The organism is Phycicoccus sp. Soil803 (assembly GCF_001429685.1).
GTDB lineage: Bacteria > Actinomycetota > Actinomycetes > Actinomycetales > Dermatophilaceae > Pedococcus.
The window spans coordinates 3,876,080-3,932,443 of record NZ_LMST01000001.1 but is presented as its reverse complement, the minus strand read 5'-3'; the positions used below and the strand labels follow the sequence as shown (position 1 = coordinate 3,932,443).

Genomic DNA, 56,364 nt, shown 5'->3' with positions numbered 1-56,364 from the left:
TAGTCCCGGATGGTCCAGCCGTTCGCCCGGGCGTGGTCACGCAGCGCGCCGTCCGGGTTGATGGCGCAGGGGTGCCCGACGAGGGAGAGCATCGGGATGTCGTTGGCCGAGTCCGAGTAGGCCGAGCACCGGCTCAGGTCGAAGCCGCGCTCGGCGGCCATCGCCTCGATCGCGGTGGCCTTGGCAGCCCCGTGCAGCGGCTCTCCCGCGAGGCGGCCGGTGTAGACGCCGTCGACGGACTCGGCCACGGTGCCCAGCGCGCCGGTCAAGCCGAGCCGATTGGCGATCACCTGCGCGACCTCCACCGGGGTGGCGGTGACGAGCCAGACCTCCTGGCCCTCGTCGAGGTGCATGCGGGTCAGGGCCTGGGTGCCGGGCCAGATCTTGTCGTGCATGGCCTCGTCGAAGATCTCCTCGCCGATGGCGCCGATCTCGGCCACCGAGTGCCCGGCGATGAAACCGAGCGCCTGCTCGCGGATCTTCTCGACGTGGTCGAGGCTCTCCCCGAGGGCCGCGAAGCGCAGCTGCTTCCAGGCCATCGAGCTGACGTCGCGGGCCGTGAAGAAGTCGCGGCGCCAGAGCCCGAGCGCGAGGTGCCAGATGCTCGCGCCGCGCATGACGGTGTTGTCGACGTCGAAGAACGCGGCCGCTGTCGGGTCCGCCGGGACGGTGAGCGCCTGGTCCAGCTCGCTCACCCGATCCGTCATGACGACCAGCCTAGGAGAGCTGTCGGGACGCTGTGCACTGCCCCGGACGCCTGGGGCGGTGCACAGCGTCGCGAAGCACCGTGCCCCGTGCTGACCTCCGTGGGTGCGCACGCGGCATACGCTCGGGGTGTGTCCGGTGCCCCCACGCCTCCCGCGCCCACGCCCACCGAGGTGCGGATCACGCTGGTGAGCAAGCCGGGCTGCCACCTCTGCGATGCGGCCCGCGCCGTCATCGACCGGGTGGCCGCCGACCTCGGGGTGGGCTGGGTGGAGCGGTCGATCGAGGACGACCCGGCGCTCAGGGAGCAGTACTGGGAGCAGATCCCGGTGACCTTCGTGGACGGGCGCCAGCACGACTACTGGCGGGTCGACGAAAGCCGTCTCCGGGCCGCTCTCACCCGCTCGACGTGACGCGGCTCACGTGCTCGATGAGACGGCTGCTTGTGACTTTGTGCATCCGTTCACAAAAGCGTAATCTGCAGAGGCTCCCATCCGCCCCAGCCAGGCGCGGACTGCCAGTGATGAGAAGGAGCCGGAAAAGACTGTGTCTGCCGACCCGAGCGCCCGTCGGGGTATTCCCGACGCCACGGTCGCACGGCTACCCGAGTACCTCCGTGCCCTGACCGGCCTGGCGGAACGCGGGATCACGTCGGTGTCCTCCGAGGAGCTGGCCTCCGCCGCAGGCGTCCGCAGCGCCAAGCTCCGCAAGGACCTGTCCCACCTCGGCTCCTACGGCGTGCGCGGGGTCGGCTACGAGGTCGACCACCTGGCCTACCAGATCTCCCGTGAGCTCGGCCTCACCCAGGACTGGCCGGTCGCCATCATCGGCATGGGCAACCTCGGGCACGCGCTGGCGGCCTACAGCGGCTTCGCCACGCGGGGGTTCCGCGTGGTGGCCCTCCTCGACCAGGACGCCGGACTGCTCGGCCAGGAGATCGCCGGCATCACCGTGCAGCCGATGACCGTGCTCGACGAGCTGGTGGCGGAGCAGGGCCTGGCCATCGGCGTCATCGCCACGCCGGCCGCCTCCGCGCAGGAGGTCTGCGACGCGCTGGTGGCCGCTGGGGTCCGCTCCATCCTCAACTTCGCCCCGTGCGTGCTGGTCGTGCCCGACGACGTCGACGTGCGCAAGGTGGACCTGTCGACCGAGCTGCAGATCCTGGCCTTCCACGAGCAGCGCAAGGCGCTCGCCGCCGAGGGTGCGCTCGGTGCCGTCGCCCTCGAGCCGGTCAAGCCCGAGCTCAACCGGGTGGTGGGTCGATGAGCCTCGTGATCCTGGGCCTGTCCCACCACACCGCACCCCTGTCGCTCCTCGAGGCGATGACCCTCGACGCCACCGGTCGACGGACGCTGTCCGCGAGCCTGACCGGTCGCGAGAACCTCACCGAGGCCATCGTGGTGTCCACGTGCAACCGCACCGAGGTCTACGCCGAGTCGATGACCTTCCACGGTGCGGTCACCGACATCGCCGACGCGCTCACCGAGGTCACCGGGGTGCCCCGTGACGAGCTGCGCGAGCACCTCTACGTCCACTACGAGGACCGCGCCATCGCGCACGCCTTCACAGTCGCCTGCGGGCTGGACTCGATGGCGGTGGGCGAGGCCCAGATCCTCGGCCAGATGCGCACTGCGCTGCGTGAGTCGCAGAAGTCGGGACACGCCGGACCCGCCCTCAACACCTTGTTCCAGCAGGCCCTCCGGGTCGGCAAGCGGGCGCACACCGAGACCGGCATCGACGCGGTCAGCGTCTCGCTCGTCGAGGCCGGACTGGCTCGCGCCGAGCGCGAGCTGGGCCCGCTGGCGGGTCTCAAGGTGCTCGTCGTCGGCGCCGGCGGCATGAGCTCGCTGGCCGCGACCACCGTGGCGCGTCGCGGCGCGGCTGGTCTCACCATCGTCAACCGCACCTTCGCCAAGGCGGCGCGGCTGGCCGAGCGCACCGGCGCCAGCGCGCGCCCCTTCGACGACCTGTCCGCCGCCCTCGCCGGCGCGGACGTCGTGATCTCCTGCACCGGCTCGACCGGCGTGGTGGTCGACCTCGCGACCGCCGGCGACGCCCAGGTGGCCCGGGGCGGTCGCCCGCAGGCCTACATCGACCTCGCCCTGCCCCACGACGTGGCTCCGGAGGTCGCCTCGCTCAGCGGGGTGACCCTCGCCGGGCTGGCCGCGCTGGGGGAGGAGCTGTCCGGCGGGCAGACGCCGCCGCAGGTGAGCGAGGTGGCCGACCTCGTCATCGGTGAGGTCGCGGCATACCTCACCTCACGCGCCGCCGAGAGCGTCGCACCGACCGTGGCCGCGCTGCGCTCGCACGCCGCCGACGTCGTCGCGGGCGAGCTGACCCGCCTCGACCAGCGGCTGCCCGACCTCGACGAGGTGACCCGCGCCGAGGTGCAGCTCGCGGTGCACCGCATCGTCGAGAAGCTGCTGCACACGCCGACCATCCGGGTGAAGGAGCGCGCCGTGGGCGGCCAGGGGGCCGACTACGCCGAGGCGCTGCGCGAGCTGTTCGACCTGCGCCCCGGCGAGGCCGCCACCGCGTCGGTTCCGCCGCCCGAGCGGGGAGGTATGCCGTGAGCGCACCTGCCGCCACCCCGCTGAGCCTGCGCCTGGGCACCCGCCGCAGCGCGCTCGCGACCACCCAGTCGACCTGGGTCGCTGACCTGCTGCGTGCCCAGGGGCACACCGTCGAGCTCGTCGAGATCGTCACCGAGGGAGACACGTCGACCGCGTCGCTGGCCTCGATCGGTGGCACCGGGGTGTTCGCCGCGGCGCTGCGTCGCGCGCTCCTCGCCGGCGAGATCGACTTCGCCGTGCACTCCCTCAAGGACCTGCCCACCACGCCCGAGCCCGGGCTCGTCGTCGCAGCCGTCCCGGTGCGCGAGGACCCCCGTGACGTCCTGGTGTCGTCCGGAGGGCGGACGCTGGGTGAATTGGGCGAGGGTGCCGTGGTCGGCACCGGCTCGCCGCGCCGCGTCGCCCAGCTCGCGGCGCTCGGCCTCGGGCTGTCCTTCAAGGACATCCGCGGCAACGTCGACACCCGCATCGCCCTCGTCCGCGACGGCGCCCTCGACGGCGTCGTGCTGGCCCGCGCCGGGCTGGCCCGGCTCGGCCGGCTGGCCGACGTGGCCGAGGCCATCGACCCGCTCCAGATGCTGCCGGCCCCCGGCCAGGGTGCGCTGGCCGTCGAGTGCCGCGCCGACGACCTCGTGACGCGGGGTGCGCTCGAGGTCCTCGACGACGCCGACACCCGCGCCTGCGTCACCGCCGAACGGGCCGTCCTGGCCGCGCTCGAGGCGGGCTGCTCCGCACCGGTCGGGGCGCTCGCCGAGGTCGTCGAGGGCGAGGACGGACTCGAGCTGTCGCTGCGGGCCTTCGTCGGCGCCGTCGACGGGTCCTTCGACCTGCGGCGCTCGCTCGTGGGCCGTGCCGACGACGGCGAGGCCCTGGGCCGACGGCTCGCTGCCCTCCTGCTCGAGGACGGCGGCGACCTGCTGCGCGGTCCCGAAGAGCGACCACCAGCCGCACCGACGCCGTCCGGCGACGGTCCGGCGAGCCGCCTCCCCGAGGCGCCGCCGCCAGACCCACCCGGGGCGACCGGACCCGATCCGCTCGCCGGCCCCGACAGCAGCACCGACCGCAAACCCGAACACGACAGCACGGAGCGTGCACTGTGAGCCCCACGCGCTCGACCACCACCACCTCTACCTCCTCGAGCAACACCAGCCCGACCGCTCGCCAGAGCCGGGTCCCGGGACGCGTCGCCTTCGTCGGCGCCGGCCCCGGCGACTCCGGGCTCATGACGGTGCGCTCGGTGGAGTTCCTCGCCGCCGCCGACGTGGTCGTCATCGACCAGGTCGCCCGTGAGGACGTCGTCAGCCGCTACTGCCGGGAGGGCGTCGAGGTCATCGACGCCGGTCACGGCGACCACGGCCAGCCACTGACCCACGCGATGCGGGCCAAGCTGGTCGTCAAGGCCGCCAAGTCCGCCTCGGGCGGGCTCGTCGTCCGGCTGATGGACGGCGACCCCGGCACCTTCAACGGCCTTGCCGAGGAAGCCCTCGCCTGCCAGAAGGCCGGCATCGGGTTCGACATCGTCCCCGGGGTCAGCGCCGTCTCGGCGGTGCCCGCGTACGCCGGCATCCCGCTGACCTCGAGCAGCTCGCCGGCCGTGCACGTCATCTCGGCGAACGACCGGCACGTCGACTGGGCCGCCTCGGTGGCCGAGTCGGTCACGGTCGTGCTCCTGGGCCAGCCCGACGACCTCGGCACGGCCCTCGGCAAGCTCCTGGCCGCCGGCCGCCCCGCCGAGAGCCCGGTCGCCCTCACCGAGCGTGGCACCACCATCCGCCAGGCCACCCGCGTCACCACCCTGGGCGAGGTCACCAAGGTCATGAAGACCCTGGAGTTCCCGGCCCTGGCCGTGGTTGGCTCGACCGTGGCCCTCCGCGAGAACCTCTCCTGGTTCGAGACCAAGCCGCTGTTCGGCTGGAACGTCCTGGTGCCCCGCACCAAGGAGCAGTCCGGCTCGACGATCGCCCGGCTCGAGTCGTACGGCGCGACCGCCGAGGTCGTCCCGACGATCTCGGTCGAGCCGCCGCGCACGCCCCAGCAGATGGAGCGCGCGGTCAAGGGCCTGGTCACCGGTCGCTACGAGTGGATCGGGTTCACCTCGGTCAACGCCGTGAAGGCGGTGCGGGAGAAGTTCGAGGAGTTCGGTCTCGACGCCCGCGCCTTCGCCGGCCTGAAGATCGCCGCGGTCGGTGGGGTCACCGCCGCTGCCCTGCACGAGTGGGGCATCGTGCCCGACCTCGTGCCGTCCGGTGAGATGTCGGCGCACGGTCTGCTCGAGGAGTGGCCGCCGTTCGACGAGGTGCTCGACCCCATCAACCGGGTCTTCCTGCCGCGGGCCGACATCGCCACCGACACCCTCGTCGCGGGTCTGCAGGAGATGGGCTGGGAGGTGGACGACGTCACGGCATACCGCACCGTGCGCGCCGCGCCGCCGGCCGCCCACATCCGTGAGGCCATCAAGGGCGGGCAGTTCGACGCGGCGGTGTTCACGTCGTCCTCGACGGTGCGCAACCTGGTCGGCATCGCCGGCAAGCCGCACCCGTCCACCGTGATCGCGTGCATCGGCCCGGCCACGGCCAAGACCGCCGAGGAGCACGGCCTGCGGGTGGACGTCCTCGCCCCCGAGGCGTCGTCCGACTCGTTGGTCGACGCGCTGGCCGACTACGGCCTGGGGCTCGCGGCGGCTGCGGCGGAGGCCGGCGAGCCGGTCGTGCGCCCGAGCGCCAAGAAGTCCGCGTCGCGCCGTCGGGCCAAGTAGCCCGCATGACTGACCACTCGCAGCCGGTGGGGCCGGTGATCCGGCCCCGTCGGCTGCGGCAGTCCGTGGCCATGCGGCGGCTGGTCGCCGAGACCCGGCTCGACCCCGCCGAGCTCGTGCTGCCCGTCTTCGTCCGCGAGGGCATCGACGCACCCCAGGCGATCTCCGCGATGCCCGGGGTCGTCCAGCACACCCTCGAGTCGCTGGTGGCGACCGCCCGTGAAGCGGCGGACGCCGGGGTCGGCGGGATCATGCTGTTCGGCGTGCCGGTCGACAAGGACGCGGTGGGGTCCGGGGCGGATGACCCCGACGGAATCCTCAACGTCGCCCTCCGTGCCGTCGTCGACGCCGTGGGGAGTCGGATCGTCGTGATGGCCGACCTGTGCCTCGACGAGTTCACCGACCACGGCCACTGCGGGGTCCTCACCGCGGACGGCCGCGTCGACAACGACGCCACCCTCGACCGGTATGCCGCGATGGGCCTCGCGCAGGCCCGCGCCGGCGCCCACGTGCTCGGTCTCTCCGGGATGATGGACGGCCAGGTCGCGCACGTGCGCGGCGCGCTCGACGCCGAGGGGTTCACCGACACGGTGATCCTCGCCTACGCCGCGAAGTACACCTCGGGCCTCTACGGCCCGTTCCGCGAGGCGGTGCAGTCGTCGCTCGAGGGCGACCGGGCCACCTACCAGCAGGACCCCGCGAACGCGACCGAGGCCCTGCGCGAGCTCGAGCTCGACATCGCCGAGGGGGCCGACATCGTCATGGTCAAGCCGGCCATGCCCCACCTCGACATCGTCGCCGCAGCCGCTGCGGTGTCGACGGTGCCGGTCGCGGCCTACCAGATCTCGGGGGAGTACTCGATGATCGAGGCCGCCTCCGCCAACGGCTGGATCGACCGCGAGCGGGCGCTGATGGAGTCGCTGCTCAACATCCGTCGCGCCGGAGCGCAGATCATCCTCACGTACTACGCCCTCGAGGCCGCCCGCCTGCTCCGGGCATGACGAAGGGCCGGCTCCCCCGAGCCGGCCCTCCGTCAGACTGTGGTGCTGTGCGCTGGTCAGGCAGCCTTGGTGAGCTGGATGTCCAGGTTGAGCTTGACCTTCTCGGAGACGAGCACGCCGCCACCCTCGAGGGCGACGTTCCAGCCGAGGTCCCAGTCCTTGCGGTTGATGTCGGCGGTGGCCTCGAAGCCGGCCTTCTCGTTGCCCCACGGGTCGGTGGCCAGGCCGGTGAACTCCAGGTCGAACGTGACCGGCTTGGTCACGCCCTTGATGGTCAGGTCGCCGGTGAGCGAGTCCGGGGTGACCTCGGTGGAGGTGAAGCTCATGGTGGGGTTGGCCTCGGCGTCGAAGAAGTCGCCCGACTTGAGGTGGGTGTCGCGGTCCGCGGAGCCGGTGTCGACCGAGGCGATCTGCGCCACGGCGGTGACCTGCGACTCGGTGATGTCGTCGCCGACCTTGACGGTGCCCTCGAACTCCTTGAACTGTCCGCGGACCTTGGTGACCATGAGGTGACGGGCCACGAAGCCGATCTCGCTGTGCGAGGCGTCCACGGTCCAGGTGCCGGCGGGGAGGTCGTTGATGCTTGCCATGAATATCTCCTGTAGGGGGGTCTGCGTCCGGGACGGTCCCATCCGCTTCATCTCTTCGAACGTAGCAGACTTCATTAATATTTCAACTAACTGTCCACCTGTCATACTTCCTGCTCATGAGCACCCCATCGGGTGAGCCGCAGTGGCTCAGCGAGGACGAACAGCGGGCCTGGCGTGCCTATCTGCGCGGGAGTCGGCTCATCGAGGAGGCCCTCGACCGCGACCTGCAGTCGCACGGGGTCCAGCTGACCGAGTACGAGATCATCTCGATGCTCTCCGAGAGCCCGGGGCGTCGGTTGCGGATGTCCAGCCTGGCTGACCTCGTCGTGCAGTCCCGCAGCCGCCTCACCCACACGGCCACCCGGCTCGAGAAGCGCGGCTGGGTCGTGCGCGAGTCCTGCCTCGACGACAAGCGCGGCGTCGAGCTGGTCCTCACCGAGCGCGGCTGGCAGGCCGTGCAGGACATGGCGAGGGTGCACGTCGCCAGCGTCCGACGGGCGGTGCTCGACCCCGTGCCCCCACCGCTGTTCTCGGCGCTGGGCGAGGCGATGGACCTGATCCGCAGCGCCCTGGCCCCCGGCGGCGCCGAGGGCGAGCACCCCGCCGTGGCCCGCGAGGCCCGGGCCCACGAAGCCACCGCCCCGCACAGCAGGCGCTGACCCCACCACGCCGCCCCCTGCCGTCGCACTCAGGCTCGGCTGGGACAATGGCGCCATGACTGGCGCCAGCACGGCATACCCCTTCGACGCACCTGTCTCACAGGCCCTCCTCGAGCGGGCCCTCGCGGTGACCCCGGGCGGGGTGAACTCGCCGGTGCGCGCCTTCCGGGCCGTCGGGGGGACGCCACGGTTCATGGTGTCCGGCAACGGCCCCTACCTGACCGACGCGGACGGCCGCGAGTACGTCGACCTGGTCTGCTCGTGGGGTCCGATGATCCTCGGGCACGGCCACCCGCAGGTGCAGCGCGCGGTGCTCGACGCCTCCGCGCGGGGTTTCTCCTTCGGCACCCCCAGCGAGAACGAGGTGGCCCTCGCCGAGGAGATCGTCCGCCGCGTCGAGCCGGTCGAGCAGGTGCGGCTCGTGTCCAGCGGCACCGAGGCGACGATGAGCGCGATCCGCCTGGCCCGGGGCTACACCGGTCGCTCGCTCGTCGTGAAGTTCGCCGGCTGCTACCACGGGCACGTCGACTCGCTCCTCGCCCAGGCCGGCTCGGGGGTGGCGACGTTCGCGCTGCCCGACTCCGCCGGGGTCCCCAAGGAGATGGCCGCCGAGACCATCGTGCTGCCGTTCAACGACCTCGATGCCGTGGCGGCCGCGTTCGCCGAGCGGGGCAGCGAGATCGCCGCGCTCATCACCGAGGCGTCGCCCGGCAACATGGGCGTGGTGCCGCCCGCGCCCGGCTTCACCGAGGGGCTGCGCCGCATCACCGCCGCCCACGGGGCCCTCCTCATCTCCGACGAGGTGATGACCGGTTTCCGGTGCAGCGAGGCGGGATGGTTCGGCCTCGAGGGCCCGTATGCCGCGGGACCGCCGGACCTGTTCACGTTCGGCAAGGTGATGGGTGGCGGTTTCCCGGCCGCGGCCTTCGGTGGACGCGCCGACGTGATGGCCCTCCTGGCCCCGCTCGGACCGGTCTACCAGGCGGGCACCCTGTCGGGGAACCCGGTGGCGACCGCTGCAGGCCTGGCCACCCTCGAGCTGTGCACGCCGGCTCTCTACACGCGCCTCGACGAGGTCGCCGACGCCCTGACGGCAGGGCTCGACGAGCAGCTCGGCGCAGCCGGTGTCCCGCACGTGATCCAGCGGGCGGGCAGCATGTTCAGTGTCTTCTTCCGGGACGGCGCAGTGCGCGACTACGACGAGGCGAAGGCCCAGCACGTGCCGGCCTACTCGGCGTTCTTCCACTCGATGCTGAGCCAGGGGGTCTACCTCCCGCCGAGCGCGTTCGAGTCGTGGTTCGTCAGCGGGGCGCACGACGAGGCCGCGGTCGACCGGGTGCTTGCGGCGCTGCCCGGCGCGGCGTCGGCGGCCGCCGAGGCGTTTGCGACAATCGACTCGTGACCAGCCAAGCCGACCGCACCGTGGTGCACCTCATGCGCCACGGTGAGGTGCACAACCCCGACGGGGTCCTCTACGGACGCCTCGACGGCTACCGCCTGTCCGACCTCGGTCACGAGATGGCCCGCACGGTCGCCGACCACCTCGCCGACCACGACGTCACCCACGTCGTCGCGTCGTCGCTGCTGCGCGCCCAGGAGACGGCCACGCCGGTCGCGGAGGCGCACGGGGTCGAGATCACCACGGACGACCGGGTGATCGAGGCGGCCAACGACTTCGAGGGTCAGCTGGTCGGCGGCATGAGCCCGCTCGACTTTGTCCACCCGTCGCACTGGTCCAAGCTGGTCAACCCGTTCCGTCCCTCGTGGGGCGAGGCCTACGCCGAGATCGCCGAGCGGATGTCGGCGGCGATCGCCGACGCACGCAGCGCCGCGCGTGGCCACGAGGCGGTGATCGTCTCGCACCAGCTGCCGATCTGGACCGCGCGCAACGCGCTGATGGGCAAGCGCCTGTGGCACGACCCGCGCAAGCGGGAGTGCCGCCTCGCCTCGCTGACGACACTCACCTACGTGGGCGACGAGCTCGAGTCGCTCACCTACTCGGAGCCCGCTGCGTCGCTCCTCGCCCAGTCCCACGGGGGCACCGGGTGAGCCGCGGACGACGTATGCCGCGTGCGGCTGCGCTGCTCGTGGCTCCCCTCCTGCTCGTGGCGCTTTCCGGGTGCAGTGATGACCCGAACTCCATTGCGGCACAAGCGAAGTCGGGCAACCGCCAGGGCTATATCTCGGGCGACGGCAACATCGAGACCATCGCGGTCGGCGACCGCAAGAAGCCGGTTGCCCTCACCGGCACGACCCTCGACGCCAAGGAGTGGTCCTCGCAGGAGGCCGTCGGCAAGGTCGCCGTGCTCAACCTCTGGGCGTCCTGGTGCCCGCCGTGCGAGACCGAGGCGCCCGACCTCAAGAAGGCTGCCGAGACCTTGACCGCGGGCGACAAGCCCGTGGTCTTCATGGGCATCAACTACCGCGACAACCCCGACTCCGGTCGGGCGACGGCGGCCCGCTGGGGCATCCCCTTCCCGTCGCTCGACGACCCGAGCGGTCGGACCATCCTCTCCCTGCAGGGCAAGGTCACCTCGCCGCCCACGACGCTGGTGCTCGACCGCCAGGGCCGGATCGCTGCCCGCGTCAGCGGGGCGGTCACGACGTCGACGCTCACCGGGCTGGTCGACGACGTCCTGGCCGAGCAGTAGAACGCGACCTGATGACTGCTGATGCCGCGAACACGGTGAGCTCCGGCGCCCTGCCGGTGGCGATGGCCGTGGCCCTCCTCGCGGGCCTGGTCTCGTTCGCGTCGCCCTGCGTGCTGCCGCTCGTGCCGGGGTTCCTCGGCTACGTCACCGGGCTGTCCGACGAGTCGCTCGCCGACCGCAAGCGGCACCGGATGGTCCTGGGGGCGCTGCTGTTCGTCCTCGGCTTCACGGTCGTCTTCATGACCACCACCGTCCTCATTGCCGGGGTGGTGGGCTCGACCCTGATCGAGCACCGCGAGGCGCTGATGCGGGTCGGTGGGGTCGTGGTGATCCTGATGGCCCTGGTCTTCATCGGCGCCGGGACCCAGCGGGAGCTCAAGCTGCACCGGCGCCCGGCGTCCGGCCTGGCCGGCGCGCCACTGCTCGGAGCCGTCTTCGGCCTCGGCTGGGCGCCCTGCACCGGTCCCACGCTCGGCGCCGTGCAGGTGCTGGCCGCCGCCTCCGGCAGCGACTCGGCCGTCACCCGGGGGGTCGTGCTCGCGCTGCTCTACTCGCTCGGGCTCGGAGTGCCCTTCCTGCTGATCGCCGCGGGTTACGAGCGGTTCGGCCGGGTCTCGGCGTTCCTGCGGAGCCGGCAACGCGGCATCCAGCTGTTCGGTGGGGCGCTGCTCTTCGTGGTCGGCGTCCTCCTCGTCACGGGGCTCTGGGACTCCTTGACCCGGCACCTGCAGACCACCCTCGTCAACGGCTTCCAGACGGTGATCTGACGTGACCGACAGCATCACCCAGCCCACCCTGGGCCCGATCGGCTGGCTGCGCTGGATGTGGCGCCAGCTGACCAGCATGCGCACCGCGCTCTTCCTCCTGCTGCTGCTCGCGGTCGGGGCGGTGCCGGGGTCGATCTGGCCGCAGCGCAGCATCGACGCGGCACGCACGGCCGACTACATCGCCAACCACCCGAAGGCCGGGCCGTGGCTCGACCGCCTCGGCTTCTTCGAGGTCTACGCCTCGCCGTGGTTCGCGGCGATCTACCTGCTCCTGTTCATCTCGCTGGTCGGTTGCGTGCTGCCGCGCAGCAAGGTGCACTGGAAGGCGATGCGCTCGGCTCCGCCGAAGGCCCCAGCGCGTCCCGCGCGGCTGTCCACCGGTGGCACGGTCGAGGTCGCGGCGACCGAGGACGAGGTCGTGGCCGCGTCGCGGGAGCTGTTGCGCGCCAAGCGGTTCCGTCTCGTGTCGCACGACGACGCCTCCGTGAGTGCCGAGAAGGGGCACCTCAAGGAGACCGGCAACCTCGTCTTCCACCTGTCGCTGATCTTCGTCATCGTCGGCGTCGCCATCGGGCACCTGTTCGGGTGGAAGGGCGACGTGATCATCCCGGTCGGCCAGTCCTTCGCCAACACCCTCGCGCGCTACGACACGTTCAGCCCGGGGCCCTGGGTCGACCCGGACAGCCTCTCGCCGTTCGAGCTCACGGTGGACCAGCTCGACGCCACCTTCGAGGAGAACGTCACCGGGCGTGGCCAGTTCGGCTCGCCACGCGACTTCACCGCCCATGTGACGACCAAGGCGACGCCGTCCTCGCCTGACCGGCAGTCGACGATCAAGGTCAACCACCCCCTCGAGATGGACGGCGCCGGGGTCTTCCTCCTCGGCAACGGCTACGCCCCGGTCATCACGGTCCGCGACGCCAAGGGCGACAAGGTCTACAGCGCGCCGACGCCGTTCCTGGCCCAGGACAACAACTACAAGTCCGTCGGGGTCGTGAAGGTGACCGGCGCCCAGCCGAAGCAGCTCGGGTTCTCCGGGCTGTTCCTGCCGACCGCCACCATCGACAAGGAGCTCGGCCCGATCTCGGTCTTCCCGGACGCGAAGAAGCCGGCGCTGGCCCTCACCGTCTACGAGGGGGAGCTCTTCCCGGGTGGGCGGCCGCAGTCGGTCTACCTGCTCGACACGGCCAGGATGACCCAGCTCAAGAGCGACAAGGGCGACCCGCTGCGCATCTGGCTCGAGCCGGGGCAGACCTACCAGCTGCCCGACGGACGGGGCAGCATCAGCTTCGACGGGGTGGAGCGGTTCGCCGGGCTGTCGATCCGCCACGACCCGGGCAAGTACGTCACCCTGGTCGCCGCGCTCCTCGCCCTCGCCGGGCTGATCTGCTCCCTGGTGGTCCGACGCAGGCGGGTCTTCGTGCGGGTTTCCCCCGCCACGGCGCCGGGTCGTACCGTGGTAGCCGTCGGCGGCCTCGCCAAGGGCGACGACGACGGGCTCCAGGAGCTGGTCGACCAGCTGGTCGCCGACCTGGAGACCCGGTTCGGCACCGAACCGGGTCGCGGGCCCGACCCTGGAACCGAGCCCGACCCTGGAACCGAGCCCGACCCGGAACGCGAGCCCGAGCTGGACAGCAGATTGGACGCACGAGGATGACCAACGAGAGCCTGGCCGGCTACGCCAACCTGAGCCTCTACTCGGCGATGGCGGTCTTCACGATCGCGATGGTCTGCCACGCCGTCTACCTGGCGGCTCTGCTCCCGGCCCGCGACCGGTTGCCCGCCGGCGCAGCCGCCCGCGACCGCGAGCTCGTCGGCGCGGGCGCTCCCGTGCAGGCCGAGGCACCGGCCCGCCCCGAGCTGTCCTCCCGCGCGGCGAAGGCAGCCGGGATCGGCTCCACCACGACCTGGCTCGGCGGCTTCCTGTTGTTGCTGTCGGTGGTCCTGCGCGGGGTGGCCGTGCACCGCTGGCCGCTGGGCAACATGTTCGAGTTCGCCGTCATGGGCTCGATGTTCACCGTGCTGGCCTACTCGATCTGGTCGACCCGACGCGACCTGCGCTGGCTGGGGCTGTTCATCACCGGTCCGGTGCTGCTCGTCCTCGGCATGGCCGTCGCGGTCTGGTACACCGAGGCCTCCGAGCTGATGCCGTCCCTGCGCAGCTACTGGCTCGTCATCCACGTCACGGTGGCCACGCTGGCCACCGCGGTGTTCACGATCGGGGCCGCCCTGAGCGTGGTCTACCTGCTCAAGGACGCGTTCGAGCGGTCGGGGCGGGCCAGCGTGCTCGACCGGTTCCCCGAGACCCCCGCGATCGAGCGGACCGCCTACAGCCTGCACATCGTCGCCTTCCCCCTCTGGACGTTCACCCTCATCGCCGGCGCCATCTGGGCGCGCCAGGCCTGGGCGTCCTACTGGAACTGGGACCCGAAGGAGGTCTGGACCTTCGTCATCTGGGTCGTCTACGCGGCATACCTGCACTCGCGGGCGACCAGTGGCATCAGCCGCCAGACCGCGACCTACATCGCTCTCGCGGGCTACGCCTGCATCATCGTCAACTTCGCCGTCGTGAACGTGTTCTTCGTCGGCCAGCACTCCTACTCGGGGCTGTAGATGCTGCGCTACTCCGTCCTGCGACTGCTGATCTTCTTCGGCGTGCTGTCGCTGCTGTGGCTGCTCGGGCTGCGTGACCAGGACCAGCAGTGGATGCTGCTCGTCCTCAGCGCCCTGATCTCGATGGTGCTGTCGTACTTCGTGCTCGCCCGGTTCCGCGAGGAGAGCACGGCCGAGCTGGCCCGGCGGATCGAACGCCGGGCTGCGGCCAAGCAGGCCGGCACCCCGGCGGTCAGTGGCGCCGACGAAGCGGCCGAGGACGCCGAGGACGAGCGCGGCGGACCGGTCGAGTACCGCTGACCGACCCGCTGGCTGCTGACCGGCTCAGCCGCTGAAGGCGATCCCGACGGCCAGCAGCACGGCATACCCGACCTCGAACAGGCCGGTCGCGGCGAGCACCGGCACGAGGTCGCGTCCGGTGGCGCCGGTGCGCAGCGCCTGGAAGGGCTTCCAGAGCAGCCCCAGCGACAGCACCGCGAGCCAGGCGAGCGGGTGCTGGAGCGCAACCACGACCACCATCGCGACCGCGATGAGGACCAGCAGCGCGTAGAACCAGCGGGTGCCCTTGTCACCGAGCCGGACGGCCAGGGTCAGCTTGCCGCTCTCGCGGTCGGTGGGGATGTCGCGCAGGTTGTTGACCACGAGGATCGCCGAGGCGATCGCGCCGACCCCGACGGCCCCGGCGACGCCGACCCAGCTGAGCTCCTTGGCCTGCGTGTAGAGCGTGCCCAGGGTGGCCATCAGCCCGAAGAACAGGAAGACGTAGACCTCGCCGAGCCCGCGGTAGCCGTAGGGGTTGGCGCCGCCGGTGTACTTCCACGCGGCGAGGACGGCCAGCGCGCCGAGCGGGATCATCACCCAGGCCTCGCTGAGGGCCACCAGGGCCAGGCCGACGAGCGCGGCGAACCCGAAGAACGCGAACGCCATCAGCTTGACGTTCGCGGGGTCGGCGAGGTGCTGGCCGACCAGCCGCACCGGGCCCACCCGTTCGCCGTCGGTGCCGCGGATGCCGTCGGAGTAGTCGTTGGCGTAGTTGACCCCGACCTGCAGCCCGACGGACACCAGGAGGGCCAGCAGGCCGAGCCCGAGGTCCGCCCGGTCCAGCGGGACGGCGGCGGCGGTCCCCACGACGACGGGGGCGATGGCGGCGGGGAGGGTGCGCGGGCGGGCGCCGGCGATCCACTGGTTCAGGGTGGCCATGGAGGGTGCTGTTCTCGCTCGAGGTGGTGCGGGCAGGTGCGGGTGGTGCGGACGACTGGTCGTCAGGCTCAGAGCCTACGGAGGAAGTCCGGGTCGTCGTCGGGGCCACGCGGGGGCGGCGGACGGTGAGATGGCCCACGCGGCCCGCCCCCGGGTCCGCGCCCGGCGGCGCCTCGCTGCGGCCGGCCGGCGATGAACCAGGCGATCGCACCGACGATCGGGAAGAGCAGGATCAGCAACAGCCACAACAACTTGGGCAGGCCCCTGACCTGCGCGTCGTCAGTCTGGATGCAGTCGACCACGGCGTAGACGGTCACCGCGATCGTCAGCAGCCAGGGCAGCAGCCGGATCATGACCCCATGGTGTCACGCGTCGGCGGCGAACCGATCAGCGACCGCCACCCGGTCCGGCTTGCCCGGCCCGCGCACCGGGATCGTGGTCAGCACCAGGAGCCGTCGGGGCAGCGCGTGCGGCGGGAGTATGCCGCGCAGCTGCTCGCGCAGGGACGTCACCGTGGGTGCCGCGGAGCCGGGTCCCGGCGCATCGGGGGCCGGCACGATCGCCGCGCTGACGACCTGTCCCCACTGGTCGTCGGGCGTCCCGACCACCACGGCCTCGGCGATCCAGGGCAGGGCGGTCAGGGCCTCCTCGACGAGCCGGGGCGCGACCTTGAGGCCGCCGGTGGTGATGAGGTCGTCGAGCCGACCGTCGATGTGCCAGCGACCCCGCTCGTCCCGGTGCCCGACGTCATCGGTGCGGAACCGCCGCGTCCCGGCGTCGTCGGTGACGAACGCGGCGTCCGTCAGGTCCGGGCGACCGAGGTAGCCGGTGGCCAGGGTCGGGCCGCCGAGCAGGAGCCGACCCTCGGGATCGGCGCGGACCGTGGTCCCGGTCAGCGGCTCGCCGTCGTAGACGCAGCCGCCGCAGGTCTCGCTCATGCCGTAGGTGGTGACGGCCCGGACCCCTGCCTCCCTCGCGCGGGCGAGCAGCGCCGGCGGGCTGGCGGCGCCCCCCACGAGGACGGCGTCGAACCCGGCCAGCGCGGCGGTCGCGGACTCGTCGGCGAGCAGTCGCCCGAGCTGGGTCGGCACGAGGGCGGTGTAGCGGCGGGCGGCGGCGCCGGCCCCGTCCCCGGCTTCGGCCGTGGTCGTGGCGAAGGTGGTGGCCGCTCGGGTGAAGGCGTCGGCGGTGAACCCGTCGGACAGGTCGACGAACCCGGGCTCGGTGCCGGCCGCGACGCACCGCAGCAGCACCTGCACGCCGGCGATGTGGTGTGCAGGCATGGCCAGCAGCCACGCGCCCGGGCCCCCGAGCCGGTCGTGGGTCGCGGCGGCGCTCGCGGACAGAGCGGTGGCCGGCAGCATCGCCAGCTTGGGGCTGCCGGTCGAGCCGGACGTGCCGACGACCAGGGCGGTGCCGTCGTCGGGGACGGCGCCGTCGGGGGTCGGCGGCGGAGGCGAGGAGGCGGCATACGGGAGGACGGCGAACTCGCCGTCCAGCGCCCTGCGCAGGACCGGGATCGCGGCCACGGCGTCCGGGCCGGCAGCGATGGCCAGCGGTCGCAGCGACGTCACGCGCTCAGGCTAGTGCGGGGTTCGTGGCCACACTGAGGGTTGGCACCGAACCCTGGGGCGCGAGCGGGCATGAAGGGGGTATGAGAGGAGGACGAACGTCAGATGGCGTTGGTGCTGAAGGCGATGGAGGTGCTGACCGACTCGTTGGGCCTCGAGCGGCTCGTCCGGTGACCGTGTTGGGGGTCTCGACCGGTGCGCGGACTCCGCTGGACGGGGCTCACCCGGGGCGGGACGATGGGGTCGGGAGGTGCCATGGACGCCGACTTCGCGGCATACATCGAGCGGGTGCGTGCCCACCGCAGTGAGCTGCGCGACTCGGTGGCGGCCGTCGACGAGGCGCTCGCCTCCCCGATCGCCCGCGGTGGCGCCTGGCGCGAGCGGGTGCGGGCCGCGCTGGCCGAGCTGTCGCACGACTTCCGTGACCACATCGACCTGACCGAGCGACCCGGCGGGATCTACGACGGCGTGCGGCACGGTGCGCCACGGTTGATCGCCGCGGTCGACCGGCTGACCGGCGAGCACGAGCGGTACGCCGAGGCGATCGGTGGCTACCTCGCGGTGCTGGAGCACGGGGGGACCATCGCGGACCTACCCGCCTTCCGCGAGGAGGTCACCACCCTGATGGGCCAGCTGGTGCGGCACCGGCAGATCGGCGCCGACCTGGTCTACGAGGCCTTCGAGGTGGACCTCGGCGGCTCCGGCTGACGCTGGACTTGTTGCGCTCAGGTGGTCACCACGCGCCGAGAACGCGGCTCGGTGAGGAGCAGGTGGCAACAAGTCGGTGGTGGTTTCAGGACCGGTTCCTGGGCGCCTACCGGATGATGGCCACCTGGCGCTGAGACCCGTGGGTCCGGCTCAGCGGCTCAGAAGTACGAGGCTCAGAAGTACCAGGGGTACGGCGACCAGTCGGGGTCGCGCTTCTCGAGGAACTGGTCGCGGCCCTCCAGGGCCTCGTCGGTCATGTAGGCCAGCCGGGTCGCCTCGCCGGCGAAGACCTGCTGGCCCATCAATCCGTCGTCGAGCAGGTTGAACGCGAACTTGAGCATCCGCTGCGCCTGCGGGCTCTTGCCCATGATCTCGCGGGCGACCTGCAGCGCGTCCGACTCGAGCTCGGCGTGCCCGCTGACCAGGTTGACCGCGCCCATGCGGTGCATGTCGTCGGCGGAGTAGGTGCGGCCGAGGAAGAAGATCTCGCGAGCGAACTTCTGGCCGACCATCTTGGCGAGGTAGGCCGAGCCGTAGCCGCCGTCGAAGGAGCCGACGTCGGCATCGGTCTGCTTGAACCGCGCGTGCTCGCGGCTGGCGATCGTGAGGTCGCACACGACGTGCAGGGAATGGCCACCACCGGCAGCCCACCCGCCCACCACCGCGATGACCACCTTCGGCATCGTGCGGATGAGTCGCTGCACCTCGAGGATGTGGAGGCGGCCACCTTCGGCCTTCACCCGGCGCTGGTCGACGGTGTCCGCGGTGTCACCCTCCGCGTACTGGTAGCCCGACCGGCCGCGGATCCGCTGGTCGCCCCCCGAGCAGAACGCCCACTGGCCGGCGCTGCCCGATCCCTCCGGACCCGGGCCGTTTCCCGTGATCAGCACGACCCCGACATCGGGGGTGCGGCGCGCGTGGTCGAGGGCCTGGTAGAGCTCGTCGACGGTGTGCGGGCGGAACGCGTTGAGCACCTCGGGCCGGTCGAAGGCGATCCGCACCGCCCCCACCTCGCGCGCCCGGTGGTAGGTGATGTCGGTGAACTCGAAACCCTCCACCGCGTCCCACGCGTCGGGGTCGAAGGGCTGGCTCACCACTGGCTGCTCGCTCACCTGCGCGAGCCTAGCCGCGCCGGAGGCGAGGTATGCCGCGTGGTCGCCCACGCGGCATACCCCACCGTGGTGGCTGCTAGCCGAGGACGGTGAAGCGCAGGACTCCGGGTCGACTCGGTCGTGGGTGCGGCGCGAACCTGCTCGCAGAAGGACACCGTCCGGGCGCTGGTGGCGGCGCTGGGCTGGATGCGTGGGTCGGTGCTGACGCGGACGACAGCCGCCAGGGTTGACCCGGAGTCCTGCGCTTCGCCCCGAAACGTTGAGCCTCACCCCGGAACCGTTCCGGGGTGAGGCTCAACGTTGTCCCAAGACCCGATAAAGCTGGGACGGGTGGGGTCAGGCGGCGAGGGCGGGTCAGGCGGCGAGGGCTTCCTCGAGGTCCTTGGCGATGTCCTCGGGCTTGGTGGTCGAGCCGTAGCGCTTGAGGACCGTGCCGTCGCGACCGACGAGGAACTTGGTGAAGTTCCACTTGATCGCGCCGCCGAGCAGGCCGCCCTTCTCCGACTTCAGCCAGTCGAAGACCGGGTGGGCGTCGTCGCCGTTCACGTCGACCTTGGCGAACATCGGGAAGCTCACCCCGTAGTTGCGCTGGCAGAACTCGCCGATCTGGGCCTCGTCACCGGGCTCCTGGCCGCCGAACTGGTTGCACGGGAAGCCCAGCACGACCAGGCCCTTCTCCTCGTACTCGCCGTACAGCTTCTCCAGGCCCTCGAACTGGGGGGTGAAGCCGCACTCGCTGGCGGTGTTGACGACGAGGGCGACCTTGCCGGCGTACTCGGCCAGCGGCTGCTCCTCACCGGTGAGGGTGGTGGCGGTGAAGTCGGAGAGAGTCGGCACGGGGCACCTTTCGGGTGGGGTTCGGGGCCATCGGTGCAGCGGATTCCCGTCCATGCCTATTCCACGCGCCTATTCCATGCGGGTTGTCGGTGGATGTCCGGGGTGCACTGTCCGGACCGCGGGACCCGCCCGGGTGAACTGCGCGACCCGCTGCCTCGTCTCCACCTGATGGGGGCAGCCAGGCCCCCGGAACCGTCAGGAGGACTGCATGAACAGACTCAAGCAGTGGGGCGTGCTCGCCACGGCAGCAGGGCTCGGCGCGGTGGGCGTCGCGGCGGTCACGGCTGCCGCCTCGGCCGACGGCGGTGGCAGCCAGACGCCGTTCACGATCACCGAACGCCTCAGCGGCTTCCACGAGACACCGCTGGCCCTGTCGACCAGCGGGCAGGGCTCGATCCGGCTGCGGATCGACCCGGTGGCTGGCACGATCGCCTACCGGGTGCGCTACGCCAACCTCGAGGGCACCGTCACCCAGTCGCACATCCACTTCGGGTCGCCGTCGCAGACGGGCGGGGTCAGCGTCTTCCTGTGCAGCAACGTCGGCGCCCCTCCGGGCGTGGTCACCCCTGCCTGCCCGACGACCAACCCCGGTGAGGTGAGCGGGGTCCTCGACGCCTCCGACGTCATCGGCCCCACCGGGCAGGGGATTGCGCCGGGGGAGTTCGCCGAGCTGCTGTCGGCAATCCGGGCCGACTCGACCTATGCCAACGTCCACAGCACGAAGTACCCGGCAGGTGAGATCCGCAACCAGCTGAGCGCGCACGAAGACCACTGACCGCAGGGGTCGCGCCCGGGCCGACAGCCACGGTCCGGGCGCGTCTGCTGCAATGGGGCGCATGACGTCGCCGAGCCTGCCCGAGCTGCCTCCCGTCGAGGAGCTGCTCGCGGGGCTGCGGGTCGTGTCGATCCCCATGCGGGTCCGCTTCCGCGGGGTCACCGAGCGCGAGGCGGCACTGCTGCGCGGCCCGTCCGGGTGGGCGGAGTTCTCCCCGTTCGTCGAGTACGGGCCGGCCGAGTCGTCCCGCTGGCTCGCGGCCGCGGTCGAGGCGGGGTGGGGCCGGTGGCCGGCGCCGCGCCGCGACGTCGTCCCGGTCAACGCGACCGTTCCGGCGGTGTCCGCCGCAGACGTGGCCGGGGTGCTCGCGCGGTTCGAGGGCGCGACGACGGCCAAGGTCAAGGTCGCCGAGCGCGGCCAGGGTCTCGAGGACGACCTCGACCGCGTGGCCGCCGTGCGCGACGTGCTGGGCCCGGCCGGGCGGATCCGGGTGGACGCCAACGGCGGGTGGTCGGTGCGGGAGGCGACCGACGCGCTCAGCCGCCTCGCGGCATACCGGCTGGAGTATGCGGAGCAGCCGTGCGCGGAGGTGAGCGAGCTGCGCGAGCTGCGCCTGGCGCTGGCCCGCCACGGCACCGACGTGTTGGTGGCCGCCGACGAGTCGATCCGCAAGGCCGAGGACCCGGTGCGGGTGGCACGCGAGGAGGCGGCCGACCTGGTCGTCGTCAAGGTCGCCCCGCTCGGCGGGGTGTCGCGCGCGCTGGAGGTGGTCGGCGAGTGCGGGCTGCCCGCCGTGGTCTCCTCGGCTCTCGACACCTCCGTGGGCATGGCCGCGGGGGTCGCGCTGGCCGCGGCGCTGCCCGAGCTGCCGTTCGCCTGCGGGCTGGGCACCGTCGCGCTGCTGGGTGGCGACGTCACGGACGCCCCGCTCCTCCCGCGCGCAGGGGTGCTCCCGGTCGGGCGGGTCGAGGCGGACGAGGCACTGCTCGCGCGGTGGGCAGCCCCCGCCGACCGCGTTGCGTGGTGGACCCAGCGGGTCCGTGACTCCTGGGCGTTCCTGGCCTGACCAGCGGCTCATGGCGACCCCGGGCGCGCGCACGGACCGCCTCGCGTGGCTAGAGTCGGGGCCGTGAACATCGTCTTCGTGGAGCCGGGGTTCCCTGCCAACCAGCGTCGGTTCGCCCTCGCGCTCGCGTCGGTCGGGGCCAACGTCATCGGCATCGGGGAGTCCGACGAGTACACCCTCGACGACGAGCTCCGCACCGCGATGAGCGGCTACTACAAGGTCGGGTCGGTCACCGACCTGCGGGCGATGACCGAGGCCGTGCAGTTCATCCAGTCCAAGGTCTGGGTGGACGGGCTCGAGGCCACGGTCGAGGCGCACACCATGGTCGCCGCGCAGGTCCGGGAGGCCACCGGCATCCCCGGCACGTCGGTGCGCACCACCTGGCTGTGCCGCGACAAGCCGTCGATGAAGCAGGCCCTGCGCGAGGTGGGTGTCCCCACTGCCGCGTCCGCCGCCATCGACCACGCCCACGAGGCCTGGGCCTTCGCCGAGGCGGTCGGCTACCCGCTCATCCTCAAGCCGCGCGACGGCGCCGGCGCCAAGGACACGATGCGGGTCGACAACGACACCGAGCTGGCCCACGCGCTCACGGAGTTCGGCTCGCACGGTGCGGCCTCGATCGCGATCGAGGAGTTCGTTGAGGGCCACGAGGGCTTCTACGACACCATCGCCAAGGACGGCCACGTCGTCCACGACTGGACCACGCACTACTACCCCAACGTCCTCGAGGCGATGCGCAGCCGCTGGATCTCCCCCCAGTTCGCGACCACCAACCGGATGGCCGACTCGTCGTTCTACACCGAGGTCGCCGCGATGGGCGCCAAGGTCATCGAGGCCCTGGGCATCGGGACCAGTGCGACCCACATGGAGTGGTTCCACGGACCCAAGGGCCTGAAGTTCTCCGAGATCGGCTGCCGCCCTCCGGGAGTCGGCTGCTGGGACCTCTACTCCGCGAGCAACGACGTGGACGTCTACCGCGAGTGGGCGCACATCATCACCCACGGCGTCCCCGAGTCGCCGATGCGTCGCCCCTACTCCGCCGGCATCATCGCCCTGCGTCCGGACGCCGACGGCCACATCACCGGCTACAGCGGCATCGAGGAGATCCAGCGCCGCCACGGGGAGTGGATCATCGACGGCCACTTCCCGCCGGTGGGCCACCACACCCAGCCGGTCGAGGCGGGATACATGGCCAACGCCTACGTGCGGATGCGGCACCCCGACTACGACACCCTGCGCGGGATGCTCGACGACGTGGGCCGCACCATCCACGTCCACGCGGGCTAGTCCCGACCCCTGATGCGCACCGTCCTCCTCGGGCCGCAACGGTTCATGACCACGGCCGGCACCGCCCTGCGTTCCCTCGGTGTCGACGGACCCGTCGCGACGATCAACGCCGGGTGGGAGGAGCGTGAGGACGTCGTCGACGAGCTCGACACGGTCCTGGGCGGCGACACCCGCCACCTGCGGCTCTACCACCGCAGCCTCGACGTGATCACCAAGGACGAGGCGTTCGGCAGCGCCGCGCTCGCCTTCCGCGACCGCCACGACGCGCTCCTGTCCCTCTACCGGCTGCGCCTGCAGAACGCCATGGACGGTGTGTATGCCGTGCAGCGCCGCACGCGCGAAGGTGAGGGGCGGGTTCGGGGCGAGGCCACGGCACACGCGGCCCTGGACGACTCGATCGAGGTCGTCCGCCACATCGACCAGTGGTACGCCGCCCAGCTCAAGGGACTCTATGCCGACCTCGAAGCGGCGGCGCCGATCGACTCCAGCGGAGTGATCGGCTGGCACCGGGGGGAGCTGGCGGACCTGCTCGGGCAGTCGGCGGCGGTCGTGCTGACCGGTGGTCACGTCGGCACCCTCCTGCGGACCCTTCGGCTCTTCGCGATCACCATCCCCGACGACGTGCCGGTGATCGCCTGGTCGGCCGGGGCGATGGCGTTGACCGAGCGGGTCGTGCTGTTCCACGACCACGGCCCGGAGGGGAACACCGAGGCCGAGGTGTTCGACCGCGGGCTGGGCCGGGTGCAGGGGATCGTGGCCCTGCCGCACGCCCGACGCCGGCTGCGGCTCGACGACCGGGACCGCTGTGCCGTCATGGCCCGGAGGTTCACCGACCAGCACTGCGTCCTGCTCGACGACGGCACCGCCCTCGAGCTCACCGCGGACGGCGGCCTCCCCCGCGGTGCGCGGATCCTCGGCATCGACGGCGCGGTGCACGAGCTGGGGACCAATGGTCGGGGAGGTGTCTCGTGAGCGAGGGACGGCTGGCCGTCAACCGGCTCCGGGAGCGCCTGCCCGTCGACGACGCCGTACTCGACCGGTTCGTCGCCCGCCACGGGGCGCCGATCATCGAGGGGGAGCGGGCGACGTTCCTCTTCCGCGGCGAGGCCGACGAGGTGCGGGTGCGGCACCGCGTCGTCGGGCTGCCCGACCCCCTGCCCATGAAGCGGCTGCCCGACACCGACCTCTGGGCCGTGACCACGGTGCTGCCCAACGGCTCCCGGGTCGAGTACCAGCTCGAGACCCGCTACGGCGACCGCTACGAGACCTTCAACGACCCGCTCAACCCCCGGGTGGCGCACTCGCCGATGGGGTCGAGCTCGGTGTGTGCCGCCACCGGCTACGAGGTGCCGGACTGGGTGCACCACGACCCCGAGGCCCGCCCCGGCGAGCTCGTCGAGGACACCTTCCGGTCGAAGGCGCTGCGTCGCGAGCAGCCGGTCAAGCTCTACCTGCCGGCGCGCTACAACCCCTCCCTGCGCTACCCGCTGCTCGTCGTGCACGACGGCGACGACTACCTCAACTACGCGGCGATGAAGACGGTGCTGGACAACCTGATCCACCGGCTCGACGTCGCTCCCCTCATCGCGGCGTTCGTCCCACCCCGGGACCGGTTGCGGGAGTACCCGAACCACGCGCCGCACGCCCGGTTCATCGCGCGCGAGCTGCTGCCCACGCTGGCCGAGCGACTGCCCCTGGTCGACGACCCAGAGGCGCGCTGCCTGATGGGGTCGAGCTTCGGCGGGATCGCGTCGCTGTCCACGGCGGTGCGCTACCCCGGGGTCTTCGGGTCGCTGTTCCTGCAGTCGGCGTCGCTGGTCTTCACCGACATCGGCACCGACCACGGCGGCGGGCCGGCGTTCGACCCGGTGGTGAAGTTCGTCAACCGCTACCGCGCCAAGCCGACGGCGCCGGTCGAGCGGCTGTTCATGAGCTGCGGGACGTACGAACCGCTGATCACCCCCAACCGGTCGATGGTGCCGGTCTTCCGCGGCGCCGGCATGACGGTGAAGTACGTCGAGGCGCGCGACGGCCACAACTGGGAGGACTGGCGCGACCGCCTGCGAGACGGGCTGTCGTGGCTGTTCCCCGGACCCCAGAAGTTCGTGTACGAGTAGATGCACCCGACCAGATGGAGGACGGCATGAAGGTCACCGAACGCTGGCACTCGGAGCGGATGGGTCGAGACATCTCGCTGGTCCGCTGGGGCCACTACGGCGTGCCCGTGCTGCTGTTCCCGACGGCCGGCGGCGACGCGGAGGAGGTCGAGCGCCACCACCTGGTCGGCACCCTGGCCCCGATGATCGAGGCCGGCCGGATCAAGGTCTACTCGTGTGACAGTGCCGCGGGCCAGGCGCTGCAGCGCAACGAGGGGTCGCCCGAGCACCGGATGTGGCTGTTCAACCAGTACCACCAGGCCATCGCCGAGGAAGTGGTGCCGGCGATCCACGCCGACAGCTCTCCCCAGTCGGTGGTCCTTGCCGGTGCCTCCATCGGGGCCTTCAACTCGTTCGCCATGATCTGCCGCTACCCGCACCTGTTCAGCGCGGCGATCTGCATGAGCGGCACCTACCACGTCGAGCAGTTCATCGGCGGCGACACCACCGAGGACTGGTACTTCGCGTCCCCCCTGCAGTTCCTCCCTGGTCTCGAGGGCCCGGCACTGGCGATGCTGCGCCACCGCTACGTCGTCCTGGCCTCCGGCAGCGGCCGGTGGGAGGACGTGGGCGAGTCGTGGGCGGCTGCTGATGCGCTGGGCCGCAAGGGAATCCCGAACCGGGTCGACGACTGGGGCGACCGTTACGACCACGACTGGCCGACCTGGTGGGAGATGCTGCCCCTCTACCTCGACGACCTGGTGCCGTGACCGAGGGTTCGCTCGCCGAGCGCCTCGCCGCAGCCGTCGACGCCGGTATGCCGGCTGCTCGCGACGACCTCGCGCGTCTCGTCGCGCTGCGCTCGGTGGCGAACCCGGCGATCGAGCCGGCGAGCGAGTGCGTGGCCGCAGCCGAGCTGGTCGGTGAGCTGTTCACGCAGGCGGGTGTGGACGGCATACAGGCCCATCCCACGCCTGACGGGTCGCTCGCAGTGGTGGGACGCACGGCCGGCCCGGCCGGTGCGCCGACGGTCCTTCTGTACTCGCACTACGACGTCGTGCCGGTCGGTGACCCCGACGGGTGGCAGACGCCGCCCTGGGAGCTGACTGAGGTCGACGGGCGTTGGTACGGAAGGGGATCCGCCGACTGCAAGGGCAACCTCGTGGCCAGCCTGCTCGCCCTCCGGGCGCTGCGGGAGGTGCTCGGCTCCTGGCCCGTGGAGGTCGCGGTCGTCTGCGAGGGCTCCGAGGAGCAGTCCAGCGGTGGGATGGAGGCGTTGGCCCGCGCGCGACCGGACCTCGTCGCGTGCGACGCGCTGCTCCTCGCCGACACGGGCAACGTCGAAGCCGGCCTGCCGACGCTGACGACGTCGCTGCGCGGCACGGGCAGCGTGCTGATGACGGTGCGCACGATGACCCATCCTGCGCACTCGGGCATGTACGGCGGCCCGGCTCCCGATGCGCTCCAGGCCCTCCTCACGGCTCTGGCCAGCCTGCGTGGCCCCGATGGTGAGACCACGATCGACGGGTTGTCGCACGACGCGGTGTGGGACGGAGCGCCCTTTGACGCCAACCGGTTTCGTGAGGATGCGGGCCTGCTCGAAGGCGTCGAGCCGCTCACCGGCACTGGCGCGATCGCTGACCTGCTGTGGGCGCGCCCCGCGGCCACCGTGCTCGCGATCGACTGTCCGCCCATCTCACAGGTGACAGCGGCGGCGCAGGGGGAGGCGCGCGCCGTCGTCAACCTGCGCGTGCCCGCCGACACCGATGCCGCGGCCGCCCAGCAGCTGCTCATCGCCCACCTTCGAGCCCACACGCCCTACGGCGCCCAGGTCGAGATCCGGCCGGTCTCGCTGGGCCACGGCTTCCGCGCGCGCACCGACGGGCCCGCCTACGCAGCGATGCGGCGGTCGATGCGGACCGCGTTCGGACGCGACGCCGTGACCACCGGCCAGGGCGGCTCGATCCCCCTGGCCACCGCTCTCGCCGAGCTGGTGCCCACCGCGGAGATCATGCTGCTCGGCGTCGAGGAGCCTGCGTCGCGCATCCACGCACCGGGCGAGAGCGTCGACCCCGAGGAGCTGCGCCGCACGGCGCTGACCCAGGCCCTCTTCATCGCCGACCTCGGTGGGCTGCTGACTGGGGAGGGGTCATGAGGGTCCGCTGGGTCTGGGCGTTCCTGGACCTCCCCGAGGAAGGCTTCGATGAGGCCGTCGCCTACTGGAGCTCGGCGACCGCGACGGTCGTCTCGCCGCGGCGGGGTGACCGGGAGGAGTTCGCCACGCTGCTGCCGGCCGACGGCTCGGCGTGGGTCAAGGTGCAGCGGGTCGGTGGCCGCGGCGGGGTGCACCTCGACCTCGACGTGCAGGAGCCCTTGGAGGTGGCCCGCGACGAGGCGCTCGGGCTGGGCGCGGAGGTTGTGGCCGAGGTGCCCGACGACGACGGGGTGCTGGGTGTGGTCGTCTGCCGCTCGCCCGGCGGCTTCGTCTTCTGCCTGACCCGGTGGCAGCCGCACGAGACCGCCGCCGGCCAGGTCCGCTCGGGTGCCCAGACCCTGCTCGACCAGGTCTGCCTGGACGTCCCCGAGCCCGCGTATGCCGCGGAGCTGGCCTTCTGGTCCGCCCTCACGGGGTGGGAGGTCCGGCCGGGAAGCGTCCCGGGCTTCACGAGCCTGCTCCGGCCGGACGGCATACCGGTGCGGTTGCTGCTGCAGCAGCTCGTGGAAGGCGAGGGGGACGTGCGGGCGCACGTGGACTTCGCGTGCCTCGACCGAGCGGCCGAGACGGCACGGCACCTCGCCCTCGGCGCCGCCGTCGAGCGCGTGGAGGCGGTCTGGACGGTGCTCGTGGACCCGGGTGGGCGGCGCTACTGCCTGACCGACCGGGACCCCGCTACCGGCCTCGTATCGCGCTGAGCCGTCCACAACCCGAGGGTGTCGGCAGCCGAACCCACAGGCCGCCACTCGAGGGATGGGCCGGCGCCTGCGATGCGGTCAGGGTGGTCGCATGCTCGGGGACCCGGAACAGATCAGGCTCGTCTCGCGACGGCTCGCGGTCGACGCGGAGCACCTGCGGAGGCTCGCGCTCGAGGTCGCCGCAACAGGCGACCTGGCGTGGCGGTCACCCGCGGCGGACCTCTTCCGCGTCCAGGTGGTGGCACGGGCCGGTGGCCTGCGCTGCCGTGCCGACGAGCTCGAGGCGGCCGCGCGCCTCGTGGCCGTGCACGCCCAGGCCGTCGAGGGGGCCCGGACCGCGGTGATCCGAGTGGCCGCGCTCGGCGCGTCGCTGCCCGAGGCGGTCGGTGGCGCCTTGCGAGGCGGGGGTCGCCGGTGAGGTGGGAGCTCGGCGGCAGGGCGCCGGACCCGGTGGGGCTGCTGGTTCGAGGGGGGCCTGGTGGCACCGCGGTGGGGGTCGAGTCGCTGGAGCGGGCCGCGGTCGACCTGGCCCGCGTGGCGCGGGAGGGCGCGCAGCTCGCATGGCGGGCCGGTGCGGCGGCGGTCGACGTGGACGTCGTGGCGGGTGCGCTGCTCAGTCGGGCCACGGGTGTGGCGGCGATGGCTGGTCTGTCAGACGTGGGGATCGGGCTCACCGCCGAGCTGGCCGCCCTGCTGGAGCTGGCCGGGGCGGTGCGTGCGGCGGGTGCCGCGTACCGGGCGGGCGAGGCCGCGGTGGCTCGCGCCGTCGAGGACCTGCAGGACCGGGTCATGGCTGTGGGCGGGCTGCTCGCCCCGGAGCTGCTCGTGGGGTGCCTGGCCCTGCACTCCCTCGGGGTGGACGTCCCGGGACTGGTCGATCGGGTGGCCTTCGACCATCCGCAGGTCGCCGACCTCGCGGGTGGGGCCGAGGGCCTCGTGCTCGGCCTGCAGGCCGATCCGCTGACCGCGCCCCTGCTGCGCCCCCCGCCGCCACACCGCGACGACGACGACCTCGACGCCTTCGACGACGCCTTCGACGACCTCGACTACGAGGATGCCGTCGCGGTCTTGGCGGACTCCGCCGCCCGGTGGGGCCTCCTCGACGACCGGGGGCGAGCGCGGGTGACGCCCGAGCCGGCGCCTCGACCGGGGGCGCTCGCGCTGGGCAGCCTGCGGGACCTCGTCGCCGACCAGGGGAACGTCGGCGACGGTGAGGACTACGCCGGTCACGTGCGGGTCATCGAGGTGGCCCAGCCGTCCGGGTCCGTCTGGATCGTCGAGGTCAGCGGCACGCAGGAGTGGGATCCCCGGGCCGGCGACAACCCGTTCGACCTGACCACCGACCTGCGATCGATGGCCCAGCAGTCCACGGTCCTTGCCGACGGTGTCCAGCAGGCACTGGCCCAGGCGCAGGCGGCGGCCCGAGTCGGCCATGGGTCGTCCGCCGGTGTCGCCGCGCCGGTGCTCCTCGTCGGGCACAGCCTCGGCGGGATCGCCGCCGCCGGGCTTGCGTCGTCGCCCCGGTTCACCGCGCGGCACCGCGTCACCCATGTCGTGACGGTGGGGGCGCCGGTCGCGCGGATGCCGGTCCCTCCCGGGATCGAGGTGCTGTCCCTGGAGCACACCCGCGACCCGGTCCCGCGACTCGACGGCCGGCCGAACCCCGACCGGGCCAGCTGGGTCACCGTGACCCGCGACGCCTACGAGGACGGAGACAGCCGGGCGAGCACGGTCCATGACCTCGGCGGCTACGTCGAGACGGCCGCCCTCGTGGACGACTCCAGCGATGCCTCGGTGGCCGCCTGGCGGTCATCCAGCGCGGCGTTCTTCGAGGGCGACAGGCACGGGGAAGCGGTGATCCGCGACTACGCGATCCGCAGGGTCCGGCCGTGAGCGGGCGAGCTCGGTCGGGGTGGCACAATCCGACCGTGAACCCGTCCACCGCGCTGGCGACGGTCCTCGTGGACGAGCTGGTCCGACGCGGGGTCCGCCACGCGGTGCTCTGCCCGGGTTCGCGGTCGGCCCCGCTGGCGTACGCCCTGCGGGAGGCGGAGCGGGCCGGTCGACTCGAGCTGCACGTGCGCGTCGACGAACGGTCTGCGGGGTTCCTCGCGCTGGGCCTGGCCAAGCTCACCCGGGTCCCGGCGGTGGTGGTCACGACCTCGGGAACGGCGGTCGCGAACCTCCACCCGGCGGTGCTCGAGGCGCACCACGGGGTGGTGCCGCTCGTCGTGCTGTCGGCCGACCGCCCGGTGGAGCTGCGGGGGACCGGCGCCAACCAGACGACCGTGCAGCCGGGCATCTTTGCCGGCGCCGTCCGCTGGTCCGTCGATGCGGACGCGCCGCACCGCGCGACCGGTGAGGTCGCGCGCTGGCGCGACCTCGCGGCGACCGCCGTGCGCCATGCCACCGGGGTGGCGGGCACCGGTGAGCCGGGGCCGGTGCACGTCAACGTGCAGCTGCGCGAGCCGCTGGTCCCGACCGACGACGACGAGCCGTGGCCCGAGTCGCTGGACACCTCGGCCGCGCCGCCCACGGCTGTTGCGGCGCCCGCGACGGGTTCGCCCGCGGCACACGACGTGTCGCTGCGCCCGGCCCGCACCCTCGTGGTGGTTGGAGACCTGCCCGAGCCCGACCAGTTCGACCGTGCGGTTCGCTGGGCCACGGCCCGCGGCTGGCCGCTGCTGGCCGAGCCCTTCGGCACGCACCCCCGCGGCGAGGCCGTGCCGCACGGCCCGTTGGTGCTCTCCGACCCGTCCTGGCTGGACGAGCACGCCCCCGACCGCGTGATCGCCGTCGGCCGCCTCACGCTGTCGCGCCCGGTGGCTGCCTTGCTGCGCCGTCCGGGCGTCCGGGTGGAGGCCGTGGGCGCGCACCAGTGGATCGTCTCGCGGCCCGATGTGCAGGCGGTGCACCCGACCTCGGTCCTCGATGCGCCGGTCGACGGCGAAGGCGCGATGGCCGGCGACGAGGTCTGGGCCGACGCCTGGCGGGCAGCCGGTGACCGGGTGGCCGTCGCCATGGCAGAGGAGCCACCCCCGTGGCCGAGCGGGGCAGCCGTGGCGGCGGCCGTCGTCTCCGGACTCCCCACGGGCGCGACGCTGTTCCTCGGTTCCTCGAACTCGGCCCGCGACGTCGACCTCGCGGCGCCGCGGTCCACTCCGCTGCGGGTGGTCGCGAGCCGGGGACTCGCGGGCATCGACGGCTGCGTCTCCACCGCGAGCGGCCTGGCCCTGGCCGACGCCTCGCCGACCTATGCCCTGATGGGCGACCTGACCTTCCTGCACGACTCGAACGGCCTGCTCGTCGGTCCGCTGGAGCGCCGGCCGGATCTCACGGTGGTCGTCACCAACGACGATGGCGGCGGCATCTTCACCCTCCTCGAGCCGGGCGAGCCCGCCCGGGCAGCCGAGTTCGAGCGGCTCTTCGGCACGCCGACCGGCGCCGACCTGGCCGCCCTGTGCGCCGCCCACCACGTCCGGCACCGGCAGGTCGCGACGCGTGACGAGCTCGTCGCCGCGCTGGCGGAGCAGCCGTCAGGGCTCACCGTCCTCGAGGTGCCGGTCGACCGAGCTAGCCATCGCCACCTGCACGCCCAGCACCGGGCCCGCGCCGCCGCTGCCCTCGAGGCGTGAACCCCCCGCGATCCTCCGCGTGCCCTCACGGCACGCGTCGCGTGCGACCTGCGATAGTCGTGTCGCAAGCGGCCTGGCAGTTCACGAGGGAGGAGGCGCCATGAGCACGACGGCACGATCGGCGCCACGGCTCGAGGACGTCGCGCGCGTCGCAGGGGTGTCCCACCAGACTGTCTCGAGGGTCATCAACGGGTCGGCGAAGGTGGCTCCCGCCACCCGCGACCGGGTGCTCGAGGCGGTGCGCGAGCTGGGGTACCGGCGCAACAACGCCGCTCGCGCCCTGGTCACGCAGAAGTCCGGCGTCATCGGCGTGGTGGCCGCGGGGTTGGGCTACTTCGGGCCCTCCAGCACCGTGGTCGGACTGGAGCTGGCTGCCCGTGCCAGGGGCTACAGCATGGTCCTCGCCTCGTTGCCCGACGTGACCCCCGAGGCCACCTCGGAGGCCATCGACCACCTGGTGTCCGAAGCGGTGGAGGCGATCGTGCTGATCGCGCCCGACGACACCGGGCTCGACCTGGGCATCGGGTCCACGCTGCCCATCCCCGTCCTGGTCCTCGACGCGGCACCCGGCCGCGCCAGCTTCGCCGTGGGGGTGGACCACGAGGCGGGTGCGATGCTCGCCACCCAGCACCTGGTCGACCTCGGCCACACCCGGATCGCCCACATCAGCGGACCGCGCGACTGGTACCAGGCCCAGGCCCGTGAGGCCGGTTGGCGCCGCAGCCTGGGCAGGGCCGGCCTCGAGGTGCCGGAGGTGCTGGTGGGGGACTGGAGCGCGTCGAGCGGCTTTGCACTGGGTCGCGAGCTCGCGGCCGCCGGGACGGCCACCGCGGTGTTCGTCGCGAACGACCAGATGTCGATCGGGGTGCTGCGCGCACTGGCCGAGGCCGGTCTGCGGGTGCCGCAGGACGTGAGCGTCGTGGGCTTCGACGACATCCCGGAGTCGGAGTACTTCACCCCGCCCCTGACGACGGTCCGCCAGAACTTCGTGGCCCTCGGTCGCGGCGCGATGGAGCTGCTGACCGAGGGCATCCGGGGAGAGATCACCTCCGGATCCCAGGTGGTCCCGCCCAAGCTGGTGGTCCGGGCATCCACGGCGCGGCTGCACACCTGAGTCGTCGAGCTCACCTCGCCAGAAAGTTTCCGAGGGCTCTTGACGGGGCCTGATGTTAGCGTTAACACTACCGGTTAGCGCTAACACGCCGCATGACGAAGCCGGACCCGAGCTCACCGAGGAGCAGTTCAATGCCGAACGACACCCGCACCGAGTCGTACGTCGTGGGCGTCGACTTCGGCACCCTCTCGGGACGGGCTCTCGTCGTCCGGGTGAGTGACGGGGCCGAGCTGGGCACCGCCACCTGCGACTACCCCCACGGCGTCGTCGACACGGTCCTGCCGGGCACCGGCGAGAAGCTGCCGCCGGAGTGGGCGCTGCAGGTCCCGACCGACTACGTGCACGTGCTGCGCACCGCCGTGCCCGAGGCGGTCCGCCGCTCAGGTGTCGACCCCGCCGACGTGATCGGCATCGCCACCGACTTCACGGCGTGCACGGTGCTCCCGACCCTCGAGGACGGGACGCCGCTGTGCGAGACGGCTGACTTCGCGTCGGAGCCGCACGCCTACGTCAAGCTCTGGCGCCACCACGCCGCACAGGGCCAGGCCGACCGGATCAACGCCCTGGCGGCCGAGCGCGACGAGCCCTGGCTGGGTCGGTACGGCGGGTTCATCTCCTCGGAGTGGGAGTTCGCCAAGGCACTCCAGCTACTGGAGGAGGCCCCCGAGGTGTATGCCGCGACGGCCCGCTGGGTGGAGCTCGCCGACTGGATCGTGTGGCGGCTGTGTGGCGAGTACGTCCGAAACGCGTGCACCGCGGGCTACAAGGGGATCTTCCAGGAGGGCGAGTACCCGTCGCGCGACTTCCTGGCCGAGCTCAACCCCGGTTTCGCGGACTTCGTGGAGGACAAGCTGGCGCACCGCATCGGTCAGCTGGGCGAGGCCGCCGGACGGCTGACGGCGGAGGCGTCGGAGTGGACCGGTCTGCCCGAGGGCATCGCCGTCGCGGTCGGCAACGTCGACGCCCATGTCTCCGCAGCTGCGGCACAGGCCGTCGAGCCCGGCCAGATGGTCGCCATCATGGGGACCTCGACCTGTCACGTCATGAACGGTGCCGTCCTGCGCGAGGTGCCGGGGATGTGCGGGGTCGTCGACGGCGGCATCGTCCCGGGGCTGTGGGGCTACGAGGCCGGCCAGTCCGGGGTCGGGGACATCTTCGGCTGGTTCGTGGACGGCTCCGTGCCGCAGGAGTACGCCGTGAGGGCCCACGAGCGCGGGCTCAGTGTGCACGAGTACCTCACCGGGCTGGCGGCCGAGCAACCCATCGGCGGCCACGGGCTCGTCGCGCTCGACTGGCACAGCGGCAACCGTTCCGTGCTCGTCGACCACGAGCTGTCCGGTCTGATGGTCGGGCAGACCCTCGCCACCCGTCCGGAGGACACGTACCGCGCCCTCCTCGAGGCCACCGCCTTCGGCACCCGGGTCATCGTGGAGACCTTCGCCCAGGCCGGGGTCCCCGTCACCGAGTTCATCATCGCCGGCGGCCTCCTGCGCAACCCGCTGCTGATGCAGATCTATGCCGACGTGCTCGACCTGCCACTGTCCGTCGTGACCTCGGACCAGGGACCGGCCCTGGGGTCGGCGATCCACGCGGCCGTCGCGGCCGGCGCCTACCCCGACATCCGCAAGGCGGCGGGGGCCATGGGTGGGCGCCGGGTGGCTGCCTACCGACCTGTGCCGGCCAACGTCGCCGCGTACGACGAGCTGTTCGCCGAGTACCGGACGCTGCACGACTACTTCGGCCGAGGAGCGAACCCGGTCATGCGGACGCTCAAAGCGATCCGTCGGAGGGCACACGCATGAGCGCCACGACGAGCGCCGCCGTGCGAAGGGCGGTCGAGGTGGTGAGGGAAGACGTCGCCTCCCTGCACGCCGAGCTCATCCGCAACGAGCTGGTGATCTGGACCGCAGGCAACGTGTCCGGCCGGGTCCCTGGGATGGACCTGTTCGTCATCAAGCCGTCCGGGGTCTCCTACGACGAGCTGACGGCGGAGGACATGGTCGTCTGCGACCTCGACGGCCACCTGGTCGAGGGAGTCCACCAGCCCTCGTCCGACACGGCTGCCCACGCGTACGTCTACCGCCACATGCCCGAGGTCGGTGGTGTCGTGCACACCCACTCGACCTACGCGACCGCGTGGTGCGCACGTCGTGAGCCCATCCCTTGCGTGCTGACGATGATGGCCGACGAGTTCGGTGGGGACATCCCCGTGGGGCCGTTCGCCCTGATCGGCGACGACTCGATCGGACGCGGCATCGTCGAGACGCTGCGGGGCAGCCGCTCACGGGCGGTGCTGATGGGCGGGCACGGACCCTTCACCATCGGGCGCTCGGCCCGCGATGCCGTCAAGGCGGCCGTGATGCTCGAGGACGTGGCTCGCACCGTCCACGTCGCCCAACAGCTCGGACAGACGTGGCGCCTCGACGACACGGACATCGACAGCCTCTACGACAGGTACCAGAACGTGTACGGACAACAGGACGGAAGTCGATGAGCACCGCCCCAGCCCCCCAGATCTGGTTCCTGACCGGCAGCCAGGGACTCTACGGAGACGACGTCCTGGAGCAGGTCGCCGGCCAGTCGCGAGTCATCTCGGACACCCTCGCCGCCGCCCCCTCGATTCTCGCCGAGGTGGTCGCGAAGCCCGTGCTCACCGACGCCGACGCGATCCGTCGGATCATGCTCGAGGCCAACAGCGCCGACGAGTGCATCGGCGTCATCGCCTGGATGCACACGTTCTCCCCGGCGAAGATGTGGATCTCCGGCCTGGAGCGGCTGCAGAAGCCGCTGCTCCACCTGCACACCCAGGTCAACCGCGACCTGCCATGGGCCACCATCGACATGGACTTCATGAACCTCAACCAGGCCGCGCACGGCGACCGTGAGTTCGGGTACGTGCAGTCCCGCCTCGGGGTCACCCGCAAGACCGTGGCCGGACACGTCAGCGACCCGGCAGTCGTCGAGGGCGTGGCGGCCTGGGCGCGGGCGGCCACGGGCCTCGCCGCCGTGCGTAGCCTCAGGCTGGTCAGGTTCGGCGACAACATGAGGAACGTCGCGGTGACCGACGGCGACAAGGTGGAGGCCGAGCGCCGCCTCGGCGTCTCCGTCAACACCCATGGGGTCAACGAGCTCGTCGCCGTCGTGGACGCGGTCGCCGACGAGGACGTCACCGCCTTGGTCAAGGTGTATGCGGAGGAGTACGACGTGGTGCCGCAGCTGCGCACCGCGGGGGAGCAGCACGACGCGCTGCGGTATGCCGCGCGGATCGAGCTCGGGATGCGCCAGTTCCTCGTCGAGGGCGGCTACGGCGCCTTCACGACCAACTTCGAGGACCTCGGTGGGCTGCGGCAGCTGCCGGGGCTGGCCGTGCAGCGGCTCATGGCCGACGGCTACGGCTTCGGTGGCGAGGGCGACTGGAAGACCTCGGTGCTCGTGCACACCCTCAAGGCCATGGCGGTCGGCCTGCCGGGCGGCACCTCGTTCATGGAGGACTACACCTACCACCTCGCTCCCGGCGCCGAGCTCATCCTCGGGGCCCACATGCTCGAGGTCTGCCCGACCATTGCCGGCGCCCGGCCGCGGGTCGAGATCCACCCGCTCGGCATCGGCGGCCGCGAGGACCCCGTCAGGCTCGTCTTCGACGCCGCGCCGGGCGAGGGCGTCACCGTGGGCATGGCGGACATGGGTGACCGGTTCCGCCTCGTGGGCAACGCGATCGACGTGGTCGACCCGCTGGCCGAGCTGCCGAACCTGCCCGTGGCCAGGGCGGTCTGGAGCCCACGCCCCGACCTGCGGACGTCGACGACGTCGTGGCTCACCGCCGGTGGGCCGCACCACACCGTGCTCTCGACCGCCCTGCGGCGTGAGCACCTCGATGACTTCGCCGAGATGGCGGGCGTGGAGCTCGCCTTCATCGACGAGTCCACCACCACTCGTGGGTTCGCCCAGGAGCTGCGGTGGAACAACGCCTACCACCGTCTGGCCCAGGGTCTTTCCTGAGCCTCGGTGGTGGCACCCAGCAGCACACAGCAGCACACGCAGAACACCCGATCAGCCGGCAACAGCGCAGGTTGACTTGCACAGAATGGAGCACACAGTGGTGCGCAGGATGATTGCGGCTCTCGCCGTCGGTGCCCTGGCTGTCGGCCTGAGCGGCTGCGGCCGGCAGACCGAGGCCAATGCCGGAGCCGGCGGCGGCGCCTCCGGCAAGGGCACGATCGGAGTCGCCATGCCGACCAAGACGTCGGAGAGGTGGATCAAGGACGGCGACTACATCAAGCAGCAGCTCGAGGCCGCCGGCTACAAGGTCAACCTCCAGTACGCCAACGACGACATCCCGACCCAGGTCACCCAGGTCAACGACATGGTGACCAAGGGCAACCAGGTCCTCGTCGTCGCCTCGATCGACGGGACAGCCCTCAAGGGTGCCCTCAAGGAGGCGAAGGACGCGGGCATCCCGGTCATCGCCTACGACCGGCTGCTCCGCGACACCGACGCGGTCGACTACTACACGACCTTCGACAACCTCAAGGTCGGCAAGCTGCAGGCGGAGTCCCTGCTGAAGGGCCTCGAGGCCAGCGGTGCTCCCAAGCCGTGGAACATCGAGCTCTTCGCCGGGTCTCCCGACGACAACAACGCGACCTTCTTCTTCAACGGGGCGATGCAGGTCCTCCAGCCCAAGATCGATGCCGGGGACATCAAGATCGCGTCCGGTGAGACGAACTTCAAGACCGTCGCCACCCTCCGGTGGGATGCGGCCGTGGCGAAGAAGCGCATGGAGAACGTCCTGACCAAGGCCTACTCGAAGGCCGACGTCAACGGCGTGCTGTCGCCCTACGACGGACTCTCCCGTGGCATCATCGCGGCCCTGAAGGGCAGCGGCTACGGCACCGGCGGCAAGAAGCTCCCGGTCGTGACCGGGCAGGACGCCGAGCTCGAGTCGGTGAAGTCGATTCTCGCTGGTGAGCAGTACTCCACCGTCTTCAAGAACACCCGTGACCTCGCCCAGGCCACCGTGAAGATGATCCAGGAGATCGCCGACAAGAAGACCGTGACCGTCAACGACACCGAGTCCTACGACAACGGCATCAAGAAGGTCCCGACCCAGCTGCTCGAGCCGGTGGCCGCCGACAAGGAGAACGTGAAGCAGATCCTGCTCGACGCCAAGTACTACACCGAGGACCAGCTGAAGTAGCGCCCCCTGATCGCCCGGTGGTGGCGGCGACTCGCGTGCCGCCACCACTGGGTTCCACCCACGACGACCCCCATCCCGACCCATGCAACGAGGCGTGACGATGAGCGACCCCATCCTGTCGATGCGCTCCATCACCAAGGTGTTCCCCGGCGTCAAGGCGCTGTCGGACGTGAGCCTTGAGGTGGCGCGAGGCGAGATCCACGCGATCTGCGGCGAGAACGGCGCCGGCAAGTCGACCCTGATGAAGGTGCTCTCGGGCGTGTACCCGTACGGCAGCTACACCGGCGACATCCATTTCGAGGGCCGCACCTGCGAGTTCAAGGGCATCCGCGAGAGCGAGAGCGCGGGGATCGTGATCATCCACCAGGAGCTGGCGCTGATCCCCGAGCTGTCCATCCTCGAGAACCTCTTCCTCGGCAACGAGCAGAGCCGGGGCGGGGTCATCAACTGGTACGCGGCGCGACAGCGCGCCCTCGAGCTGCTCGCGAGAGTGGGACTCCGCGAGGATCCGGACACCCCGATCCGCGCGATCGGCATCGGCAAGCAGCAGCTCGTCGAGATCGCCAAGGCGCTGGCGAAGGACGTCAAGCTGCTCATCCTCGACGAGCCGACGGCCGCCCTCAACGACACCGACTCACGGCACCTGCTCGACCTGCTGCTCGGGCTCAAGGCCAAGGGGATCACCTCGATCATGATCTCCCACAAGCTCGGCGAGATCGAGGAGATCGCCGACTCGATCACCATCATCCGTGACGGTCGTACCATCGAGACCCTTGACGTCCGCCGCGGTGAGATCAACGAGGACCGGATCATCCGCGGCATGGTGGGACGCGACCTCGACCACCGGTTCCCCCCACATGAACCCTCCATCGGCGACACCCTGCTCGAGATCCGCGACTGGTCCGTCGGGCACCCCGAGGACGCTGGGCGGCTGGTCGTCAAGGGCGCCTCCCTGACGATCCGCCGCGGCGAGATCGTCGGCCTCGCGGGCCTCATGGGAGCCGGTCGGACCGAGCTGGCCCGCAGCGTGTTCGGTCAGTCCTACGGCCACAAGGTGGGCGGCGAGCTGGTCAAGGAGGGGCGGACGGTCAAGGCGAACACCGTGCAGCAGGCGATCGACGCCGGGCTCGCCTACGTCACCGAGGACCGCAAGAGCCTCGGGCTCAACCTGCTCGACAGCGTCAAGGTGTCGATCACGGCGGCCGGGTTGAAGAAGATCCGGCGACGCGGCGTGGTCGACGAGCGAGCCGAGGTCGTCGCGGCCAACCGCTACCGCAAGAGCATGAACATCAAGACCCCGTCGGTCGAGTCGGGTGTCGGGAAGCTGTCGGGCGGCAACCAGCAGAAGGTCGTCCTCGGCAAGTGGATGTTCACCGAGCCTGATGTCCTGATCCTCGACGAGCCCACCCGCGGTATCGACGTCGGGGCCAAGTACGAGATCTACGAGATCATCAACCAGCTGGCGGACAGCGGTCGTGGGGTGCTGGTGATCTCTTCCGAGCTCCCCGAGCTGCTCGGGCTGTGCGACCGCATCTACACCCTCTCCGCCGGCGTCATCACCGCCGACGTCCCCCGCGAGCGTGCGGACCAGGAAACGCTCATGCGCTACATGACCCAGCGAAAGGCAGACTGACGATGGCCACCCAGACCGCACCCGAGCAGATGGAGGATCACGCCGCACCGGCCGCCTCCCTGCTCAGTGAGATACGCCGGAGCATGAGTGGCAACATCCGCCAGTACGGGATGATGATCGCCCTGCTGCTGCTCGTGGTGATGTTCCAGATCCTGACCGACGGCCTGTTCCTCCAGCCGCGCAACGTCACCTCGCTGCTGGTCCAGAACGGCTACATCCTGATCCTGGCGATCGGCATGGTGATGGTGATCATCGCCGGGCACATCGACCTGTCGGTCGGCTCGGTGTCGGCCTTCGTCGGTGCCACCGTCGCACTGTCCATGCAGCGCTTCGACCTGCCTTGGCCCGCGGCGATCCTCCTGGGGCTCGCCCTCGGGTGCCTCGTCGGGGTGTGGCAGGGCTTCTGGGTCGCGTACGTCGGGATCCCTGCCTTCATCGTGACCCTGGCCGGCATGCTGCTCTTCCGGGGACTCGACCTGATGATCCTCAACGCGGAGAGCATCCCGGTGCCCGAGTCCTTCCAGAAGATCGCGAACGGCTACCTGCCGGAGATGGGGCCGGTGACCGGCTACCACAACCCCACACTGGTCCTCACGCTCCTCGCCGTGGCCGTGATCGTGTGGCTCGAGCTGAAGAAGCGCTCGGAGCTGCGCAGCTACGGCATCGAGGTCCCGCGGCTGGTCATCTCGGTCCTCAAGCTCGTGGTCGTCTGCGGGCTCCTCCTCGTCTTCGGCCTGTTGCTGGCCTCGTACAAGGGGGTGCCGGTCGTGGGGCTGATCCTCGGCGGGCTCGTCATCTTCTACACGTTCATCACGCAACGGACGGTCCTCGGGCGCCACATCTACTCGGTCGGTGGCAACGCCAACGCCGCACGGCTCTCCGGCGTCGACACCCGTCGCGTGGACATGTTCGTCATGGTCAACATGGGCTTCCTGGCCGCCATCGCAGGGATGGTCTTCACCGCGTACCTCAACGCGGCCAACCCCAAGGACGGGGTGAACTTCGAGCTCGACGCGATCGCGGCGGTCTTCGTCGGCGGGGCGGCCGTGGCGGGTGGCGTCGGCACCGTCACCGGCTCGATGATCGGGGGGCTGGTGATGGGCGTCCTCAACCTCGGGCTCGCCAACCTGAGCGTGGACTCGAACTTCGTCCAGATCATCAAGGGCCTGGTGCTGCTGGGTGCCGTGGCCTTCGACGTCTACAGCAAGTCGCAGGGCAAGCCGAGCTTCATCGGCATGATCCTCAAGGGGCTCCAACGGGGCAGGGATGACGGCCCCTCCGGCCCCGGTGGAGGGACGGGTCCCTCCACGCCCGTCGCCGAGGGCGAGGAAGCCGCGGGTTTCCGCAACGCCAGCCGGTCCCACACCGGCACGGTCGCGAGGAGCGTGGAACCGGGCCCCACGGCGAGCAGCCAGCCCAGTCCGCAGCCGAGCGCCGGCTAGGTCTGCTGCGTCCGGTCCGTCTCAGGGGCCGGGCGCAGGGGCATGCCGCGGGCGATGAGGTCCTCGCGCAGGTGGTCGGGACCGGTGAAGTGGACCGCGTCCAGCCCGGTCTCCGCAGCGGCCACGACGTTGGCCGGGCTGTCGTCCACGAAGATGCAGTCGTCAAGCCCGGCGCGGTGGCTGACCCGCTCCTCGAGCACCTCGAAGATCTCGGGATCGGGCTTGGCCACGCCCTCCTCGCCGGAGACGATGATGTCCTCGAAGAGCTCGAGGAAGTCGAACCGGTCGAGGGCCACCGGGAACAGGTCCGCCGACCAGTTGGTCAGCGCGAACAGCGGGACGTCGGCCGCGTGCAGCTCGCGCAGGATCTCGACGCTGCCGGCGATCTCGCCGACGAGCGAGGCGCCGAAGTGCCGGCGGTAGGCGACGATCTCCTCGGCGTAGTGCGGGTGTGACTCCAGCGCGACCCGCTCAGCCTCGTCGAGCCCGCGACCGGCGTCGTTGGCCCGGTTCCATCCGGCGAAGTCGAAGTCCGGGTCATTCACGAAGGCGCGCGCCCGGTCGTCGCCGACCGCGACCGCGACGGCCTCCACCGGGTCCCAGGTGATCAGGACGTTGCCGAGGTCGAAGACGACGGCGTCAGCGGGTCGCGGCCCGACCCCGTCGGTCATGGTCGGTCAGCTCACCGTCAGGGCGTCACGCATGGGGACCAGCTTCGCGTCGGACTCGGCGACCTCGGACTCCGGGTCGGATCCGGCGACGATCCCGCACCCCGCGAAGAGCCGCATCGCAGCCGGGTCCGAGGGCTCGAAGGCCCCACAGCGCAACGCGATTCCCCACTCACCGTCACCGCTGGCGTCCATCCAGCCCACCGGTCCGGCGTACCGCCCCCGGTCCATGCCCTCGAGCTCGCTGATGACCTCGTCGGCCACGGTCGACGGGGTGCCACACACGGCGGCGCTCGGGTGGAGGGAGGCCGCGAGGGCCAGCGACGTGGTGCGGTCGGCCAGAACGCCCGCGACGTCGGTGGCCAGGTGCATGACGTTGGACAGGTGCAGCACGAACGGCGCCTCGGGGACGTTCGTCGACGAACAGTGCGGTCGCAGTGCGTCCGCGACGGAACGCACGGCGTACTCGTGCTCCTCGAGGTCCTTGCTCGATCGCGCCAGCGAGGCGGCCAGCGCGAGGTCGTGCTCGTCGTCGCCGGTGCGGCGGATGGTGCCGGCGAGGACCCGCGAGGTGACCAGGCCCTTCTCGAGCCGGACCAGCATCTCCGGCGTCGCCCCCACGAGCCCGTCCACGGCGAAGACCCAGGTGGTGTCGTAGCGCTCGGCCAGCCGGGCGAGCAGCCAGCGCGCATCGATCGGCGCCTCGGCACTGACCCGCAGGTCGCGGGCGAGCACCACCTTGTCGAGGCCACCGTCGGTGATCCGCTCGACCGCGCGGCCGACCACCCCGGCCCACTCAGCGGGCGCGAGGGCGCCGTCCGCGAAGCGCACGCCCGACGGCTCGCGCGGCTCGGACTGCTGCGGCACCACGGGAGTGGGCAGCTCGGCGCCGGTCCCGATCGTGGTCACCCACCACTGGCCGTCGCGGGCCCCCACGACGACCTCCGGCACGACGAGCGTCGCGCCGGCCGGTGAGTCGGCGGCATACGAGATGGAGCCGAAGGCGACCGGTCCGGTGCCGGGGAGGGAGACGTCGTTGCGCACCACGGCGCCCTCGACGACGTCGCGCCACCACGCCTCGGCCTGCTCGAACCGGTCGGGGCCGTGCGCGGTGAACTCCAGCGCGCGTCCCCAGCCGACCAGGCCCTCGCCGCGGCGCACCCAGCTGAACAGCTCGGTGGGGTCGGCCCGGTCCGGCAGCAGGCCCAGCAGCGTGCCGGGGTCGTGCAGGGCCACGGTGCGGGCGACCACGGGCGAACCCGCGGGTCGGCCCGCCTGCTGGGGCGTGGGAAGGCTGGTCATGTCGGGGGAAAGCCTACGGCGCGGGCTGGGCGCAGCCGCGGGAGGTGGTCGCCGACGCGGATGGGAGGATGACGCCATGACCCGCGCCAGCCTCGACAAGGACCCCCGTGACGTCGCCGCGATGTTCGACGACGTGGCCGGGAAGTACGACCTGACCAACGACGTGCTGTCCCTCGGGCAGGACCGGCTGTGGCGTCGCGCGGTCCTCAAGGCGGTCGACGCGCAGCGCGGCGAGACGGTGCTCGACATCGCGGCCGGCACCGGCACGAGCAGCGAGCCGTTCGCCGACCACGGCGTCAACGTGGTGCCCGCCGACTTCTCGCTCGGGATGCTGCGCGTGGGCAACCGGCGCCGTCCCGACCTGGGGTTCACGGCCGCCGACGCGATGCGGCTGCCGTTCGCGGACGACAGCTTCGACGCGGTGACGATGTCGTTCGGCCTGCGCAACGTCGCGAGCGTCGAGCAGGCGCTGGGCGAGTTCCTGCGCGTGACCAGGCCGGGCGGGCGGCTCGTGGTCTGCGAGTTCAGCCAGCCCGTCAACGGCGCGTTCCGCAAGGTCTACACCGAGTACCTCATGCGCTCGCTGCCGCCGATCGCCCGCAAGGTCAGCAGCAACCCGGAGTCGTACGTCTACCTCGCCGAGTCGATCCAGGCCTGGCCGGCGCAGCGCGAGCTGGGGGAGCGCATCGCCTCCGCCGGGTGGGGCGAGGTGGGCTGGCGCAACCTGACCGGTGGCATCGTGGCCCTGCACCGGGCGACCAAGCCGACTTCCTGAGGAGAAAGCCAGACCGGCGCAGCACGGCTCGCCACAGAGCCTTTTGTAAGGCCAGCCTTAGTGGTGACCTGACGCCGAGTCGGGAATAGACTCCCCCGAGGTAGTTCGTGAAGACGTTCACAAGCGTGTGAGGCAGGCGTGACAGACACCATCAGCGAGGCCACGGGAGCCACTCCCGCAGCCGGCGCACCCACCGAGACCGCCGACGTCATCGTCGTCGGCGCCGGCCCCGCCGGGTCGGCCACGGCGGCGTACCTCGCCATGGCGGGGCTGGACGTCCTGGTCCTGGAGAAGACCGCGTTCCCCCGCGAGAAGGTCTGTGGCGACGGACTGACCCCGCGCGCGGTGAAGGAGCTGATCACCCTCGGCATCCCCACGCCCGAGGAGGACGGCTGGATCAAGAACCACGGCCTGCGGATCATCGGCGGCGGCATGCGGCTGTCCCTCCCGTGGCCCGACCTCGCGAGCTTCCCGCCCTACGGCCTGGTCCGCACCCGGCAGGACTTCGACGACATCCTGGCCAGGCACGCGGTGAAGCATGGCGCGCGGCTGCACGAGTCCACCAACGTGACCGGCCCGATCCTCGACTCCAAGGGCGCCATCGTCGGCGTCACCGCCAAGGCGGTGGACGAGAAGGGCCGGTCGACCGGCCCCGAGCTCCGGTATGCCGCGCCGCTGGTCGTCGCCGCGGACGGCAACTCCTCGAGGTTGTCCCTCTCGATGGGCCGGGAGAAGCGTGAGGACCGTCCGATGGGCGTCGCCGTGCGCACCTACTACACGAGCCCCCGCCACGACGACGACTACCTCGAGTCCTGGCTCGAGCTGTGGTCCACCGACGACAGCGGCAAGAAGGTGCTCCTGCCCGGCTACGGCTGGATCTTCGGCGTCGGCGACGGCACCTCGAACGTCGGCCTCGGCATCCTCAACACCTCCAGCGCCTTCGGCAAGACCGACTACAAGGACGTCATGCGTCGTTGGGTCGCGACGATGCCCGAGGACTGGACGTACAACGACGAGACCATGGTCGGCCCGATCCGCGGAGCGGCCCTGCCGATGGGCTTCAACCGGCAGCCGCACTACGACAACGGCCTGCTCCTGGTCGGCGACGCCGGTGGCATGGTCAACCCGTTCAACGGCGAGGGCATCGCCTACGCCATGGAGTCCGGGCGCCTCGCCGCCGAGGTGATCGCCCAGGCGTTCGCCCGCGGCACCGACGCGCAGCGCGAGCGGGTCCTGCAGTCCTACCCCACGGTGATGGCCGACGCTCTGGGTGGCTACTACACGCTGGGTCGCTACTTCGCGAAGATGATCGGCAACCCCGAGGTCATGCGGCTGGCGACGAAGTACGGCCTGCCTCGTACCACCTTGATGCGGTTCCTCCTGAAGGTGATGGCGAACCTCGCCGAGCCGCACGGGGGCGACGCGTCCGACCGCCTGATCACCGCCCTGTCGAAGATGGCGCCGGACGCATGACCCGGCGTGCATTCTCTGGCGGCGCCCCTAGGATTGGGCCGCACCGCAAGCGTGTGACCGGCGACACACCTGACAACCGCAGCGACGACAGAAAGGGAGTGGCACCGCGATGAGCAACCCCTACGTCCCGTTGCTTTTCCTGTTGGCCATCGGTGGCGGGTTCGCCGTCTTCTCCGTCGGCGCGGCGGCGGTCTCCGGCCCCAAGCGCTACAACCGCGCCAAGCTCGACGCCTACGAGTGCGGCATCGAGCCGACCCCCCAGGCCGCGGGCGGTGGCCGCGTGCCGATCAAGTACTACCTGACCGCCATGCTCTTCATCATCTTCGACATCGAGTCGGTGTTCCTCTACCCCTTCGCGGTGGCCTTCAACCAGCTCGGCCTCTTCGCGCTCGTGGAGATGGTGCTGTTCATCCTGACCGTGTTCGTGGCCTACGCCTACGTGTGGCGCCGCGGCGGCCTCGAGTGGGACTGACGAGGGACTAGGACTCAAATGGGAATCGAAGAGAAGCTGCCCGCGGGCTTCCTGCTGACCACGGTCGAGCAGGTCGCCGGCTACATGCGCAAGAGCTCGGTCTGGCCGGCCACGTTCGGCCTCGCCTGCTGCGCCATCGAGATGATGGCCGTCGGCACGCCCGACTACGACATCGCCCGGTTCGGGATGGAGCGGTTCTCCGCCACCCCGCGCCAGGCCGACCTGATGATCGTCGCCGGCCGCGTCAGCCAGAAGATGGCGCCGGTCGTCCGCCAGGTCTACGACCAGATGCCCGAGCCCAAGTGGGTCATCTCGATGGGTGTCTGCGCCAGCTCCGGTGGCATGTTCAACAACTACGCCATCGTCCAGGGGGTCGACCACATCATCCCGGTCGACGTCTACCTGCCCGGCTGTCCGCCCCGCCCCGAGATGCTGCTCAACGCGATCATCACGCTGCACGAGCAGATCCAGAACTCCAAGCTCGGCGTCAACCGGGTCGCCGCCGCGCGGGCCGCCGAGGCCGCCGCGCTGGCCGCCACCCCGACCCACCAGATGACCGGGCTGCTGGCCCAGGGTGCCGGCAGCGGCCACACCCACGCGCACGGCCACCTGCACGGCACCGATGTGTCCCACGGTGGTGTGGCATGAGCGAAGCGACCAACGACCCAGCCGACGAGACCAAGGACGCGCCCGCCGAGGACCCCAGGAAGGCGACGGCCAACAGCAACATCGACGGCACCAAGGCCGACGACGCCGCGGCCGACCAGGGTGACGGTCCCGACCAGCCCGCCCCCGTGGCCGCGGCCTCGACCATCGGCGTGCAGCCGGGTGAGGTCGTCGACCGCGACACCGACGAGCGCCTCCCTGCTGCCCCCGGCACCGCACCCGACCCGGTCGTCGTGGGTGAGCGGCGCGGCATGTTCGGCACGACCGACACCGGCGACACGACCGGCTACGGCGGCATGGTCAGCCCGATCCTGTTCCCCGGCGCGGCCGTTCGCCCCTATGGCGGCTACTTCGACGAGATCGCCGACCAGCTCGAGCGCGGCCTCGGGGGCGGCTCCGCCTCGTACGCCGAGGCCGTCGAGCGGATCGTGGTCGACCGCGGCGAGATGACGGTGTTCGTCCGACGCGAGCACCTGCCGGCCGTCGCGCGCGCCCTGCGTGACGACCCGGCCCTCCGCTTCGAGATGTGCACGGGTGTCTCCGGCGTGCACTACCCGCACGAGGCCGGCCGCGAGCTGCACGCCGTCTACCACTTCCTGTCGATCACCCACGGCGGACGCCGGGTCCGTGTCGAGGTCACCGCACCCGACGCCGACCCGCACATCCCGTCGATCGTCGAGATCTACCCGGCGAACGACTGGCACGAGCGCGAGACGTGGGACATGTTCGGCATCGAGTTCGACGGCCACCCGTCGCTCACCCGCATCCTCATGCCCGACGACTGGCCGGGCCACCCGCAGCGGAAGGACTACCCCCTCGGCGGCATCCCCGTCGAGTACAAGGGTGCCACCGTCCCGCCGCCGGACCAGCGGAGGTCTTACAGCTGATGACGACCAACCCGACCAACACCGACATCTACGCCACCTCGGGGGCCGACACGGCGGCCGCGGAGGGCGCCCATGTCTTCAACGCCACCGGCGGTGACTGGGACCAGCTCGTCGACGAGGCGGCCGCCCTCCACGAGGAGCGGATCGTCGTCAACATGGGTCCGCAGCACCCTTCGACGCACGGCGTGCTCCGCCTCATCCTCGAGCTCGACGGCGAGACGGTGACCGAGACCCGCGCGGGCATCGGCTACCTCCACACCGGCATCGAGAAGAACATGGAGTTCCGCACCTGGACGCAGGGCGTGACGTTCTGCACCCGGATGGACTACCTCACGCCGTTCTTCAACGAGGCAGTCTTCTGCCTCTCGGTCGAGAAGCTGCTCGGCATCACCGACCAGATCCCCGAGCGCGCCAGCGTGATCCGCGTGCTGATGATGGAGCTCAACCGGATCACCTCCCACCTCGTCGCCCTCGCGACCGGTGGCATGGAGATGGGCGCCACCACCGTCATGACGGTCGGCTTCCGTGAGCGCGAGCGCATCCTGTCGATCTTCGAGATGGTCACCGGCCTGCGGATGAACAACGCGTTCATCCGCCCCGGTGGTGTCGCGCAGGACCTGCCGCCCGGCGCCATCGACAAGGTCCGCGACACGATCCCGTTGGTGCGCAAGGGACTTGGCGAGCTCGAGCTCCTCCTCAACGAGAACCCCATCCTCAAGGGCCGCACCGTCGATGTCGGCTACCTAGACCTGTCGGGCTGCATGGCGCTGGGCATCACCGGCCCGATGCTGCGCTCGACCGGGCTGCCGCACGACCTGCGCAAGCTCGACCCGTACTGCGGCTACGAGACCTACGACTTCGAGGTCATCACCCGCACCGAGTCCGACGCCTACGCCCGCCTGCGGATCCGCATCGACGAGATGTACGAGTCGCTCAAGATCGCGGAGCAGTGCATCGACCGGCTGCAGGCCAACCCCGGCCCGGTCATGGTCCAGGACAAGAAGATCGCTTGGCCCGCACAGCTGGCCATCGGCGGCGACGGCATGGGCAACAGCCTCGACCACATCCGCGAGATCATGGGCACCTCGATGGAGTCCCTGATCCACCACTTCAAGCTGGTCACCGAGGGCTTCCGGGTGCCTCCGGGCCAGGCGTATGCCGCGGTGGAGAGCCCCAAGGGTGAGCTCGGCTGCCACGCGGTGTCCGACGGAGGCACGCGCCCCTACCGCGCGCACTTCCGTGACCCGTCGTTCAACAACCTGCAGGCCACGGCGGTGATGTGCGAAGGCAGCCAGATCGCCGACGTCATCGTCGCGGTCGCCTCGATCGACCCCGTCATGGGAGGCGTGGACCGCTGATGGAGCACTACGGGATCCAGACGGCGGCAGGACACCTGACCGTCGCTGCGGAGTCCAAGGAGCCGTATGCCGCGGACGTCCTGGCCGCGTTGCACGAGGACGCCGCCCAGGTCGTCGCGAAGTACCCGCAGAAGCGCTCCGCGCTCCTGCCGCTGCTCCACCTCGTGCAGTCGGTCGACGGCTACGTCACGGGGCGCGGCATCGACTTCTGCGCCGACGTGCTCGACCTCACGACCGCTGAGGTCTCGGGCGTCGCGACGTTCTACACGCAGTACAAGCGCCACCCCAACGGCGAGTACACCGTCGGCATCTGCACCAACACGCTCTGCGCGATCATGGGCGGCGACCAGATCTGGGACGAGGTCTCCGAGCACCTCGGCATCGGTCACGACGAGACCACGCCGGACGGCAAGGTGACCCTCGAGCGGGTCGAGTGCAACGCCGCCTGCGACTTCGCGCCCGTCGTGATGGCCAACTGGGAGTTCTTCGACAACCAGACGCCGGAGTCGACCAAGCAGCTGGTCGACGACCTGCGCGCCGGCAAGGACGTCCGGCCCAGCCGCGGCCCCGCGAAGGTGTGCACCTTCAAGCAGGTCTCGCGCGTGCTGGCCGGCTTCCACGACGGCCTGGCCGACGAGGGCGTCGGCGCCGGACCGGCGTCGCTGGAGGGCCTGCGGCTCGCCCACGAGCGCGGCTGGACCGCCCCCGACGGCACGGCCGGCGAGACCGCAACTGACGACCAACAGCCCGAGGCGACGTCCGACGAGACGGCGGCAGGGCGGCATACCTCCACCGACAGCGGCGCCAACGCGCCGGACGAGGCCGTCGACGACAAGCCGGCCACGCTGTTCGACGAGAAGAACGGGAAGGCTGACTCATGAGCACCACGCTGACCCCGATCCTCACGAAGTTCTGGGACGACCCCCAGTCGTGGACGCTCGAGACCTACGAGCGCAACGAGGGCTACCAGGCGCTGAAGAAGGCGCTGGCGATGAACCCCGCCGACCTCGTGCAGATGACCAAGGACTCCGGGCTGCGCGGGCGTGGCGGCGCCGGCTTCCCGACCGGCATGAAGTGGGGCTTCCTGCCCCCGCCGGACGGTGGTCCCCGCTACCTCGTCGTCAACGCCGACGAGTCCGAGCCGGGCACCTGCAAGGACATCCCGCTGATGATGGCGGCGCCGCAGTTCCTCATCGAGGGCTGCGTCATCACCTCCTTCGCGATCGGCTGCAACCACGCCTTCATCTACCTGCGTGGTGAGGTCGTGCACGTCTACCGCCGCCTGCTGCGCGCGGTGGAGGAGGCGTATGCCGCGGGCCACCTCGGCAAGAACATCCACGGCTCGGGCTTCGACCTCGACATCACCGTGCACGCGGGTGCCGGCGCCTACATCTGTGGCGAGGAGACCGCGCTGCTCGACAGCCTCGAGGGCCGTCGCGGCCAACCGCGCCTCAAGCCGCCGTTCCCCGCCGTGGCCGGGCTCTACGCCCGCCCGACCGTCGTCAACAACGTCGAGTCGATCGCGTCGGTCCCGCCGATCCTGCTGCACGGCGCCGACTGGTTCTCCGGAATGGGCACCGAGAAGTCCCAGGGCTTCGGCATCTTCAGCCTCTCCGGTCACGTCAAGCGTCCCGGCCAGTACGAAGCGCCGCTCGGCATCACGCTGCGCGAGCTGCTCGACATGGCCGGCGGTATGCGCGACCCCAACAAGAAGCTCAAGTTCTGGACGCCGGGTGGCTCGTCCACGCCGCTGTTCACCGACCAGCACCTCGACACCCCGCTCGACTTCGAGTCGGTGGCTGCGGCCGGGTCGATGCTCGGCACCCGGGCGCTGCAGATCTTCGACGAGACCACCTGCGTGGTGCGCGCCGTCGACCGCTGGACCGACTTCTACAAGCACGAGTCGTGTGGCAAGTGCACGCCGTGCCGCGAGGGCACCTGGTGGCTCAAGCAGATCCTCGGCCGGCTCGAGCACGGCCAGGGGTCCGAGGAGGACCTCGAGAAGCTGCTCGACATCTGTGACAACATCCTCGGCCGCAGCTTCTGCGCGCTCGGTGACGGGGCGACCAGCCCGATCACCAGCAGCATCCAGTACTTCCGGCAGGAGTTCCTGGACCACCTGACCCACGGCGGCTGCCCATTCGACGCCCGGGAGTCGACGCTCTTCCACAAGGACCGCGTGACCGCATGACTGTGACCGAGGACAAGCAGGGCGCCGCGCCCGCGCCCGTCGACCTGGTGAACGTCACCATCGACGGCGTGCCCGTGGCCGTCCCCAAGAACACGCTGGTGATCCGCGCCGCCGAAGAGGTCGGCGTGCAGATCCCGCGATTCTGCGACCACCCGCTGCTGGAGCCGGTCGGCGCCTGCCGGCAGTGCCTCGTCGACATCGCGACGCCGGGCCCCGACGGGCAGCTGCGGCCGATGCCGAAGCCGCAGGCCTCGTGCACCATCACGGTGTCCGAGGGCATGCAGGTCAAGACGCAGGAGACCTCGAAGGTCGCCGACAAGGCCCAGCAGGGTGTGATGGAGCTGTTGCTCATCAACCACCCGCTCGACTGCCCGGTCTGCGACAAGGGTGGCGAGTGCCCCCTGCAGAACCAGGCGATGAGCAATGGTCGCGCGAAGTCCCGGTTCGAGGACGTCAAGCGCACCTACCCCAAGCCGATCAACATCTCCTCGCAGGTGCTGCTCGACCGTGAGCGCTGCGTCCTGTGCGCCCGCTGCACCCGCTTCTCCGACCAGATCGCCGGTGACCCGTTCATCGCGCTGGTCGAGCGCGGCGCCCTCCAGCAGGTCGGCATCTACGAGCAGCAGCCGTTCGAGTCCTACTTCTCCGGCAACACCGTGCAGATCTGCCCGGTCGGCGCGCTCACCGGTGCGGCCTACCGCTTCCGCAGCCGCCCGTTCGACCTGGTGTCGACCAAGAGCGTGTGCGAGCACTGCGCCTCGGGCTGCTCGATCCGCACCGACCACCGTCGTGGCGCCGTCCTGCGACGGATGGCCGTCAACGACCCGCTGGTCAACGAGGAGTGGAACTGCGACAAGGGCCGCTGGGCTTTCCAGTACGCCTCCACCGGTGACCGCTTCGAGTACCCGATGGTGCGCGACGAGCTCGGCGAGCTCCAGGTCGCGTCGTGGCCCGAGGCCCTCGAGGTCGCGGCGCGCGGCCTCGCGGCCGCCAAGGGCGTCGGCGTCCTGACCGGTGGCCGGGTGTCCGTCGAGGACGCCTACGCCTACGGCAAGTTCGCCCGAACGGTCCTCGCGACCAACGACATCGACTTCCGCGCGCGTCCGCACTCCGCCGAGGAGGCCGACTTCCTGGCCGCCTCCGTCGTGGCGACCGGCCCTTCTGTTGATGGAGCACGGGGGGGAGCGGTCACGTATGCCGACCTCGAGCAGGCAGCGACCGTCGTCCTCGTGGGCTTCGAGCCCGAGGAGGAGAGCCCGATCGTCTTCCTGCGGCTGCGCAAGTCCGCGCGCCGCGGCAAGACCGCCGTGTATGCCGTGGCGCCCTTCGAGACGCGCGGCCTCACCAAGCTGAACGGCACGCTCATCCCGTCCGCCCCCGGCACCGAGGCCGAGGTGCTGCGTGCCCTCGCCGACGGTGTCACCGGTGACGGTGCCGCCGCCAAGGCTGCCCAGGCGCTCGAGACGCCGGGTGCCATCGTGCTCGTCGGCGAGCGGCTGGCCACCGTGCCCGGCGCCCTGTCGGCGGCCGCGGCGCTGGCCTCGTCGGCCGGTGCCCGGGTCGCCTGGGTGCCCCGTCGGGCCGGTGAGCGCGGTGCCCTCGAGGCCGGTGCGCTCGCCACGATGCTGCCCGGTGGCCGTCCGGTCGCGGACTCCGGCGCCCGCCAGGAGGTCGCCGAGCGCTGGGACGTCGTCGGTCTGCCCGACGTGCCGGGTCGGGACGGCGCCGGCATCCTCCGGGCGGCCACGACCGGCTCGATCAACGCCCTGGTCGTCGGTGGCGTGGACGCCGCCGACCTCGCCGACCCGCGCGCCGAGGAAGCCCTGGCCAAGACCTTCGTCGTGTCCCTGGACTTCCGGCCCTCGTCGGTGACGGCCGTCGCCGACGTCGTGCTGCCAGTGGCCCCGCAGGCCGAGAAGGGCGGCACGTTCGTCGACTGGGAGGGCCGCCCGCGGTCCTTCGAGCCGGCCCTCGACACCGCCGCCCTCTCCGACTACCGCGTCCTGGACATGCTGGCCAACGAGATGGGTTCCTTCCTCGGCACCCGCACGCTGGCCGAGATCCGTCGCGAGATGACCGCCCTCGGACCCTGGACCGGCGAGCGTCGTGGGGCTCCCACCGTCCCGGTGGCCGAGGTCCCGAGCGCCGGTGCCGGCCAGCTCGTGCTGGCCACCTGGCACCACCTCCTCGACCGGGGCTCGTTGCAGGACGGCGAGCCGTTCCTGGCCGGCACCGCGGCCAAGGCCCGCGCCCGGGTGTCCGCCGCCACGGCCGAGCTCTTCGGCCTGGTCGACGGCGACACCGTCACGGTCTCCAACCGCCGTGGCTCGGTGACCGCCCGCGTCGCGGTCACCGAGGGCATGGTCGACCACGTCGTCTGGCTCCCGACGAACTCCGACGGCTCCACCGTCCGCGCCTCGTTGGCGGCGGTCTCCGGTGACGTCGTGACCGTCACGAAGGGAGGCGCCCAGTGAGCACCCTGACGTATGCGACCCAAGCCCTCGCGCAGGCGCCGTTCGCCGACAACCCCAGCACCGACTTCACGGACACCCCGTGGTGGCTGCACCTGGTCAAGGCGCTCTTCGTCTTCGTCTTCCTGCTGGTCAACACGTTGATCGTGATCTGGTTCGAGCGTCGCGTCATCGGCCGGATGCAGCAGCGTCCCGGCCCCAACCGCACCGGCCCGTTCGGCCTCCTGCAGACCCTGGCCGACGGCATCAAGCTGGCCCTCAAGGAGGACCTCACGCCGAAGAACGCCGACAAGGTGGTCTTCGCGCTGGCGCCGGCCATCGCCGGGGCGATGGCGTTCGTGTCGTTCGCGATCATCCCCCTGGGGCCGACGGTCTCGATGTTCGGCCACCGCACCCCGTTGCAGCTGACCGACATCCCCGTCGCCGTCCTGCTCGTGCTCGCGGTCGCCGGCGTCGGCGTCTACGGCATCGTCCTGGCCGGCTGGTCGTCCGGCTCGACCTACCCCCTGCTCGGTGGCCTGCGCTCGACCGCCCAGGTGATCTCCTACGAGATCGCCATGGGTCTGTCGCTCGTCGCGGTCTTCCTCTACTCCGGGTCGATGTCGACGTCGCAGATCGTCGGGGCCCAGAAGGACCTCTGGTACATCCTGCCGCTGGTCCCCAGCTTCCTCGTCTACGTCGTGACGATGGTCGGCGAGACCAACCGCCTGCCCTTCGACCTCGCCGAGGGCGAGGGCGAGCTCACCGGCGGCTTCCACACCGAGTACTCCTCGCTGAAGTTCGCGATGTTCTTCCTCGGTGAGTACGTCAACATGTTCACCGTCTCCGCGCTGGCCACCACGATGTTCCTCGGGGGCTGGATGGCCCCTCCCGGCATCGCGGCGATCAACGACGGCATGTTCAACCACGGCTGGTGGGGCCTGCTCTGGTTCGTCATCAAGCTCTGGCTGTTCATGTTCTTCTTCGTCTGGCTGCGTGGCTCGCTCCCGCGCGTCCGCTACGACCAGTTCATGCGCTTCGGCTGGAAGTTCCTGATCCCGGTCACGCTGGCCTGGGTCGTCGTCGCGGCCTTCATGAAGGCCAGCCAGCTCGGCTACATCGCCGGTCCGAGCCTGACCTTCAACGGGCGCGAGTTCCCCGTGGTGAGCATCGCCTTCGTCGTCGTCCTCGCCGGTGCGGTGCTCGTGATCGCCTGGCTGCGCGACAACAAGAAGATCGAGCAGGACGCCATCCGCAACACGCCGCCCCCGGAGGAGATCGACCCCTTCGCCGGTGGCTACCCGGTGCCACCGCTGCCCGGCCAGCGGCTCAAGGAGCCGTCCCTGGCCATCAGTGCCGGCGACACCGCAACGGACAAGGAGGCCACTCGTGGCTGACGACAAGAAGAAGCCGAGCTTCCTCGCCGACCTGTTCGCCCCGGTCGGGGGGTTCGGTGTCACGTTCGCGACCATGTTCCGCAAGCTGGAGACCGAGGAGTACCCCGAGGAGAAGCGGCCGACCCAGCCGCGCTACCACGGCCGCCACCAGCTCAACCGGCACGCCGACGGCCTCGAGAAGTGCGTCGGCTGCGAGCTCTGCGCCTGGGCCTGCCCGGCCGACGCGATCCTCGTCGAGGGGGCGTCGAACGACGACTCCGACGGTGGCACCGGCCGGTTCTCACCGGGCGAGCGCTACGGCCGCGTCTACCAGATCAACTACCTGCGCTGCATCTTCTGCGGCCTGTGCATCGAGGCCTGCCCGACGCGCGCCCTGACGATGACCAACTTCTACGAGCTGGCCGACAACAACCGCGCCGACCTGATCTTCACCAAGGAGCAGCTGCTCGCGCCGTTGGCCGAGGGGATGCTGCCCGCGCCGCACCCCATGGTCGAGGGCCTCGAGGAGCGCGACTACTACCAGGGCAAGGTCGTCCGCGCGACGCCCGAGCAGGAGGCCTGGGTGAAGGAGCACGACGCCCAGCCCGAGGACGGCCTCGCCCCCAGCGGTGACCCCGTCGAAGGGGTGGACACCGTGACCACCCGACAGGTCGGCCGCGACACGACCGAGGCGGTGCGCCGATGACCGGCCTCGGTGAGCAGATCATGTTCTGGATCCTCGCGCCGATCAGCGTGCTCGGCGCGCTCGGCCTGATCTTCGCCAAGAAGGCGGTGCACGCCGCCCTGGGCATGGCCCTGGTGATGATCAACCTCGGGATCTTCTACATCGCGCAGGAGGCCGACTTCCTCGGCATCATCCAGATCTTCGTCTACACCGGCGCGGTCATGATGCTGTTCCTGTTCGTGCTGATGCTGGTCGGTGTCGACTCCAGCGACTCCCTCGTCGAGACGCTGAAGGGCCAGAAGTGGGCGGGCGCGCTGCTCACCCTCGGCCTGGCCGCGCTGCTGTTCACCGCGATCGGCCGCGCCCAGTTCGGCCCGATGAAGGGCCTGTCCAGCGTCAACGAGAGCACCGGCAACGTGTCCGGCGTCGCCGACCTGATCTTCGGCAAGTACGTCTGGACCTTCGAGATCACCTCGGCCCTGCTCATCACCGCAGCCCTCGGCGCGATGGTGCTGGCCCACCGCGAGCGGATCGGCACCAAGCCGAGCCAGCGCGCCTGGTCCGAGCGGCGCATCCTCGAGAACCGCAACGTCGCCGGTCTGCCGGCTCCTGGTGTCTACGCCCGCAGCAACGCGGTCGACACCCCGGCCCTGCTCCCCGACGGCACGCCGAGCGAGCTGTCCGTCTCGCGGGTGCTCACCGCCCGTGAGCAGAACGTCGCGCCGGCCCGCCACATCGAGTCGGAACACGACATCGAGCACGAGATCGAGGAGGGGTCGCAGCGATGAACCTCGTCAACTACATCTACCTCGCGACCCTGCTGTTCGCGATCGGTGGAGCGGCTGTCCTCTTGCGCCGCAACGCGATCATCGTGTTCATGGGTGTCGAGCTGATGCTCAACGCGACCAACCTGATGTTCGTGACGTTCTCCCGGATGCGCGGCAACCTCGACGGGCAGGTGATCGCCCTGTTCGTCATGGTGGTCGCCGCTGCCGAGGTCGTCGTGGGACTGGCCATCATCATGGCCATCTTCCGTGCCCGCCGGTCGGCCTCGGTCGACGACGCCAACCTGCTGAAGCTGTAGAAGGAGCCACCAGGTGACCTCCCTCGCCCACCTCGCCACCGCCGAAGGTGCTGCAACGGCGGCTACCGGCGTCACGGCAT

56 protein-coding genes (2 of these 56 only partly in view) are annotated in these 56,364 nt (G+C 71.2%); 47 read left to right on the top strand and 9 right to left on the bottom strand.

Features of this window, described 5'->3' with window-relative positions; all coding sequences use genetic code 11:
• On the bottom strand, positions 1–707 hold the 5' portion of the coding sequence (locus tag ASG95_RS18265; protein ID WP_057378379.1) for an HAD family phosphatase. The gene continues 103 nt to the left of window position 1, outside the view; 707 of the gene's 810 nt are visible here — the first part of the coding sequence; it begins with the start codon at positions 705–707; its stop codon lies off the left edge, out of view.
• Positions 708–836: 129 nt separating this feature from the next.
• Here ASG95_RS18265 and ASG95_RS18260 point away from each other — a divergent pair, with 129 nt between their 5' ends.
• The 6 genes from ASG95_RS18260 (at position 837) to hemB (ending at position 7,034) form a co-directional block, all read left to right on the top strand.
• On the top strand, positions 837–1,118 hold the full coding sequence (locus ASG95_RS18260) for a glutaredoxin family protein (RefSeq protein WP_056924410.1): 282 nt from the start codon (positions 837–839) through the stop codon (positions 1,116–1,118).
• 133 nt (positions 1,119–1,251) lie between these two features.
• Positions 1,252–1,971 (top strand): redox-sensing transcriptional repressor Rex, encoded by a 720-nt coding sequence (locus ASG95_RS18255; RefSeq protein ID WP_056924347.1) that lies wholly within the window; start codon positions 1,252–1,254, stop codon positions 1,969–1,971.
• Positions 1,968–3,278, top strand: coding sequence for a glutamyl-tRNA reductase (locus tag ASG95_RS18250; protein ID WP_057378378.1), 1,311 nt, complete (start codon positions 1,968–1,970; stop codon positions 3,276–3,278). The genes ASG95_RS18255 and ASG95_RS18250 overlap by 4 nt, the downstream gene beginning before the upstream one ends.
• Positions 3,275–4,378 carry a hydroxymethylbilane synthase gene (gene hemC, locus ASG95_RS18245; RefSeq protein WP_369820397.1) on the top strand — a complete coding sequence of 368 codons (1,104 nt, stop codon included), beginning with the start codon at positions 3,275–3,277 and terminating at the stop codon, positions 4,376–4,378. Before ASG95_RS18250 ends, hemC begins: the two co-directional genes overlap by 4 nt.
• A complete protein-coding gene (locus ASG95_RS18240; protein ID WP_082592843.1) occupies positions 4,375–6,033 on the top strand; it encodes a bifunctional uroporphyrinogen-III C-methyltransferase/uroporphyrinogen-III synthase in 1,659 nt (552 codons plus the stop codon). Before hemC ends, ASG95_RS18240 begins: the two co-directional genes overlap by 4 nt.
• Positions 6,034–6,038: 5 nt before the next feature.
• Positions 6,039–7,034: a porphobilinogen synthase gene (hemB, locus tag ASG95_RS18235; RefSeq protein WP_200961938.1), complete on the top strand. Its 996-nt coding sequence runs from the start codon at positions 6,039–6,041 to the stop codon at positions 7,032–7,034.
• A gap of 56 nt (positions 7,035–7,090) precedes the next feature.
• On the opposite strand, the gene ASG95_RS18230 is transcribed toward hemB, so the two are convergent.
• A complete protein-coding gene (locus ASG95_RS18230; protein WP_056924344.1) occupies positions 7,091–7,624 on the bottom strand; it encodes a YceI family protein in 534 nt (177 codons plus the stop codon).
• A gap of 116 nt (positions 7,625–7,740) precedes the next feature.
• Between ASG95_RS18230 and ASG95_RS18225 the strand changes: the two genes are divergently transcribed.
• From ASG95_RS18225 to ASG95_RS18190, 8 genes are read left to right on the top strand one after another with little or no spacing between them, the layout of a single operon-like run.
• Entirely contained in the window at positions 7,741–8,283 is a 543-nt protein-coding gene (locus ASG95_RS18225; protein ID WP_057378376.1) for a MarR family winged helix-turn-helix transcriptional regulator, read from the top strand.
• A 55-nt stretch (positions 8,284–8,338) separates the two neighbouring features.
• Entirely contained in the window at positions 8,339–9,685 is a 1,347-nt protein-coding gene (gene hemL / locus ASG95_RS18220; protein ID WP_057378375.1) for a glutamate-1-semialdehyde 2,1-aminomutase, read from the top strand.
• A gap of 32 nt (positions 9,686–9,717) precedes the next feature.
• The gene (locus tag ASG95_RS18215) at positions 9,718–10,332 is read left to right on the top strand and encodes a histidine phosphatase family protein (RefSeq protein ID WP_057378990.1); all 615 of its coding nucleotides are present in this window, start codon (positions 9,718–9,720) and stop codon (positions 10,330–10,332) included.
• The gene (locus ASG95_RS18210; protein WP_235544008.1) at positions 10,329–10,934 is read left to right on the top strand and encodes a TlpA disulfide reductase family protein; all 606 of its coding nucleotides are present in this window, start codon (positions 10,329–10,331) and stop codon (positions 10,932–10,934) included. The genes ASG95_RS18215 and ASG95_RS18210 overlap by 4 nt, the downstream gene beginning before the upstream one ends.
• Positions 10,935–10,945: 11 nt before the next feature.
• Positions 10,946–11,701 (top strand): cytochrome c biogenesis CcdA family protein, encoded by a 756-nt coding sequence (locus tag ASG95_RS18205; RefSeq protein WP_057378373.1) that lies wholly within the window; start codon positions 10,946–10,948, stop codon positions 11,699–11,701.
• Position 11,702: 1 nt separating this feature from the next.
• Entirely contained in the window at positions 11,703–13,358 is a 1,656-nt protein-coding gene (locus ASG95_RS18200) for a cytochrome c biogenesis protein ResB (protein WP_369820396.1), read from the top strand.
• On the top strand, positions 13,355–14,314 hold the full coding sequence (ccsB, locus tag ASG95_RS18195) for a c-type cytochrome biogenesis protein CcsB (RefSeq protein WP_057378372.1): 960 nt from the start codon (positions 13,355–13,357) through the stop codon (positions 14,312–14,314). Before ASG95_RS18200 ends, ccsB begins: the two co-directional genes overlap by 4 nt.
• Positions 14,315–14,614: a DUF4229 domain-containing protein gene (locus ASG95_RS18190; protein WP_056924338.1), complete on the top strand. Its 300-nt coding sequence runs from the start codon at positions 14,315–14,317 to the stop codon at positions 14,612–14,614. It abuts the gene before it with no gap.
• 24 nt (positions 14,615–14,638) lie between these two features.
• Here ASG95_RS18190 and ASG95_RS18185 read toward each other — a convergent pair whose 3' ends face one another.
• From ASG95_RS18185 to menE, 3 genes are all read right to left on the bottom strand, one after another.
• Positions 14,639–15,514 carry a 1,4-dihydroxy-2-naphthoate polyprenyltransferase gene (locus ASG95_RS18185; RefSeq protein ID WP_056924337.1) on the bottom strand — a complete coding sequence of 292 codons (876 nt, stop codon included), beginning with the start codon at positions 15,512–15,514 and terminating at the stop codon, positions 14,639–14,641.
• A 68-nt stretch (positions 15,515–15,582) separates the two neighbouring features.
• Positions 15,583–15,867, bottom strand: coding sequence for a PLDc N-terminal domain-containing protein (locus ASG95_RS18180; protein WP_056924336.1), 285 nt, complete (start codon positions 15,865–15,867; stop codon positions 15,583–15,585).
• Positions 15,868–15,879: 12 nt separating this feature from the next.
• Positions 15,880–17,088: an o-succinylbenzoate--CoA ligase gene (gene menE / locus ASG95_RS18175; protein WP_057378371.1), complete on the bottom strand. Its 1,209-nt coding sequence runs from the start codon at positions 17,086–17,088 to the stop codon at positions 15,880–15,882.
• A 252-nt stretch (positions 17,089–17,340) separates the two neighbouring features.
• Here menE and ASG95_RS18170 point away from each other — a divergent pair, with 252 nt between their 5' ends.
• Positions 17,341–17,793, top strand: a complete 453-nt coding sequence (locus ASG95_RS18170; RefSeq protein ID WP_056924334.1) for a hemerythrin domain-containing protein — start codon at positions 17,341–17,343, stop codon at positions 17,791–17,793.
• A gap of 173 nt (positions 17,794–17,966) precedes the next feature.
• Here the strand turns inward: ASG95_RS18170 and ASG95_RS18165 are convergent, their stop codons facing one another.
• Together ASG95_RS18165 and ASG95_RS18160 are read right to left on the bottom strand one after the other, a co-directional pair.
• Complete coding sequence (locus tag ASG95_RS18165) at positions 17,967–18,905, bottom strand: 1,4-dihydroxy-2-naphthoyl-CoA synthase (protein WP_057378989.1); 939 nt, start codon at positions 18,903–18,905, stop codon at positions 17,967–17,969.
• 354 nt (positions 18,906–19,259) lie between these two features.
• The gene (locus ASG95_RS18160; protein WP_057378370.1) at positions 19,260–19,742 is read right to left on the bottom strand and encodes a glutathione peroxidase; all 483 of its coding nucleotides are present in this window, start codon (positions 19,740–19,742) and stop codon (positions 19,260–19,262) included.
• Positions 19,743–19,950: 208 nt separating this feature from the next.
• Between ASG95_RS18160 and ASG95_RS18155 the strand changes: the two genes are divergently transcribed.
• From ASG95_RS18155 to mmsB, 18 genes are all read left to right on the top strand, one after another.
• Positions 19,951–20,517: a CHRD domain-containing protein gene (locus tag ASG95_RS18155; protein WP_057378369.1), complete on the top strand. Its 567-nt coding sequence runs from the start codon at positions 19,951–19,953 to the stop codon at positions 20,515–20,517.
• A 61-nt stretch (positions 20,518–20,578) separates the two neighbouring features.
• On the top strand, positions 20,579–21,583 hold the full coding sequence (locus ASG95_RS18150) for an o-succinylbenzoate synthase (RefSeq protein WP_057378368.1): 1,005 nt from the start codon (positions 20,579–20,581) through the stop codon (positions 21,581–21,583).
• A gap of 63 nt (positions 21,584–21,646) precedes the next feature.
• Entirely contained in the window at positions 21,647–22,870 is a 1,224-nt protein-coding gene (locus ASG95_RS18145; protein WP_056924330.1) for an acetyl-CoA carboxylase biotin carboxylase subunit family protein, read from the top strand.
• Positions 22,871–22,882: 12 nt separating this feature from the next.
• On the top strand, positions 22,883–23,842 hold the full coding sequence (locus tag ASG95_RS18140; RefSeq protein ID WP_057378367.1) for a Type 1 glutamine amidotransferase-like domain-containing protein: 960 nt from the start codon (positions 22,883–22,885) through the stop codon (positions 23,840–23,842).
• Positions 23,839–24,987: an alpha/beta hydrolase-fold protein gene (locus ASG95_RS18135; protein WP_057378366.1), complete on the top strand. Its 1,149-nt coding sequence runs from the start codon at positions 23,839–23,841 to the stop codon at positions 24,985–24,987. Before ASG95_RS18140 ends, ASG95_RS18135 begins: the two co-directional genes overlap by 4 nt.
• A gap of 26 nt (positions 24,988–25,013) precedes the next feature.
• The gene (locus ASG95_RS18130) at positions 25,014–25,736 is read left to right on the top strand and encodes an esterase family protein (protein WP_057378365.1); all 723 of its coding nucleotides are present in this window, start codon (positions 25,014–25,016) and stop codon (positions 25,734–25,736) included.
• On the top strand, positions 25,733–27,121 hold the full coding sequence (locus ASG95_RS18125) for a M20/M25/M40 family metallo-hydrolase (protein ID WP_082592841.1): 1,389 nt from the start codon (positions 25,733–25,735) through the stop codon (positions 27,119–27,121). Before ASG95_RS18130 ends, ASG95_RS18125 begins: the two co-directional genes overlap by 4 nt.
• Positions 27,118–27,879, top strand: a complete 762-nt coding sequence (locus ASG95_RS18120; RefSeq protein WP_057378364.1) for a VOC family protein — start codon at positions 27,118–27,120, stop codon at positions 27,877–27,879. Before ASG95_RS18125 ends, ASG95_RS18120 begins: the two co-directional genes overlap by 4 nt.
• 91 nt (positions 27,880–27,970) lie before the next feature.
• Positions 27,971–28,297, top strand: coding sequence for a hypothetical protein (locus tag ASG95_RS18115; RefSeq protein WP_057378363.1), 327 nt, complete (start codon positions 27,971–27,973; stop codon positions 28,295–28,297).
• Positions 28,294–29,772 (top strand): hypothetical protein, encoded by a 1,479-nt coding sequence (locus tag ASG95_RS18110; RefSeq protein ID WP_157582231.1) that lies wholly within the window; start codon positions 28,294–28,296, stop codon positions 29,770–29,772. The genes ASG95_RS18115 and ASG95_RS18110 overlap by 4 nt, the downstream gene beginning before the upstream one ends.
• Positions 29,773–29,807: 35 nt before the next feature.
• Positions 29,808–31,514 (top strand): 2-succinyl-5-enolpyruvyl-6-hydroxy-3-cyclohexene-1-carboxylic-acid synthase, encoded by a 1,707-nt coding sequence (gene menD, locus ASG95_RS18105; RefSeq protein ID WP_057378361.1) that lies wholly within the window; start codon positions 29,808–29,810, stop codon positions 31,512–31,514.
• A gap of 100 nt (positions 31,515–31,614) precedes the next feature.
• Positions 31,615–32,628, top strand: coding sequence for a LacI family DNA-binding transcriptional regulator (locus ASG95_RS18100; RefSeq protein WP_057378360.1), 1,014 nt, complete (start codon positions 31,615–31,617; stop codon positions 32,626–32,628).
• Between the two features lie 131 nt (positions 32,629–32,759).
• A complete protein-coding gene (gene araB, locus ASG95_RS18095) occupies positions 32,760–34,430 on the top strand; it encodes a ribulokinase (RefSeq protein ID WP_057378359.1) in 1,671 nt (556 codons plus the stop codon).
• Complete coding sequence (locus ASG95_RS18090; RefSeq protein ID WP_057378358.1) at positions 34,427–35,122, top strand: L-ribulose-5-phosphate 4-epimerase; 696 nt, start codon at positions 34,427–34,429, stop codon at positions 35,120–35,122. Before araB ends, ASG95_RS18090 begins: the two co-directional genes overlap by 4 nt.
• Positions 35,119–36,627: an L-arabinose isomerase gene (araA, locus tag ASG95_RS18085; RefSeq protein ID WP_057378357.1), complete on the top strand. Its 1,509-nt coding sequence runs from the start codon at positions 35,119–35,121 to the stop codon at positions 36,625–36,627. The genes ASG95_RS18090 and araA overlap by 4 nt, the downstream gene beginning before the upstream one ends.
• 109 nt (positions 36,628–36,736) lie before the next feature.
• Positions 36,737–37,822 (top strand): multiple monosaccharide ABC transporter substrate-binding protein, encoded by a 1,086-nt coding sequence (gene chvE / locus ASG95_RS18080; protein WP_304438279.1) that lies wholly within the window; start codon positions 36,737–36,739, stop codon positions 37,820–37,822.
• A 100-nt stretch (positions 37,823–37,922) separates the two neighbouring features.
• Positions 37,923–39,455 carry a multiple monosaccharide ABC transporter ATP-binding protein gene (mmsA, locus tag ASG95_RS18075; protein WP_157582228.1) on the top strand — a complete coding sequence of 511 codons (1,533 nt, stop codon included), beginning with the start codon at positions 37,923–37,925 and terminating at the stop codon, positions 39,453–39,455.
• A gap of 2 nt (positions 39,456–39,457) precedes the next feature.
• Positions 39,458–40,897 carry a multiple monosaccharide ABC transporter permease gene (gene mmsB / locus ASG95_RS18070; RefSeq protein WP_082592839.1) on the top strand — a complete coding sequence of 480 codons (1,440 nt, stop codon included), beginning with the start codon at positions 39,458–39,460 and terminating at the stop codon, positions 40,895–40,897.
• On the opposite strand, the gene ASG95_RS18065 is transcribed toward mmsB, so the two are convergent.
• Together ASG95_RS18065 and ASG95_RS18060 are read right to left on the bottom strand one after the other, a co-directional pair.
• Entirely contained in the window at positions 40,894–41,568 is a 675-nt protein-coding gene (locus ASG95_RS18065; protein WP_057378354.1) for an HAD family phosphatase, read from the bottom strand. The genes mmsB and ASG95_RS18065 overlap by 4 nt on opposite strands.
• A gap of 6 nt (positions 41,569–41,574) precedes the next feature.
• Positions 41,575–42,867, bottom strand: a complete 1,293-nt coding sequence (locus ASG95_RS18060) for an isochorismate synthase MenF (RefSeq protein ID WP_057378353.1) — start codon at positions 42,865–42,867, stop codon at positions 41,575–41,577.
• Between the two features lie 76 nt (positions 42,868–42,943).
• Between ASG95_RS18060 and ASG95_RS18055 the strand changes: the two genes are divergently transcribed.
• The 14 genes from ASG95_RS18055 to nuoL form a co-directional block, all read left to right on the top strand.
• Positions 42,944–43,642, top strand: a complete 699-nt coding sequence (locus ASG95_RS18055; RefSeq protein WP_057378352.1) for a demethylmenaquinone methyltransferase — start codon at positions 42,944–42,946, stop codon at positions 43,640–43,642.
• Between the two features lie 138 nt (positions 43,643–43,780).
• The gene (locus tag ASG95_RS18050) at positions 43,781–45,115 is read left to right on the top strand and encodes a geranylgeranyl reductase family protein (RefSeq protein WP_057378351.1); all 1,335 of its coding nucleotides are present in this window, start codon (positions 43,781–43,783) and stop codon (positions 45,113–45,115) included.
• Positions 45,116–45,224: 109 nt separating this feature from the next.
• Positions 45,225–45,587, top strand: coding sequence for an NADH-quinone oxidoreductase subunit A (locus ASG95_RS18045; RefSeq protein WP_056924312.1), 363 nt, complete (start codon positions 45,225–45,227; stop codon positions 45,585–45,587).
• Positions 45,588–45,605: 18 nt separating this feature from the next.
• Positions 45,606–46,235 (top strand): NADH-quinone oxidoreductase subunit B family protein, encoded by a 630-nt coding sequence (locus tag ASG95_RS18040; RefSeq protein WP_235544006.1) that lies wholly within the window; start codon positions 45,606–45,608, stop codon positions 46,233–46,235.
• A complete protein-coding gene (locus ASG95_RS18035) occupies positions 46,232–47,140 on the top strand; it encodes an NADH-quinone oxidoreductase subunit C (RefSeq protein ID WP_235544003.1) in 909 nt (302 codons plus the stop codon). Before ASG95_RS18040 ends, ASG95_RS18035 begins: the two co-directional genes overlap by 4 nt.
• Positions 47,140–48,498, top strand: a complete 1,359-nt coding sequence (locus tag ASG95_RS18030; protein ID WP_082592837.1) for an NADH-quinone oxidoreductase subunit D — start codon at positions 47,140–47,142, stop codon at positions 48,496–48,498. Before ASG95_RS18035 ends, ASG95_RS18030 begins: the two co-directional genes overlap by 1 nt.
• Positions 48,498–49,379, top strand: coding sequence for an NADH-quinone oxidoreductase subunit NuoE (nuoE, locus tag ASG95_RS18025; protein ID WP_057378350.1), 882 nt, complete (start codon positions 48,498–48,500; stop codon positions 49,377–49,379). The genes ASG95_RS18030 and nuoE overlap by 1 nt, the downstream gene beginning before the upstream one ends.
• Positions 49,376–50,689, top strand: coding sequence for an NADH-quinone oxidoreductase subunit NuoF (gene nuoF / locus ASG95_RS18020; RefSeq protein ID WP_057378349.1), 1,314 nt, complete (start codon positions 49,376–49,378; stop codon positions 50,687–50,689). Before nuoE ends, nuoF begins: the two co-directional genes overlap by 4 nt.
• Positions 50,686–53,163 carry an NADH-quinone oxidoreductase subunit G gene (locus tag ASG95_RS18015; protein WP_057378348.1) on the top strand — a complete coding sequence of 826 codons (2,478 nt, stop codon included), beginning with the start codon at positions 50,686–50,688 and terminating at the stop codon, positions 53,161–53,163. Before nuoF ends, ASG95_RS18015 begins: the two co-directional genes overlap by 4 nt.
• Positions 53,160–54,536 carry an NADH-quinone oxidoreductase subunit NuoH gene (gene nuoH / locus ASG95_RS18010; RefSeq protein WP_057378347.1) on the top strand — a complete coding sequence of 459 codons (1,377 nt, stop codon included), beginning with the start codon at positions 53,160–53,162 and terminating at the stop codon, positions 54,534–54,536. The genes ASG95_RS18015 and nuoH overlap by 4 nt, the downstream gene beginning before the upstream one ends.
• Positions 54,529–55,221 (top strand): NADH-quinone oxidoreductase subunit NuoI, encoded by a 693-nt coding sequence (gene nuoI, locus ASG95_RS18005; RefSeq protein WP_082592835.1) that lies wholly within the window; start codon positions 54,529–54,531, stop codon positions 55,219–55,221. The genes nuoH and nuoI overlap by 8 nt, the downstream gene beginning before the upstream one ends.
• Positions 55,218–55,988, top strand: a complete 771-nt coding sequence (locus ASG95_RS18000; RefSeq protein WP_057378346.1) for an NADH-quinone oxidoreductase subunit J — start codon at positions 55,218–55,220, stop codon at positions 55,986–55,988. The genes nuoI and ASG95_RS18000 overlap by 4 nt, the downstream gene beginning before the upstream one ends.
• Positions 55,985–56,284 carry an NADH-quinone oxidoreductase subunit NuoK gene (gene nuoK, locus ASG95_RS17995; protein WP_056924306.1) on the top strand — a complete coding sequence of 100 codons (300 nt, stop codon included), beginning with the start codon at positions 55,985–55,987 and terminating at the stop codon, positions 56,282–56,284. The genes ASG95_RS18000 and nuoK overlap by 4 nt, the downstream gene beginning before the upstream one ends.
• Before the next feature lie 13 nt (positions 56,285–56,297).
• Positions 56,298–56,364, top strand: the 5' portion of a protein-coding gene (nuoL, locus tag ASG95_RS17990) for an NADH-quinone oxidoreductase subunit L (protein WP_057378345.1). 1,886 nt of this gene lie beyond the right edge of the window; 67 of the gene's 1,953 nt are visible here — the first part of the coding sequence; the start codon lies at positions 56,298–56,300; the stop codon falls past the right edge of the window.

What these genes read in the sequence shown, in the direction of transcription:
- ASG95_RS18250 (WP_057378378.1), top strand. Translation starts at nt 1,968, where the DNA reads ATGAGCCTCGTGATCCTGGGCCTGTCCCACCACACCGCACCCCTGTCG.
- hemB (WP_200961938.1), top strand. Translation starts at nt 6,039, where the DNA reads ATGACTGACCACTCGCAGCCGGTGGGGCCGGTGATCCGGCCCCGTCGG.
- ASG95_RS18230 (WP_056924344.1), bottom strand. Translation starts at nt 7,624, where the DNA reads ATGGCAAGCATCAACGACCTCCCCGCCGGCACCTGGACCGTGGACGCC.
- ASG95_RS18225 (WP_057378376.1), top strand. Translation starts at nt 7,741, where the DNA reads ATGAGCACCCCATCGGGTGAGCCGCAGTGGCTCAGCGAGGACGAACAG.
- hemL (WP_057378375.1), top strand. Translation starts at nt 8,339, where the DNA reads ATGACTGGCGCCAGCACGGCATACCCCTTCGACGCACCTGTCTCACAG.
- ASG95_RS18215 (WP_057378990.1), top strand. Translation starts at nt 9,718, where the DNA reads ATGCGCCACGGTGAGGTGCACAACCCCGACGGGGTCCTCTACGGACGC.
- ASG95_RS18205 (WP_057378373.1), top strand. Translation starts at nt 10,946, where the DNA reads ATGACTGCTGATGCCGCGAACACGGTGAGCTCCGGCGCCCTGCCGGTG.
- ccsB (WP_057378372.1), top strand. Translation starts at nt 13,355, where the DNA reads ATGACCAACGAGAGCCTGGCCGGCTACGCCAACCTGAGCCTCTACTCG.
- ASG95_RS18190 (WP_056924338.1), top strand. Translation starts at nt 14,315, where the DNA reads ATGCTGCGCTACTCCGTCCTGCGACTGCTGATCTTCTTCGGCGTGCTG.
- ASG95_RS18185 (WP_056924337.1), bottom strand. Translation starts at nt 15,514, where the DNA reads ATGGCCACCCTGAACCAGTGGATCGCCGGCGCCCGCCCGCGCACCCTC.
- ASG95_RS18180 (WP_056924336.1), bottom strand. Translation starts at nt 15,867, where the DNA reads ATGATCCGGCTGCTGCCCTGGCTGCTGACGATCGCGGTGACCGTCTAC.
- ASG95_RS18170 (WP_056924334.1), top strand. Translation starts at nt 17,341, where the DNA reads ATGGACGCCGACTTCGCGGCATACATCGAGCGGGTGCGTGCCCACCGC.
- ASG95_RS18155 (WP_057378369.1), top strand. Translation starts at nt 19,951, where the DNA reads ATGAACAGACTCAAGCAGTGGGGCGTGCTCGCCACGGCAGCAGGGCTC.
- ASG95_RS18150 (WP_057378368.1), top strand. Translation starts at nt 20,579, where the DNA reads ATGACGTCGCCGAGCCTGCCCGAGCTGCCTCCCGTCGAGGAGCTGCTC.
- ASG95_RS18140 (WP_057378367.1), top strand. Translation starts at nt 22,883, where the DNA reads ATGCGCACCGTCCTCCTCGGGCCGCAACGGTTCATGACCACGGCCGGC.
- ASG95_RS18130 (WP_057378365.1), top strand. Translation starts at nt 25,014, where the DNA reads ATGAAGGTCACCGAACGCTGGCACTCGGAGCGGATGGGTCGAGACATC.
- ASG95_RS18120 (WP_057378364.1), top strand. Translation starts at nt 27,118, where the DNA reads ATGAGGGTCCGCTGGGTCTGGGCGTTCCTGGACCTCCCCGAGGAAGGC.
- ASG95_RS18115 (WP_057378363.1), top strand. Translation starts at nt 27,971, where the DNA reads ATGCTCGGGGACCCGGAACAGATCAGGCTCGTCTCGCGACGGCTCGCG.
- ASG95_RS18100 (WP_057378360.1), top strand. Translation starts at nt 31,615, where the DNA reads ATGAGCACGACGGCACGATCGGCGCCACGGCTCGAGGACGTCGCGCGC.
- araB (WP_057378359.1), top strand. Translation starts at nt 32,760, where the DNA reads ATGCCGAACGACACCCGCACCGAGTCGTACGTCGTGGGCGTCGACTTC.
- ASG95_RS18090 (WP_057378358.1), top strand. Translation starts at nt 34,427, where the DNA reads ATGAGCGCCACGACGAGCGCCGCCGTGCGAAGGGCGGTCGAGGTGGTG.
- araA (WP_057378357.1), top strand. Translation starts at nt 35,119, where the DNA reads ATGAGCACCGCCCCAGCCCCCCAGATCTGGTTCCTGACCGGCAGCCAG.
- chvE (WP_304438279.1), top strand. Translation starts at nt 36,737, where the DNA reads ATGATTGCGGCTCTCGCCGTCGGTGCCCTGGCTGTCGGCCTGAGCGGC.
- mmsA (WP_157582228.1), top strand. Translation starts at nt 37,923, where the DNA reads ATGAGCGACCCCATCCTGTCGATGCGCTCCATCACCAAGGTGTTCCCC.
- mmsB (WP_082592839.1), top strand. Translation starts at nt 39,458, where the DNA reads ATGGCCACCCAGACCGCACCCGAGCAGATGGAGGATCACGCCGCACCG.
- ASG95_RS18065 (WP_057378354.1), bottom strand. Translation starts at nt 41,568, where the DNA reads ATGACCGACGGGGTCGGGCCGCGACCCGCTGACGCCGTCGTCTTCGAC.
- ASG95_RS18060 (WP_057378353.1), bottom strand. Translation starts at nt 42,867, where the DNA reads ATGACCAGCCTTCCCACGCCCCAGCAGGCGGGCCGACCCGCGGGTTCG.
- ASG95_RS18055 (WP_057378352.1), top strand. Translation starts at nt 42,944, where the DNA reads ATGACCCGCGCCAGCCTCGACAAGGACCCCCGTGACGTCGCCGCGATG.
- ASG95_RS18045 (WP_056924312.1), top strand. Translation starts at nt 45,225, where the DNA reads ATGAGCAACCCCTACGTCCCGTTGCTTTTCCTGTTGGCCATCGGTGGC.
- ASG95_RS18040 (WP_235544006.1), top strand. Translation starts at nt 45,606, where the DNA reads ATGGGAATCGAAGAGAAGCTGCCCGCGGGCTTCCTGCTGACCACGGTC.
- ASG95_RS18035 (WP_235544003.1), top strand. Translation starts at nt 46,232, where the DNA reads ATGAGCGAAGCGACCAACGACCCAGCCGACGAGACCAAGGACGCGCCC.
- ASG95_RS18030 (WP_082592837.1), top strand. Translation starts at nt 47,140, where the DNA reads ATGACGACCAACCCGACCAACACCGACATCTACGCCACCTCGGGGGCC.
- nuoE (WP_057378350.1), top strand. Translation starts at nt 48,498, where the DNA reads ATGGAGCACTACGGGATCCAGACGGCGGCAGGACACCTGACCGTCGCT.
- nuoF (WP_057378349.1), top strand. Translation starts at nt 49,376, where the DNA reads ATGAGCACCACGCTGACCCCGATCCTCACGAAGTTCTGGGACGACCCC.
- ASG95_RS18015 (WP_057378348.1), top strand. Translation starts at nt 50,686, where the DNA reads ATGACTGTGACCGAGGACAAGCAGGGCGCCGCGCCCGCGCCCGTCGAC.
- ASG95_RS18000 (WP_057378346.1), top strand. Translation starts at nt 55,218, where the DNA reads ATGACCGGCCTCGGTGAGCAGATCATGTTCTGGATCCTCGCGCCGATC.
- nuoK (WP_056924306.1), top strand. Translation starts at nt 55,985, where the DNA reads ATGAACCTCGTCAACTACATCTACCTCGCGACCCTGCTGTTCGCGATC.